This window comes from Streptomyces sp. SID5469 (assembly GCF_009862865.1).
In the GTDB taxonomy this organism is placed as follows: domain Bacteria; phylum Actinomycetota; class Actinomycetes; order Streptomycetales; family Streptomycetaceae; genus Streptomyces; species Streptomyces avermitilis.
In genome coordinates, this window is record NZ_WWIN01000001.1 from 1,256,585 (window position 1) to 1,314,255 (window position 57,671).

Genomic DNA, 57,671 nt, shown 5'->3' on the forward strand with positions numbered 1-57,671 from the left:
TCGAGCGAACGGTCACCTACCCCCTGTGGAACTGACGTCGAGGGGTTGGCACGGTCGCGCCGCCGGTGGGCCCGCCTGGCGTGGACGCTTGTGCGCCACGCCCCCCGTTCGGGTGATGGGGTGGGGGCGGGGGCTGTTGCTCACTTTCGGGTGACGGTCGGATGGCGAGTGGGGTGGCGAGTGGGGTGGCGCGCCGCAGCGGAGGTAGGGGTCGGCCAAGGCTGGTAAGGGTGGCGTGTGTACTGCTGCGTCAACTTCATGCCGCGCCGATATGCGTGCAGTGTGCAGGTGAGGATCACAGCCGTGTCGGTGATCCGTAACCCTCGCCCGGTCCGGGACACGGCAGCCCGGGGCGGCGGGAGAGTGGTGGTCCTCGGCCACCGGGCCGGGACCCGCACACCGCAGACCACCCGCAGCACCGCTGTCGTGGTCTGCCAGCACCCAAGGGGGCACACATGTCCGCTTTGCAGTCCGTTTCAGCCCGTCGTCTGACTGCCGTCGCACTGACCGCCGGCGCGTTGATGAGTGTCGCGGCTCTGCCGGCCTCGGCAGACCAGGATCGCCAGCCCCACCGGCAGCGGGTGGAGATCAGCAACGTCCACTACGACGCTCCGGGCCGCGACGACCGCAGCAACCGCTCCCTCAACCAGGAGTGGGTGGACATCACCAACACCGGCCGCCACTCCGTCAACCTCGACGACTGGACCCTGAGCAACCGCGACGGCCGCACCTACACCTTCCACCACCTGCGCCTGGAGGGCCACTCCACCGTCCGGGTCCACACCGGCAACGGCCGGGACACCCACCGTGACGTCTACCAGGATCGCCGCCACGAGGTGTGGAACGACCGCTCCGACACCGCGACGCTGCGCAACGACCACGGTCGTGTCATCGACACGGCGTCCTGGGGGCGCGGCAGCCACGAGCGGCGGGGTGGGCACGAGGGGCACGGTCACAGCCGCCGCTGACCCCACCGCGGGCCGGCCGAAAGGCTGAAGCAAGGCCACCCGCCCGCACGACCGGCGTGCCACGGACCCCCAGTCCGTGGCACGCCTCCTTTTCGCGTGGTGCGCATACGCGTGCGCGAGCGGGTTACTCGGTGTCCATGGCTCGGCTACCGAAAATCGGACACAAGGACCACGAGGCGCGTCGGAGCGACACCACGGATGCCGCCCCCGCCCCCGCCTCCGGCCGTCCGGAGACCGCCCAGGAGACGGACGAGCAGTTCGGTCCGGACGAACAGGTGGAGCAGGCAGCGCCGGAGGCGCCGACGAAGCTGCCCAAACGGTCGTGGGGTGCGGTGCTCAAAGGCAGTCTGCGGGAGTTCAAGGACGATGAGCTGACCGACCGCGCGGCGGCGTTGACGTACTACGGGGTGCTGGCGCTGTTTCCCGCACTGCTGGTGCTGGTGTCGCTGCTGGGCATCACCGGCAAGTCGACCACCGACAAGGTGCTGACCAACGTCCAGAAGCTCGCCCCCGGCTCGGCCCGGGACATCATCACCCGGGCCGTGGAGCAACTGCAGAACAACGCCGGCACCGGCTCGGTCGTGGCCATCATCGGTCTGGTTCTGGCGGTGTGGTCGGCGTCCGGCTACGTGGCGGCGTTCATCCGCGCGTCCAACGCGGTCTACGACATTCCCGAGGGCCGTCCGGTGTGGAAGATCCTGCCCATCCGGGTGGGCGTGACGGTCGTCCTGATGGTGCTGGCCGTGATCAGCGCACTGATCGTGGTCTTCACCGGCGGTCTGGCGCGCCAGGCCGGAGATGCCCTCGGTATCGGTGACACCGCGCTGACCGTGTGGTCGATCGCCAAGTGGCCCGTGCTGGTCATCCTGGTCACGCTCATGATCGCGATCCTGTACTGGGCCAGTCCGAACGCGAAGGTGAAGGGCTGGCGGTGGATCACCCCGGGCAGCTTCCTGGCCCTGGTGATCTGGATGATCGCCTCCGCCGGGTTCGCGTTCTACGTCGCCAACTTCGCCTCGTACAACAAGACCTACGGCACCATGGCAGGCGTCATCGTCTTCCTGGTCTGGCTGTGGATCACCAACCTGGCCATCCTGCTGGGCCTGGAATTCGACGCGGAGACCGCACGTCAGCGCGCCATCATCGGCGGCCACCCGCCCAAGGCCGAGCCGTACACCCAGCCTCGTGACACCCGCGCCTGGGACGAGCAGGACCGACGCCGCATGGACGACGTCTGAGCGGCCCCGCGAGCCGAGTCGCGACAGTATGTTCGACGCCACCGTTCCACCCGGCACGCGCCGCCACAGTCAGGGGCAGTCGACCCGACAGCTCAGGCGTGGCCCAGCTCCTGGCCGGGAAGGCATGGGCAGGGCCACCCATGCCTTCCCGGCCGGGCCGGGATGCTGCCGGTGCAGTGGAGTCAGGCCGCCAGGAGGGGGTTAAGGCCGGATGTAGGGCCGGGTCATGATCTCCATGTTGTGGCCGTCCGGGTCGGCGAAGTACGCGCCGCGACCGCCGAAGAGACGGTTGATCTGGCCGGGTTCGGTGTGGTTGGGGTCGGCGTAGTAGGTGACCCCGACCGCCTCCAGACGGGCGATCATGCCGCCGAACTGCGCGTCGGGCACGAGGAACGCGTAGTGCTGCGACTGGATCGGCTCGCCGGTCTTCTCGTAGTAGTCGAGCGTCACGCCGTTGCCGAGGTCGACGGGCAGGAACGGCCCGAACGGAGCGCCGACCTTCAACCCGAGAATCGCGGCGAGGAACTCTGCGGAGAGACGGCGGTCGCCGGCGTAGACGGCGGTGTGGTTCAGCTGGGCGGTGGTCGCGGGCAGCTGAGACTCGTCCTGGTACTGCTGTTCGTGTGACATCTGCGGTGTGTCTCCGGGTCGTGGGATCCGCTGGGATGGGGCGCCACACGCGGGCGCCGGGAGGAAAGACGCGGAGAAGAGGGGGCGGGGCTCTTGCCCGCCTCGCGCTCACGCCGAGGCCGGGCGCCTCACTCGTGCATGGCCCATGGCCGACCCGGCAGTCACGTGATCGACTCTAGTGTCCACCGCTGGCTGGGGCAACGCCGTTCCTCGACTTCCGCTCTGTGTGGTCGAGGGGACATAGGGTGCCGCCTTGTGAACAGACACATATCTTTCGAACGACTGCACAACTTCCGTGACCTGGGCGGCTATACGACCGCGGACGGACGCGTGGTGCGGTGGGGGCGGCTGTTCCGCTCCGACTCACTGGGCAAGCTCACGGGCGAGGAGTGGGAACGCTTTCTCGCCCTCGGTATCGGCACGGTCATCGACCTGCGCTACCCCTGGGAGATCGACGCCAAGGGACGCGTCCCCGAGCACCCGGCGTTCACCTATCACAACCTCAGCATCGAGCACCGTCCCTACGATCAAGCGGGCCTCGGGCCGGATGTGGAGACCGGGCCGTTCCTCGCCGAGAAGTACATGGAAGTGGCCCACGACGGCGTCAAGGAACTGCGTCAGGTCGTCGAAGTGATCGCGGCCGTCGCCACCTCCACAGACGAGTCCGTGGTGTTCCACTGTGCGTCCGGCAAGGACCGCACCGGGCTGGTGGCCGCACTCGTCCTGGCTCTCCTGGGCGTCCCCGAGTCGCAGATCGTCGAGGACTTCACCCTCACCGAACTCGCCACCGAACGCCTGCTGGCCGACTGGCGGGCCGACCATCCCGGCCAGGAACCGACCTGGCCCGGCTACGGACGTGCCCCCGCCGATGTCATGCGCCTGTTCCTCGACGCGCTGACGCACCAGCACGGATCGATGGCCGATTACGCCCGCGACCTGTTGAGGATCGACGAGGGCCTGATCGCGGCCCTGCGCCGCAACCTGCTCGAACCAGCCGCGGAACCCGAATTGACCTTCCGGCGCGCGGACCACCGCGACCTGCCGGAACTCGTCCGTCTCCGCGACAGCGCCGCCCGCTGGCAGATCGCCCGCGGGATCGACCAGTGGAAGCCGGGACAACTCGGCGAGGATCACTTCCGGGCGCGGCTGGCCGACGGCGAGATCTGGATCGCCACCCTCGGCCCCACCGGCCCGACCGCCGGTGCCTGGGAACTGTGGTGGGACGATCCCGCGGCCTGGGGCCCACAGCCCCCGAGCGCCGGGTATGTGCACCGGCTGATGACCGACCGGCGCACCGCACCGCCGGGCACCGGACGCCTGATGCTCGCCGAGGCCGAACGCCGCATCGCCGAGACCGGCCGGACCTTGTGCCGTCTGGACTGCCTGGCCAGCAACCCGCGGCTACGGCAGTACTACGAGACAGCGGGGTACACGGTCGTCGGCGAGCAGTCGTCGAAGGACGGCGGCCTGGGCAACACCTACGCGGTGACGCTGCTGGAGAAAACAGTTCCGGAGGCACTGACCCCGCGGAGCACGAAACCGGCTCGCTGACCGCTTCCACCACCGCCAGGTCGTCCGACCACGACAGCGTGGGAGCCCTTGACGGCGCCCCTGCGCGTGCCGGCGGGCCCGTGCTCGCGGTATGACGACCTGTGGCTGTCGTCCTGGACGGCCCCATTCGGCCCCCGCGAGGGCACCCGCGTCGAAGGACAGGCCCTCGGGGCGGACGACGGCGTACGCGGGCGCCAGGACACGTTCGCCGTGGTCGGCGCGGTCGGCCACGGCGAAGGACGGCACGCTGCGACGAAAGCGTTCATCGTGCCGGGGCCGACAGGTACGAGCCCCGCCTCATGGCATGTCAGACGTCGGTGGGCAGGCCGCTCACCTCCGCGATGCCCCGCAGCTCCTCGTCCTGACGGTGCCGTTCACCGATGAAGTCGGCGATCTCCCTGCGCCGGTCCGGATCGACCGCGGTGTCCGCGTCCGTCACGATCCTGACGGGTCCCACCTCCTCGGTCTCGATTTCGACGATCTGGTTGTCCAGGCGCCCGGTGACGGCGACCGCGAGAACGAGGGACGCCTCGTCCCGGATCTCCTGGGAGACAGTGCTGCCCTCCGCGCCCTCGAGGCTCAGCTCGATCGGACCCGCACTCTGGTCCTCGACCGCCTTGAGCGCCGGTTCGACCATGCGGAGCAGCAGCTCGTAGTCCGCTGGGGCCATCCGAATGCGGAGCAGGTCGAGGTACAGGTCCACGGGCCGACCGCCCTCCGGCGAAAGCTCTGATTCGTTCATGAGACTCGTGTGCCCAAATGTGGGCGACTTGATCGCATCTGTGTCCGGGACCGGAAGGGCCGGGCTGTGCGGCCGCCACCGCTCGAAACCCGCCTGCCAGGACGACCGCCCGCGCACGGCCACAGGGTGGCTGTTCGCCCGCGAAGGCCGAGCCCCTGCGCCATCGGCGCAGTGACCCAGCGAACCAGAACCCCAGTGGCACCGCGACACAGTGCCCAGCGACCCAGTGGCACAGCGGCCGGGCCTTCAGCTCGACCGGAGGGCGAGGAGGCGCCTTCAGGGACACGATTCACCCGAAAAGCGCTGTTGTGACTCTCCGCGCCGAGTAGCGTCCGGTCGTGCACAGTGCCGTTTCCAAGGATGGAGTCGCGTGCGGGAAGAAACTTGCGAAACGGCTTTAAGAACCGCTCCTCCCCAGGCCCCTATAGGGCAACGCGCGCCACACCACGTGGGCGCATGGAGGGAAGGGGAGAGGGCATGACGCCAGAAGCGCTGTCAGCGGTACTGCTGCTCGCCGTGGGAGGGGTGCTGCGCTTGGCCGGGGACATGGTGCGGAGGCAGGCCGCACGGGCGGCCGAGGAGACCCGCGCCCGCATGCTCGTGGATCTCGTCGGGCACTGCGGCCCGGACGCGGTCCTCGTCGACCGACGCTCGGGAGGCGCCGTGCTGACCGTACGCTCCGGTACGGCCGCGGCCCAGGAGACCGGTGCTCGTCATCAGGGCCGGGGTGAGGACCGTGGGTGACACGCCCCGAACCGACCGCGCGAACAACGCCGACGTCGAACGCGAGTTCCAGGTCTTCTACGCGGCCCACTACGCCCAACTGGTCGCCCAGGGAACGATGTTGAGCGACAGCCTCCAAGAGGCCGAGGACGCCGCGCAGGAAGCCTGCATGGCGGCGATGGCCAAATGGGACACGATCCGGTCCCCGTACCACTGGACCAAGAAGGCCATGAGTCGCAAACTCGTCCGCGACCGTCAAATGCGCAGGGCCCGCTGGTACCGACGGCTGCTGCCGCAGTCACCCCCCGACCTGGAGATCCCGGTGCCGCCCCGCTCCTCGGTCGATGAGCGGATGCGCGCCCTCGACGTCCTGGCCGCGCTGCGGCAACTGCCGCCGCGCCAGCGCCAGGTCATGATCCTCCTCGCCGAATGCGAACTGGATCACCAGGAGATCGCGGAGCTGCTCGGCACGACTCCCAACAACGTCGGCGTGAACGTCCATCACGCCCGCCGCAAGCTTCGACTCCTGCTCGGTCAGGGCTCCGAGCCGGTGCCGACGGGCGACTCACTGGACTCCGTCCGACGCGACGACCCCCTGTACGCCCTCATCCACTCCACGGCCGTGTGGCTGCGACAGGGAATCCACGCCAAACAGCGCGCGGACCGGAAGGAGGGAAACCGGTGAGCCACCACATTCGCCTGGCCTTGGCGGCCATCCTCCTGGTCACCTTCTACGCTGCGGTCGCCCTCACCATCCTGATCTGGGTGACGCTGGTCATCCTCATGTTTGACGTAGCGGGCTCCGTCTGGGCGACCACCCTCCCGGTCACCGGGTTCCTGTTCTGTGCGGGCACGGCCGTCCCTGTGTACGCGCTGGGCGACGCGGCGCGCCGTTCGCTCTTCCTGGTGGACACACCGTCCACCCCGTCCCTGGAGGTGGGCCGCGGTCGGGCGGCGGCGCTGCACGCGCTCGTCGATGACCTCGCCGAGCGGCTAGGGATCTCCGAGCCGGTGCGCATCCGTCTCCACACGGCCGTGGGGGCCGAGGCGGTGGACGAGGACACCCGGTTCCTGGGACTGTCGGCCGGGAACCACGTCCTGTCCGTCGGCCTTCCCCTGCTGGCCGCCCTTCCGCACCGTCAGATCCGCGCCGTCATGGCTCATGAGCTCGCCCATCTGTCGCTGCGTCACCATCGCGTCCGCGCCTTCACTCTCCGTCTGGAAACCAGCCTGACCGTCGCCCGCGAGTCCCTGATCTCGTTCGGAACGGCAAACGGCCTCGTCGGCATGTACGTCGGCCTCCCGCAGGCGATGATCGGCCTCTACATCCGGCTGTTCCGGTGGCTTGTCCAGCCCGTACGCAGGCGGCAGGAGCTGGAGGCCGACCATACGGCTGCCCGGCTCTGCGGCGCGCCCACGCTCGCGGAGGCCCTGGCCAACCGGGCCGTGGTGGAGCCGCTGTGGATCGAGTTCCACCGCATGTATCTGGACGCGGCTCCGGACGGCGTCCTGCCTGCCGACCCCTTCCGGGCATTCGCCCGCACGATGGCGGACCCCGGAGTCCAGGACAGGCTCCCCGCCCTGCGCGCGCGGATGGTCGAGGCGCCCGCCGCACAGAACGAATTCGGCCCGTCGCACCCTCATTTGGCGTATCGCCTGCGCCGTCTCACGAAGGGACACGAGCCCGCTGCCGCCATCGCGTGCCGGCCCGACGCCGCCCTTCTGCCCGATCTGCTCCCCGGCCAGATCGCCGGCCTGCTGGCACGTTACGTCGGCGCGAGCACGCTTCCGTGGCAGGACTGGATCGACCGGTGGGTGGATGCCAGGAACGCGGTCCTGGTCGAGCCCCTGTGTGCGGCCGTCCGTACGCTCGTCGGCCCGGAACATCAGCCGGTCGCGCTCCACCAGGTGCTGCACCTGCTGGAGGCGGGACAGCGCATGCCCCTGGCCCGGGCTCTCGCCGGGAGGGTGCCGGAGGCTCACCGGGAGCCTGACGATCCGCTGGCCCTGCTGTCGGCGGCGCTGCTCGCGCTGGTCAAGAGCCGGCTCACGGAACGGCCAGGTCCTGGGTCGCCCCTGCCTCAACTGGTGAGGGACGCCGTGTTGCAGCCGAGCCACGTCTCGCGGCTCTCTCTCCATCTGGCGGGGTGCGGTGTCGACGAGACCGCACCCGCGCAGGACACCCCAGAAACGGGGCAGCATCCCTCGGACGAGCCGGAACAAGCCGGTTACTCGACGGCCAAGGTGTCCGGCGGCATCCCGGAAGCGGGCCGCAGGGTCATTTCCTCGGTCCGCGCGGTCACCCTCACCGTGCTGATCGTCGTGGTGGCCGTGGGAGGTCTGCGCTGGACCACGCGCGACAAGCCCGCATTCGTACCTCCCACCCGCGTCACCCCGACCTACTCACCGGTCTACCCGATCAGCCCTCCCCTGCCGTCGCAGCCGTACGCTCCGCTGCCCTCGGCATCCGCCTACCCCTTCAACCCCGAGGATCGGTTCCGCCTCCCCTCTCCCGTCCTGACGCCGCCCGACTTCTACCTGAGTGCCACTCCGTGACCGGCGACCTCCAGCGGAGGGTCGCTGGCGGAAGCGGTCGCCGGGTGCCCTGGAGCGGGTGCGGGCCGGGCTGGTCAGGTCAGGTCAGGTCAGGTCACCGCACTCTCGGTGATGATCAAGTCGGTGACAGCGCGCAGGCCTCCCCGCAGCAGCGCGCGGCGTTGCCGGTCCGCGGGGGTTCCTTCGCGCAGCAGACGGTGCACCAGTGACGCCACCTCCCGGCTGTCGTCGGCAGCGTCCAGGGCGGGGCCGATGTGGTCCATCAGCTGGGACAGCACGTCGCCGGCACTGCGGCGGCGGCCCTCGTAGTCGATCAGCGAGCCGCTCAGTCCGTGCCGGGCCGCGTGCCAGTTGGCGCCCTGGAGCAGTTCGGGCGGGCAAGACGGCACCGGCACACCGGCTTTCGCGTCATTGATCGCGGTGGCGACGAGCGCACGGACGATCCCCGCGAACATCACCGCGTCGTCAGCCCTCAGCTGGACATCCAGACAGCGCACTTCGACGGTCGGATAGCGGCTGGAGAGGCGCGCCTGCCAGTAGAGCTGGCCGGGGTCGAAGATCACCCCGCAGGTCAGCAGTTGCTGCACCCGCTTCTCGTGATCGGCCAGATCGGCGAAGTGCGGCGGTGGTCCACTTACCGGCCAGCGTCCGAAGATCACCGTGCGCCAGCTGGCGAAGCCGGTGTCGTGCCCCGCCCAGAAGGGCGAGTTCGCCGACATGGCCACCAGTACGGGCAGCCACAACCGGATCCGGTTCAGGACGGCCACCCCGATCTCCGGATCGGGCACACCGACGTGGACGTGTGTGCCGCAGACCAGCTGCTCCGCGACCAGTTGCGGAGCCTGCGCGCGCATGGCCCGGTAGCGCGGGTTGTTGGTCAGCGGCGGCGGCGATTCTTCCTTGATCGGCGGCGTACCACAGGCCGCGAGCCGGCATCCGTTGCTCTCGGCCGCACGCCCCAGGACGTGCCTCAGCCGCACCAGGTGGCCGCCTATCTCGTCCAGGCTGGTGCACACCGGAGTGGCGACCTCGACCTGCGCCTCGGACAGCTCGGGCTGTATCTCGTCCTCCCCCGCGATCGGCTCCAGGCCGGCAGCGGCTCGTACCTGCTCGGCAGCCGGCATCGGAAGCCTCGTGGCGGGGTCCAGCAGCAGGTACTCCTCCTCCACGCCCACCGTGTACAGGCTCATGACACGGTCACTTCCGTACGGACACGGATGAGCGGCGCCGCGCGTTCCTGCTGGTGGGTGAGGTGATCACAAGGATGCATCCCTCCGTCCTCCGGACCAGGCACGGAGAGAGCGTTCCGCTTATTGGATCGATTCATGGCCTTACTCCCTGACTCCCGCCCGGCGGCGGTCCTGCTGAAGGCGATGAACCGAGTTCCCCGAACCTGCGGACACAACCGCAGGCCGTGCTGCTCTCATGAGCGGGCGTCGTGACGAGACGGCGTTTGCCCTGGTCAGCGGGAGAGGCTTCCTGGAACGCCGTCGTCCCGGCGTCAGGACCGGACCCGGCGGGTCCGGTCCTGAGGGGTTCGGTCCTGAGGGGTCCTGTCCTGACGGCGCTCGGCTGTCGGGGTCCTCAGAGACGCTGCCACAGGGCCGGTGTGGCGGCGGGCTGCCACACGCCCTGCGCCTGATGCGACTGCAGGCACTGGTACGTGACACCGGCGTACGTCACCTGCGCTCCGACCTCGTAGACCCGGCCCGCCGCCCAGACGCCGCTCTGGTCGACCGGATCGCTGGGCGTGTCGGTCGGAGCCGTGCTCGTCTTGAGGGTGAGCCCGTACGTGCTGAGGATCGGGTTGACCGGCTGGTAATAGGTCGTCCCGCCACGTGTGCAGTCCCCGGAGCCGCCCGACGTGACGCCCTGGGCCTGGGAGCCCGAGACGAAGGAGCCACCGGAGTCGCCCGGCTCGGCGCACACCGTCGTGCGGGTCAGGCCGTCGACGGTGCCCTCCTCGTAGGTGACGCTGGTGTCGTGCTCCTCGACCGTTCCGCAGTGCCAGCCGGTGGTGGAACCCGACCGACAGATCGCGGCCCCCACGATGGCCTGCACCGAGCCGGCGATCGAGACGTTCTGGCCGGCCGCCCCCGCGACGTCGGGAGTCGCGGTCCAGTCACTGTTGACGCCCACCCACGCCATGTCGTGACCGGGGAAGACGGAGGCCTGGACGGTGCCTTGAGCCACCTCGTTGAAGCCGGCGGTCGGGGCGCCCGCCCGCCCGCAGTGCCCTGCGGTGGCGAAGCCCTGCTGGTTGCCCTTGGTGACGGAGAACCCGACGGAGCAGCGAGCGGTGTTGTCGATGTAGTAGGCGTCGCCGCCCCGGATGTCGAACAGGGCGCGCGGCCGGTCCTCGGACACCTTGACGTCCACCAGCCCGGAGTCCACGCCGGCGGCTGCGATGAGCGCGTCCGCGGCGGCGCGGCTTCTCGCCTGGAGCGTCACCCGGTTGGTGCGCACGTCGACGTACCGGACCGGCGTGTTGACGGCCGTGCCGCCGTGGGCCACAGCACTGTCCAACTTCTTCTTGGCGCCCTTGAGGTCGTCCAGCCCGGTCTTCACGACCACGGCCGTCGCGCCACCGGCGGTGATGGCGGGGATGTCCGTGGCATGGGTGGTCGCGACGGTGAGATCGGCGGAAGCGGCGCCGTGCACCCAGGCGCCGGCGAAGTGCTTGCCCAGCGCATTCTGGAGACGGCCGGCCCGCGTACCCGCCTCCATCTCGTTCACCAGGCGCGTCTTGGCCTGCGTGTCCGTCAGGTGCAGATCGCGCTGAAGTGCGCCGAGTACCGCGGTTGACGGGTTGCCGGCACCGAGCGGCTGAACGGCCGAGGGCGCGGGCGCCGGGCCGGGCGGCTCGATGGCCGCTGCCGCGGGCAGCCCGGTCAGTACGAGTGTGGCGAGCACACTCAGGCCGGCACAGCCTGCTCCGACGTGTCTGTGAACCATCAAGTCTCTCCTCGCTTTCGGTGACACAAAGACCTCAAGACCGTAGGTTTTGCCGAAAGCGACTCAGAGAATGTGTGTTGGCTGCTTGTTCCTCGTATCGGCCGACACAAGGAGGCCGCCCGGCGGAATGCCGGGTGCCGGGTGCCGGCACACCGGGTAGTGGTAGACGAAGGCCGGCAGGGCCCGGACCTGTCGGCCCCGGTGTGACGCGCCGGGGTGAACCCGGCCGGGCCGGACCCGCTGTCCCTCAGTGAGGGACTCGTGGCCCGTCAGGGCGGGGCGTGATCAGCCGCCGAAGCCGGTGTCGCGTTCTCCCTTGCGGTTACGGCGGGTCAAAAGACGCTGGGCGCGGGTCAGGCCGCTCGGCAGGTGCTTGCGCAGGGCGGCCCGGGCCGCGTTGGCGCCCGGGGCTCCGTGCACGCCGCCTCCCGGGTGGGCTCCCGCCGACGCCAGGAACAGGTTGGCCACCGGCGTCTCCGGGCGCCCCGTTCCCGGAATGGGCCGGAAGACGAGCTGCTGATGCAGGGCCGTGGTGCCACCGTTGATGGCACCTCCGTACAGATTGGCGTTCAGGGACTGGAGCGTGGGCGGGGCCAGGATCCGCCGCGCGCGGATCAGGGACCGGAAACCAGGTGCGAACCGCTCGACCTGTCGCTCGACGCGGTCGGCCATGAGCTCCTGTTCCCGCGCGTCCCACGTTCCCGCCAGTCCTGCGTCGCCGGCGTCGCCCGCGATCCGGTGCGGGACATGGGTGTACGCCCAGGCGGCTTCGGTGCCTTCGGGTGACCGGGTGGCATCCGCCGTCGTCATCTGCCCGAACAGCGCGAACGGCCGGTCCGGCACCTGGCGCATGGCGATCTGCGCGGCGAACCGGGTCAGTTCGTCGACGCCGTCCGCGAGGTGGACGGTGCCCGCGGCCGATGCGGCGTCGGCCTGCCACGGCACGGGGCCGTCGAGGGCCCAGTCGACCTTGAAGGTGGCGAAGTCCCACTGGAACCGTCGCAGATCGGCCAGGACCTGGGCGGGAAGGTGGGCGCTGCCCACCAATGTGCCGTACAGGGCGGGCACGGACACGTCCGCGAGTACGGCCCGGCGTGCGGGGACCGTCTCGCCTCCGGCCGTGCGTACGGCCACCGCCCTGCCCTGCCGGACCACCACTTCGCTGACCCGCTGCCCGCACCGCAGAACGCCACCGCGCCGGTGCAGCCGCTGGGTCAGCGCCGAGGTGAGGGCGCCGGAGCCACCGACGGGTACCGGGAAACCGTAGGTCTGGCCCAGCATGGACATCAGCCAGCCGAATCCGCCGCTTCCCGCGGCCTCGGGCGCGAGGTCGGCGTGCAGGGCGTTGCCCGCGAGCAGGAGCCTGCCGCCCTCGCCACGGAACTCCTCCTCGCCCAGGCGTCGCACCGGCAGGACCAGTGAGCGCGCCAGACGCAGCCCGCCGCCGGCCCGGAGGCGCGCGGCCAGGCGAGCTCCGGCGCGGACCGGAGGGAACGGCGTGAACAGGGCGTCCAGCAGGTCGGGGCGCAGCCGCTCCCACACGTCGTGCAGCTCGCGCCACGCGGCACCGTCACCGTCGGCGAAGGTGTCGAGGGAAGCGGCGGTGTCGTCGAGGTCGCGCCCGAGCACGGCGCACCGGCCGTCGGACAGGGGGTGAGCCAGCACCCGTGGCGCATGGCTCCAGCGCAAGCCCTCGCGTTCCAGGTGCAGCCCGGCGAGTACGGGCGAGGCGGCGGCGAGGGGATAGAACGAGCTGAAGAGGTCGGTGGTGAAGTCCGGGTCGACGCCGTTGTCATGGCGGACCGCGCCGCCGGGCTCGTCCTGTTCCTCGAGCACTGTGACGCTCCAGCCGGCGTCGGCCAGCAGGTTCGCCGCGACGAGTCCGTTGGGGCCGGCCCCGATCACTACCGCGTCCGGCACGGTCGCCTCCCGTGTCGCTCGATCGATGTCACCATCGCGCGGGCGGAGGTCTGAGCGGCCGCGCCGTGTGTGCTCTTCCGGTCATGACCTGAGCGGGGACGCGCCCCGGGCCTGCTCGGTACCTTGGTGCTCCTTCTCGCACACCTCTGCCAGGCGACCGAGCATGGAACGGTGCCGGAGCTGGATCAACGCTTCCACTCCCACGTTGTGCAGGGTGCCGCCGACCCCCTTCAGGGGGTGCTCATCGATGATCACGAGCGAGTGTTCGCCCCAGGGCCGCACCTCGATGGCGATCCGGGCCGAACCGAGCGGGCCGGCCTGCGCTTCCAGTTCCAGTTCACGTCCGTCGACACATGCGCGTACGACCGTTTCGTTGGTGAGGGTGAGAAAGCCGATCCGTACCTCGTAGCAGATCGCGGAATGCACCTGCGGCCACTCCCCGCGCACGGGGTACGAGGCGGACGTCCCGACGACCCAGTCGCCGTAGCGGGTGCCGTCTGCCAGCACGGCCCAGACATCGCGGGGACTTCTCTTGATGACTCGATGGCGTACGGCCACGAAATGCCTCCAGCGTGTGAGATCCCCGAGAAGAAGGTGACCGGCTCCGACGCCCGGCCCATTGCCTCCGGCTGTCAACCGATCGAGAGTCCACCGGCCTACGGTCCGGCGCCCGATGTGCGGTCGGCCTGCCCACCGGCACCGAGCAGTCCAGTGGGACGTAACACCTCACGCGCGGCCAGCCGGGGCAGGGCGTGGCGAGACAGGCGCATCACCAGGGGCGGCAGCGCGGCGCGGGCCACCTGAGCGGCCCTGAGCCAAGCGGGTACGTACACCGAGGTGCGGCGCCGCTCGATCGCCCGTACCAACCGCGTGGCAACGGTGTCCACCGGATAGACACGGCGGGCGGGCGGCGGCATATGCGCACGCAACTCACGCAGCACGGCTTGCTGGTCGGCGTCACGGATCATGTCGGTGTCGGTCCAGTTGATGTAGGCGATGCCCACGGCGACGCGCTGGTACGCCAGTTCGGCCCGCAGCGAGTGGGCGAAGGCCTCCACGCCTGCCTTGGAGGCGCAGTACGCGCTCATCATCGGTGCGGCGCCGATCGACGCCAACGAGGCGATCTGAAGGAAGTAGCCCGCCGTGGTCAGCAGATCCGGGAGGAAGGCGCGAGCGGTGATCGCGCTGCCGGTCAGATTGACGTCGATCACCCGCCGCCACGAGGCGGCGTCCGAATCAGCGAACGGACCGCCCTCGGCGACACCCGCGTTGGCGATCACGACCGACGGTATGCCGAGGCGCCCACGCACTTCACGGGCGACGCCGTCCAGGGCGGCGTCGTCGGTGACGTCGGCCTCCCACGCGATCGCCCGGGTGCACACCTCGGCCACCAGCGCGTCGAGCGCGTCCTTCTCATGGCCCACCAGTGCCAGCCGGGCGCCGCGTCGGGAGAGGTGACGGGCCAGGGCGGCGCCCACTCCTCGTGCGGCTCCGGTCACCACCACGGTGCGGCCGTGCAGCGGGCCGTCCTTCACAGGGTCCCTGTCTTCCTCATGATTTCCATTCGAGCACATTTCGCTACTGAACGTGTCATTTCGGTGACGGAACGGACACCCCGGCCGCACCGGAGCGCATACCGCGGGACCCGCGCATTGGAGGTGCCGAAGGCCAGGCCCGGACGGCCCGACCGGGCGCCGCACGCCCGCGCCGACACACCGCACCGGCCGTCACCCGATCGGCTCCAACCGGCGCACATGGTTTCGGTGTCTGCCGGAGCGGCTCCGGCCGTCGCCTCCAGCCGATGCGGCCTGATGTCGCGTTGCGTGGCCCGTGCGGGGCGGATTCACTGCGACAGAACCGCACGTGTTCTGCCGCCGAAGGTGGGAGCCCATGATGCTTTCGCACTCCATCGAGCACGGCGTCCTGGTGATCACCCTGCACACCGATCCCGGAATCGGCCGACGAGCCGCGCTCTCCCATGAGATCACCGATCTGGTGCACGCCTACAGCCCGCTCCCGGTGGTCATCGTGCTCGACATGCCGGAGGTGGGAAGCGCCACCGTCAGTGCCATCCTCCGGGCGCAGCGCATGTGCCATCACCTGGGCGTCCTGATGTCCGTCTCCACCCACAGCGCCGCTACCCGGCGGATCCTGGAGGCCAACTGCGACACGGGCGGGACCCGCCTCGTGGTCCACGCCCGCACCGACGTCGCCATCGCGGCGGCGTTCACGGCGGCGGCGTGAGAACTCCGGCGCCTGGCGATGACCGGGGGCCGGGCGGTGATCAGTGGTTCGGGTCGGCGGCACTGATGTCGCCCAGGGCCGAGTCCGCATGCCGTGCGACGGCCACGTCTCCCAGGGAGACGATGCCCACCAGCCGACCGTCCTCCACCACCAGCATCCGTCGCACCGCTCGCGCGCCCATCAGGTACACGGCCCGGTCCACGTCGTCGTCCGGAGCGACACTGACCAACTCGGCACTGCACGCGCTGTACACGGTGCGATCGTCCACGCTGCCGCCGTCGGCCAGGGCTCGGACCACCAGGTCCCGGTCCGTGACCAGCCCGCGCAGTCGGCCGTTCTCGGCGACGACAACGGCTCCGATGTCCTGCTCGCGCATCAGGCGGGCGACCTCTACCACCGACGTCTGCGGTTCCACCATGGTGATGTCGCTCGTCATGATCTCGCGAACCAGCTGAGCCATCGTTCCTCCTTCGTCGGACAAGCGCAGAAGTGGCCGGCCGGGGATGTCGCGGCGGTCCACCCTGCCGTACCGAGGGCGTGCCCCGTCGATGTGGTCTCGGAGGTGTCAACTACCCCGCGCCGCACAGGACATCGGACCGGGCGAAAATGTGTGGCGCCGACGAGAATCCCGGGGCGAGCAGTCGCTCAGCACGCGCAATGGTTCGGCCGGGCTGGTGGGAACCAGCCCGGCCGAACCAGGGTTGGACATGTACTTATGCGGTCCTCTCGCAGTGCCGAAGCTCTGCGTGAGCTCTGTGCGGGCCCGCGCGAGAGTCCTACGCGTGCCTGTGCGAGCGCCGGTTGCCCGTGACGGCCCGGTAGAGCAGGAGCAGGATGAGCGAGCCGACGATGGCGGCGATCCACGTCGACAGGTCGAAGAAGCCGTCGATCGAGTCGACCTTGAAGATGACCTTGCCCAGCCAGCCACCCAGCAGACCACCGGCGATGCCGATCAGCATGGTCACGATGATGCCGCCCGGGTCCTTGCCCGGGAGGAGCAGCTTGGCAATGGCGCCGGCCAGCAAACCAATCAGAATCCAGGCGAGAATTCCCACCATTCCTCCATGAGCGCTCGGACGTTTGTTCCCCTACCGAGTGCACCAAAAGCGGCGAGGTAAACCCGCGAACCGGTCGAATGCCGTTTCAGCGCTTGGCCGAATGCCTTTCCAGCGCCTGTACGAGTCGAGTTCAGCGCCTGTACGAGTCGAGCCTGACGTCGTCGAGGCCGGGGCCCCATCACCCTCCGTCCGCGCAGGACCCATCCGGCGTCGACGAAGTCCTGGTTTCCTGTGGAACAACAGAACTGACGCGGCGGCCCCGGCCGGAATGTGCGCAGTTGGCCGAGATCACCTCCGCCGCAGAACCGGGGGTGATCGTTCCGCGGCGTCCGGCGCGCCCGGTATCCGCCATTGCCGTCCGGTCACGCTGCGCAGTCGCCCGGTCGCACAAGCCAGGCTCCACCCCTCCCCCACCCCCGCGCTGCCGTGCATAAATGCACGCGTGATCACTCCGTGACGACGCCATCACATTCCCTCCACCGGACGCACACTTCCAGCCGAGTGGCGTTCTCGGTGTTCCCGGTGGGGCAGACGGTGAACTCACGGCTTACCTAGCCTCCCGGGCCATGCGATCCACACAGATGAGACGCCTCGGTCTCGCCGCCGTATTCGCCCTCGTCCTCGCCCTGTTCGGGCTGGCGCCCTCGGCGAGCGCGGCCGACCCGGGCCCGGCCGACCTGACGTTCGCCACGGACAGCGCCACCACCCAGCCGGGCGGCACGGTGAAACTGTCGATGACAATCACCAACAACAAGACCTACGACATCTGGTTCATCTACCAGACGATCGAGCCGACCTGGCTGACCACCCAGCGGCCCGACCTGAAGTACAGCTTCACCGGCTGCAGCCTGGCCACGGCCGCCGGCAGCACCCCCTGTTCCGGCACCGGCCCCGCCAACCTGGGCACCAACTACGGCGCCACCATCCCGCCCGGCCAGAGCCGCACCGTGACGCTCACGCTGCAGGTCGCCGCCGACTCCGGCTGCAACGGCAACATCGGCTTCTACTCGTACTACTACGCCGAGTTCAGCGACAGCACGAACACCAGCGGCGGTCCGGCCTACACGCCCGAGACCCGCGTGCTCTGCTCCTGACGCCGAGCCGACACCCCTCCCGACGCCCGTTCCGACGCCAGGTCCCGCGGTGACCTAAAACCGTTCCAGCACCGGAATGACAGTCGGGTCTAGACCACTGCCGCCTCGTACCGGCGGACTCCAGCTCCGCATGGAGTCCGCCTCAGGCCAAACGACCAGCGCACGCGCCATTCCCACACGCCCTGTCGCACACGCCCCGGCGACCGCGGCGCGGACGTTCCCGCCCCGCACTCGACCAGTTCGACACCTGCGCTTTTCCGTCATGTTTCGCAGCAGGAGCACGAAAGCTACACAGAGACATCACTATGTGACGCGACGGATGCGTCGACGACCCGCGTCTGAGGGGGGCGAAGGCGTCACGCAAGGGGGTGCGTCCGCTCCTAGGGAGCAGTGCTCACCCTGCCCGGGGAGGGGACTTCACCGCATGAAGCGGACCATTCGCACGACCGCGCTCACAGTGGGCGCGCTCATAGCCTCGCTCGGCTTACCTGCCGGTGCGGCACACGCCGACGCCACCACGCCCCGCATCGATCTGCGGGTCCTGGTCGTGAGCGACGGCGGTCCGTCCACGGACGCCATCACAGCCGAGCTGGACGCGGCCGGCACCCCGTACACCGAAGTCGACCTGGAGCAGTCCGGGCGGCCCGTGATCGACGCCGGTTTCCTGGCGGACACGGTTGACGGCAGGCCGCGCGCCAAGTTCCAGGCCGTCGTCCTGCCCAACGACAACCCGTTCCCGGCGAACTCGGCCGAGATGGCGGCGCTGGCGTCCTACGAGCAGACGTACGCCATCCCGCAGGTCGACGCCTACACCTACGCGCGTCCGGAAGCCGGGCTCCAGTACCCCGTCCACGGCGGCTACTCCGGGACCGTCGACGGTGTGCAGGCGCAGGTCACGGCGGCCGGCAAGGCGGGGCCGTTCGGTTATCTCGACGCGGCCGTGCCGTTCGAGGACAACTCCCCGACCGTGGGCGAGAGTTACGCCTACCTCTCGACCCCTGCCGCCGGAGCGGACTTCACCCCGTACGTCGACGCGCCCATTCCCGGAAAGTCCACCCGGGGTTCGCTCGTGGGCGAGTACCGGCACGACGGGCGGCGCGAACTCGTCGTCACGTTCGTCTACAACCAGTACCAGCAGCAGTTCCGGCTGCTGGCGCGCGGCATCGTGGAGTGGATGACCGGGGGCGTACACCTCGGCGCCTCCCGCAACTACTTCGCCGTCCACGTCGACGACGTCTTCGCCGCCGACGACCGCTGGGACACCGAGCTCAACTGCACGCCCGGCGACATCGACTGCGCGCAGGGCGAAGGCGTCCCCAACCCGATCCGCATGACCCCGTCGGACGTCGACTACGCCACCGCGTGGGAGAGCAGACGCAACTTCACCCTCGACCTGGCCTTCAACGGCGTCGGCAGCGTGGAACAGCGCGAGGAGAACAACGGCGTCGACCAGCTCGCCGACAAGCTGATCGCGGACCGCGACCGCTTCCGCTGGCTCAACCACACCTACACGCACGCCTTCCTCGGCTGCCGGCAGGACACCAGCGTGGTGCCGTGGAAGTGCGCCACCAACACCGACGGCAGCACCGAGTGGGTCAGCCGCGCCGAGGTCTCCGCCGAGATCGCCAACAACCGCCTCTGGGCCCAGTCGGCCGGACTGCCCCTGGACAACGACGAGTTGGTGACCGGTGAACACTCCGGGCTGAAACTGTCTCCCCAGCAGCCCGAGGACAATCCCAATCTGGCACTCGCCCTCGCCGACAACGGCGTCGAGTGGCTCGGCTCGGACAACTCCCGCGAACCCGACCAGCGTCAGGTCGGTCCGGCCACCACCGTCTCCCGCTATCCGATGAACGTCTTCTACAACGCCGGGCGGGCGGCCGAGCAGGTCGACGAGTACAACTGGATCTACACCAGCCGCGCCCAGGGCGGCAGCGGCATCTGCGAGGACCACTCCGACACCTCCACCTGCCTGACGGCCCCGCTGGCCACCACCACGGGCTACGCCGACTACATCGTGCCGCTGGAGACCAGGATCGACCTCGGGCACGTGCTCGCCAACGACCCCAAGCCGCACTTCATCCACCAGTCGAACCTGGCCGAGGACCGCATCGCCTACCCGGTCCTCGACGGCGTCCTCGACGGGTACAACGACCTGTTCGCGGACAACACCCCCGTGGTGAACCTGCGGATGAAGGACATCGGAACCGAGTTGCAAAGACGCGCCGCCTGGAAGGCGGCGATCCAGGCCGGCCAGGTCACCGCCTACCGCATCGGCGACACGGTGACCGTCGAGGCGCCGGACGGGGTGGCGGCGACCGCGACCATGCCCACCGGCACGACCAACGGCAGCGCCGGCTTCGGCGACGCGTACGCGGGCGAGGTGTCGGGCTGGACCACGTCCGCCGGCCGGCCGCTCACCTTCACCCTGCCGTCGTCCGTCCCCTCACTGTCCGCCACCGTCGCCGGCCAGGACAAGGCGCCGGCGACGCGCACCACGCCGCACACCCGCGTCCCGGCCGGCGTGACCGAGCAGGTGCCGTACACCCCGGAGCACTGAACAGCGCACCGACCGAAGGTCCCGGCCGCACCATCCGCGGCCGGGACCGGCACGACCACCCCATACCTCGGCCGTGGAGCACATCGATGCACGTTCACCACGGCGCGCGACGCCCCGGCGCTACGCGCGTCACCCTGCTCACCGAAGGAACGTATCCGCACAGTCACGGCGGCGTGAGCGTCTGGTGCGACCAACTCGTCGGCGGCATGCCCGATATCGACTTCGACGTCATCGCCGTCACCGGCACCGGACGCGAACCGATCGTGTGGGACATTCCCGGACATGTCTCTCGGGTCGCGGCGGTCCCCATGTGGGGGCCCGCGCCCGAAGGCCGCGCGCCCCGTGGGCGCCGCCGGAACCGGCTCGCCAGCGCCTACGAGCAGTTCCTCACCGCCCTGCTCGACCCGTGTGCGGAGGACAGGTTCGGCACCGCCCTCTACGTGATGGCGCGGGCCGCGGCGGACGGGATGCTGAGTCCGTTCCTGCGCGGCGACCGGGCGATCAGCATCCTCACCGCCGTGTGGAACCGACCTGGGCTGGCCGTGCGCGAGGCCCGGCCGACCCTGCACGACGCCATCACCGCCACCGCCCTGCTGGAACACGCCCTGCGCCCGCTGGCCACGCCGCTGCCGCGGGACGGGGTGGCGCACGCGGTCAGCGGCGGTGTCGCCGCGCTGCCGGGACTGGCCGCGCTCGAACGGCACGGCGTCCCGCTGCTGGTGACCGAGCACGGCGTGTATCTGCGCGAGCGCTACCTCGGCTACCGCACCGCCCCCTACCGCTGGCCCGTGAAGGCCGTCGTCCTGGGCTTCTTCCGGCTGCTGGCCGAAGAGACCTACCTGCGGGCGGCACTGATCACACCGGGCAACCGCTACAACCGGCTGTGGGAGGAACAGGGCGGCGCGGACCCCGAGTCGATCCGCACCGTCTACAACGGCGTGGACCCCGCCGCGTTCCCGCCGGCCGGCCCCGAGCCGGACGCACCCACCCTCAGCTGGGCCGGCCGGGTCGACCCCATCAAGGACCTGGAGACCCTGATCCGCGCCTTCGCCCTCGTACGGTCCCAACTACCCGAGGCGCGGCTGCGGTTGTTCGGCGGCACACCGCGCGGCGGCGAGGCCTACCGGGAGCGGTGCGAGGCGTTGGCCGCCGAACTCGGTCATGCGGAAGCGGTCACGTTCGAGGGCCGCGTCGACGACATCAAGGACGCCTACGCCGCCGGCAACGTCGTGATGCTCTCCAGCATCAGCGAGGGTTTCCCCTTCACCCTGATCGAGGCCATGTCCTGCGGGCGGGCTACCGTCTCCACGGACGTGGGCGGCGTACGGGAGGCCGTGGGCGACACCGGTCTCGTCGTTCCGCCGCGCGATCCGGCCGCCATGGCCGCCGCCGCGCTGAAGCTGCTGGGTGATCCCGAGCGGCGCCGGTCGATGGGCGAGGCGGCACGGCTGCGGGTGATCGAGCAGTTCACGCTGCGGCAGACCGTCGACACCTTCCGCTCCATCTACCTGGAGCTGTCGGCGCCCGGCCGGACGACACGGCGCGACCCATGGACGCCCGACGCCGACGCCGGTCTCTCGACGACGGCCGGCCCCGCGGCCGCGAGAATGGGGAGCCTGGCCGGATGAGCGGACCGATGGCACTCGAACCCGGCGGCACGGAACAGGACACGCTGGCCCTCAGACTCGCCGAGGACCGCCCCCTCGCCCCGCGACCGCCGGACGACCACACCGTCGCCCTGCGCCTGCCGGGCCGCGGCACCGACTCCGACGCGGTCGACCGGCTCGCCGCCGAACTGGCCGACCGCATAGGGCCCGCCGTCCACTCCTACGAGGTGGCCGCGCTGCTGGAGTCGGAGGGACTGACGGCGGAGACGATCCAGGAGCGGTACGGGCACGCGAACCTGTTCGCGCTCGCCTCCACGCTGTACGCGCGCGTACCGCGTACCTACCCCGAGCCCCCGCGGCCGGCCGACCCATGGCGCCCGGACCATGTGCGATGCGCACTGCGGGGAGCGCTGTTCGCGCTGCCGGGACTCGCCTATCTGCTCACCGGGCGGCTGTGGCACGCCGAACGCGACACGTCCGTGCTGATCGTGGCCGGGCTCGTCTCCTGGGCCTGGGGCCAGGCGCTGGGACACCGGGCCTATCTGCGCATGACCACGGGACGGCGGGAAGCGGGCCGCACGCTCCTCAAAGGCGCACCCCTGGGTGCCGCGGCGGCCACGCTGGCCGGGGCGGTGTTCGCCGGGGCCGGCACGGTGGCCCTGATCGCGGCCGCGCAGTCGGTGTACCTCTCGGCGGCCGGCGTGCTGCTGGTGCTGGGCCGCGAGCGGCTGCTGCTGGCCGCGCTCACACCGGTGATCGCCGGTGCGGTGGTGCTGCCCTGGTGGGAACCGGGCCCCGTACTGCGGGCCGGGCTGCCGCTGCTAGCGCTCCTCGCCGCGACCGCCGCGGCCGGCTGGTCGCTGCGGGTCACCCTCGCGGCCTCCCCCGCCCCGGGCGCCACCCGGCCCGGGCTGCTGCGGTCGCTGCCGTACGGCCTGTTCGGCCTCGCCGCGGGGGTGCTGGTGCTGCTGGAGGGCCGCCGGCACCCGTACGCCGTGATCGTGCTGACCCTGAGCATGGGGCCGGCCGAGTGGCTGCTGTACCGCTACCGCGGGATGTCGGTGGCCGCACTACGGGCGACCGCGACACCGGCCGCCTTCCTGCTGCGTTCGGCCGGCGTCCTCGGCTTCTGCCTGCTCGCCTATCTCCTTCCGCTGCTCCCGGCGGCGCTGCTCACCGGTGCCGAGCCGGCCCCCTTGCTGCTGCTCGCGGCGACCCTGTGGACCGCGCTGCTGCTCCAGGCCTTCGGCGTGGCCTGGCCGCCGGCCGGGGTGTGCCTCGCGGCCGCCGGCGGGGCCGGGGCGATCACCTTGTTCCATCTCCCACCGGGCGCTGCCGCGCTGTCGCTGTGCTGCGGCGCGGCCGCCCTGTGTCTCACGGCGTGCGCGCTGCGGCTGCTCGGGCGGCCCGCCGCGCACGCCTGACCGCAAGGTCCGCATCCCGCACGCCACCGCACTCCGCTCGACACCGCACCGCGTCCGGCCGACCACCGGACGACACCGGCCCCCGACAGAACGACATCCGACGCCTTGACACCACGGACATCACACGTGCAACCGACCGGAAGGACCATGAGTTGACCCCCGCACCGCTCGCCGCCGTCACCGGAGCCGAGGGTTTCATCGGCTCGCACCTCACCGAGGCGCTGGTCGCCTCCGGGCACCGGGTGAGGGCCATGGCGCAATACAACTCCTTCTCCTCCTACGGCTGGCTGGAGACCCTGCCCGCGGACGTCCTCGACCACGTCGAGATCGTCCTCGGCGACGTCCGCGACCCCGGCTCGGTCCGCGGGCTCGTCGAAGGCGCCGACTGCGTCTACCACTTGGCCGCCCTCATCGCGATCCCGTACTCCTACCAGGCGCCGCACAGCTACGTGGACACCAACGTCACCGGCACGCTCAACGTGCTGGAGGCCGTACGGGCCCTCGGCACACCCCGCCTCGTGCACACCTCCACCAGCGAGACCTACGGCACCGCGCAGACCGTGCCGATCACCGAGGACCACCCCATCAACACCCAGTCCCCGTACGCCGCGTCCAAGGCGGGCGGGGACCGGCTCGCCGACAGCTATCACGCGAGCTTCGACACCCCGGTGGTGACGCTGCGCCCGTTCAACACCTTCGGCCCGCGCCAGTCGATGCGGGCGGTGATCCCCAGCGTCATCGGCCAGGTGGCGGCCGGCGCGCGCACCCTCACCCTCGGCGACCTGCGCCCCACCCGCGACTTCACCTATGTCAAGGACACCGCGCAGGCCTTCCTCGCGGTGGGCACCGCGCCCGCCGCGCAGGTGGTGGGCCGGACCTTCAACGCCGGCACCGGCGGCGAGATCTCGGTCGGTGACCTGGTCGGGGGCTTGATCGGGCAAGGGTGAATGGACGCCTCCCTCGACGTGGCGCGGAGGACGCGCAGCGCATCCGGCCCGCCAACTCCGAGGTGATGCGGCTGGTCGCCGACGCGAGCCGCCTGAACGCGGCGACCGGCTGGAGCCCGGCCCACGACCTGGAGCAGGGTCTCGCGCACACCGTGGAGTTCTTCCGCGACCCGGCCAACCTCGCCCGCTACAAGACCGGCATCTACAACATCTGACCCGTCCGGCACGTCCACGAAGGAGGAGCCCCATGCACGCAGTGATACTGGCGGGAGGCAAGGGCGTCCGGCTGCGGCCCTACACCACCGCGCTGCCCAAGCCGCTCGTGCCCATCGGCGACCAGCACGCCATCCTGGAGATCGTGCTGCGCCAACTCGCCGCGGCCGGCTTCACCGGCTGCACCATCGCCATCGGTCACCTGGGCGAGATCATCCGCGCCTACGTCGGTGACGGCTCCCAGTGGGGCATGGCCGTCGACTACGCCACCGAGGAGAGTCCCCTGGGCACCATGGGCCCGCTGCTCACCATGCGCGAGCGTCTGCCCGAGTCGTTCCTGGTGATGAACGGCGACATCCTCACCGACCTCGACTACGCCGACGTCCTCCGGCAGCACCGGGACTCGGGCGCACCGCTGACGATCGCCACGTACGCCCGCAAGGTACACATCGACTTCGGGGTCCTGACCACCCAGGCCGGCCGGGTCGTCGGGTTCACCGAGAAGCCGAGCATGGACTACCGCGTCTCCATGGGCGTGTACGGGCTGTCCCGGAAGACGCTCGACGGCTACACCCCCGGGCTGCCGCTCGGCTTCGACGAGCTGGTGCTGGATCTGCTCAAGACGCCGAACCTGCCGCACGCGTACGACTTCGACGGGTACTGGCTCGACATCGGCCGGCCCGACGACTACGACCGGGCCAACGCCGAGTTCACCACTCGCAAGTCGCTGTTGCTCAAGGGAGCCTGACCACCGCATGCGCATTCTCGTCCTGGGCTTCACCGGCTATCTGGGCCGTCACGTCGTCGAGCGGCTGCGCGCCCTGCCGGGCACACGGGTGCTCGGCGGCGGCCGCTCGGCGGGCGCGGAGTTCGGCATCGACCTCGCCACCGCTCGCCCGGACACGCTGGCGAAGGCCCTGGCGTCGGCCGCGCCCGACGCCGTGATCAACTGCGCGGGCGCGACCGGCGGGGACGCCGTGACCCTCGCCGAAGTCAACTCCCGTGGCCCCGCCGTCCTGTGCGCGGCGCTGCGGGAGGCGGCGCCCTCCGCGCGCCTCGTCCATCTGGGCTCGGCCGCCGAGTACGGCCCCGGCACCCGAGGCATCAGGGTGACCGAGTCGGCGGCCACCCGTCCCCTTACCCCGTACGGCGCCACCAAGCTCGCCGGCACGATCACGATCACCACCTCCGGCCTCGACGCGGTGGTACTGCGGGTGGGCAACCCCGTGGGGCCCGGTGCCCCGCTCACCGGGCTGCCCGGCCGGGTCGCCGGACTGCTGCTCGCGTCAGGCGGTGACCCGGACGCGGTGATCCGGCTGGGTGACCTGTCGGCCCACCGCGACTTCGTGGACGTACGCGACGTGGCGCGGGCCGCGGTGCTCGCGGCGACGGCACCGGCGCCGCTGCCGCGCGTCCTCAACATCGGCAGCGGGAGCGCCGTGCCGGTGCGCGACCTGGTCGCGGCGCTGACACACGTCGCGGGATTCCCGGGGAGGGTGGAGGAGAAGGGCGGCGGATCCGCACGTTCGGCAGAGGTCTCCTGGCAGTGTTCCGACATCGGCGCCGCCGGTGACACCCTCGGCTGGCGGCCGTCGTACACCCTCGACGCCTCCCTGGCCGCGCTGTGGGCGGCGGTCAGGGAGGGGCCGTCGCCCCGGCTGGACGGGGGCCGCGCGCCGTGAGCCTCCTGATCCCGCTGTACGTCCACCCGGCCGAGGACCCGGGCGCGTGGCACCGCCTGATCACGGCGGCCGACCGTACGTACGCCGTCGTGCTCAACCCGGCGAACGGACCGGGCACGAGCCCCGACCCGGCCTTCGCCGCGGCGGCCGGCGCGCTGCGGGCCGCGGGCGCCCGCCTGCTCGGTTACGTCGACACCAACTATGGCGCGCGTACGGCGGCCGAGGTCGCGGACGATGTCGTGCGGCACCGGGAGTGGTACGCGGCCGACGGCTGTTTCCTCGACCGGGTGACCTCCGCACCGGCCGAACTTCCCCTCTGCAAAAGGCTGGTGCAGACCGTACGGCGGCTCGGCGCCTCGCCGGTCGTGCTGAATCCGGGCGTCCATCCGGCGCCGGGATACGCCCGCCTCGCCGATCTGGTGGTCACCTTCGAAGGCCACTGGTCCACCTACGTGTCGGCGTTCAGCAGACCGGCATGGACCCTGCGGCACCCGCCGGAGCGGTTCTGCCACCTCGTCTATGGCGTGCCCGAGGCCCTCGTACCCCTCGCCGTGCGCACCGCACGCGAGCGCGGCGCGGCCGTGTGCGGACCGGTCACGGGCGAAATCCCCAACCCCTGGACGCGACTGACACCCGCCCTGGGCGAGACGGAGCAATGAGACATACGGGGTCGGAACGCGCGTGTGTGAGGCCCTGGGCAAGGCCCGAACCGGCGCCGGCCGGTTCGGGCCTCCGCCGTGCGCGGGCTAGGTGGGGGTTCCAGGGCTGTCGGGGCGGGCGGTGTGGTCGCGGTGGCCGTGCGTGCGGCGGGCTTCCTTCATCTCCGCCTCGTACAGGTGGTCGCGGCCTTCGGCCAGCTCGTTCAGCACGCTGCGTTCGAGAGCCTTGAACGGCTCGTAGTAGGTGTCGTTGTAGGACTCGATGATCTGGAACGTCCAGTGCCCCGGGATGACGTTGCGGCCCAGGATCTCCTTCTCGACCCGGTCGGCCGACCGGTGGTGGCCGGCTCTGCGCAGCAGTTCGACCGCGTGACCGAGTTCCAGATCCGCACCGCCGGTCAGCTGATGGAAGGAGTACAGGTGGCCGCGGGCCCGCTCGGTCGTCTCCAGCGCCTTGGACAGTGCGCCTAGGGCTTCCACTGTCTCGTCGCTGACACCCGCGGGACGCTGGTGGTCACGGTCCGGGCCGTCGTGATCGCTGTTCATGTTCACTTCAGTCCCCCGCGCCGCCGCGCGCATGCTGTTTTCGCGACGCTCAAGGCCCGGACGGCGGACGCGAGACATGGCGTCCGACTCGGTCGGCGCAGGGTGGCCGGCCGCGTCGTCGCCAGGCCGGTGACGGGCGCGTGCCGCATAATCGGCCCATGACAGTGCCCCATCCGGCAGAACGGTCCCGCCACGGGCGGGGCTGGTTCGAAAAGCTGGCCGAGGCGGCCTCCAATCTCACCAGTTCTCCGGTCTTCTACTGTTTCTGTCTGCTCCTGGTGTTCGCGTTCATCGTGGCGCACGCAGTCGGTCTCGAGCTGACGTGGCAGCTGCTGATCGGGGACATCATGACCGCCGTCAACCTGCTGCTGCTGGCCCTGCTGAAGAACTCCGAGCGACGCGCCGAGCATGCCATCCAGCACAAACTCGACAGCATCGCCGCCGCGCTGCTCGAACAGCGCGAGGGCCACAGTCGCCAGGCGCACGAAGAGCTCCGTAAAGCGATCGGCATCGAGGACGAATTCTGACCGCACCGCCGGGCCGGGCTGCGGTCCACGCGGACTGGCAGTGCCGCGCCCTGATCTACCCCTTGTCGGCGCGCGACCGCAGTATCCAGGGCAGCAGATACCAGCAGAACGCGAACCACAGCATCACGGCACCGGCCAGGATCTCGGCGAGTGAACTGGGCAGGACCGCGTGCAGGATGAGCAGGACGGTGCATCCGATGGTGAGCGCGAGCAGTACGATGCCGCCCATCATCAAGCGCCCGGCGGCCGCGACGAGTTCATCCTTCATCCGCTGGCCGGAGAGGAAACGGTGGATCGACACGGGCGCTATGAGCGCGCCGGTCGCAGCGGCCCCGAGGAGGACGGCCGCGACATAGACGCCCCGGTCGAACGTTCCCAGCTCCCGGAACAGCGGGGTGAAGGCGACACTGAGCAGGAAGCCGAACAGGATCTGCACCCCGGTCTGCGCGACACGGGTTTCCTGAAGGATCTCCTGCCACCGCCGGTTGACCCGCTCCTGCTCGGATTCGCCCTCGTCCGCACGTGTACCGGAGTCGCTCGCACGCCCCTCCTGAGAAGTGCGCGCCTCGTCGGACGACCGCTGTCTGCGCTCGATCAAACTCACGGATCTTCCTCCACAATGGGCCATGGCCGCTGCCCGTCCGGACCGGCACGACAATCTTCGCCTCACACACGTGCCCGCATTCGGGCCCGTCAGACGGGGTTGCGCAGGGCCTCGCCGGCGAAAGACCGGATGACCCACGGAGCCGGACGCCGGGCTATGCGCTCCCCCACCGCGCCACCCGTCGCAGCACAGCGCTACGCCCTCCGTCCGGTACCGTCCACAGCGTCTGACCGCGCACGCCCCAACGCTCCAACAGGGCGTTCGCGGCGAGGAAACCGCTGGTCGCGGCGCGTTCCATCAGCGCTACGGGCAGGCCGGTGCGCACCAGGTCACCGGCCACCACCAGTCCCGGTTCAGGGGTGCGTACGGTCGGTCGGTCGTGGTATCCGCCGACGGGGAACAGCGGGCAGTCGGCCCGCCATTCGTGCCGCTCGTCGACGACCGTCGCCGCCCGCGTCTCCGGGTACACCCGGCACAGCTGTTCGAGCATGCGCTTCTGCTCCACCTCGCGGACCGCGTCCTCCGGCAGCGCGTACGCGTGGAGCTCCACCACGGATCCGCCGGTACGAGCCGACCAGCGGGCGGCCTCGCCCTCCCAGCGCTCCAGCACACTGACGTTGTCCAGGGTCCCGTATCCGCTGGTGCCCAGGAAACCGGGCCGGTCCCGGGCGACGGGCCGGTCGAGCCACAGGCGCGACACCAGGAACGGCGGAGCGTTGCGCAGCCGCGCCATCCGCTCGCGCCACGGGGCGTCGGCCAGGGTCGGGGAGCGGCCGGCCAGGGACCGCAGGCCCCCCGCGTCCAGGGCCAGCACGACCGTGTCATGACGCCCCGTCTCCTCCGGCGTGGCGACGGCGAACCCGCCGTCCCTCGTGGGGGCGACGCTCTCGACCGACGTCGAGGTGCGCACCTCGACGCGGTGCCGCAGCAGATAGCCGGCGAGGGGGTCCCACAGGGCGGTCGGGAACGGTTCGTCCGGCACGTCGAAGAGCAGTCCTTCGGAGGAACCCAGGAAGTAGATGTGGAACATCAGCGCCATCTCGGCCGCGGACAGCTCCCTGGGGTCCGCGAAGAAGCTGCGGGAGAACACCTCGAACGCCAGATGGTGCGCGGCCTCGGGGAAACGGATCGACCGCAGGAAGTCGTGGGCGCTGACGGCGTCCAGACGCGTGTACACATCGGGGACGCTGACGTCGAGCAGGGGCAGCGCCGCCACCGGGTTCATGCGGATCAGGTCCCGAAGGCCGAACGTGGGGCTGAGCGCGACGAATCCGAGCGCGCTCCACGGCGGGGTACGCGGGACCCGGCGGAAGCTGTCGTGCAGCCCGGCACTGTGCCGGAGCGGATAGTCGGGCAGAGCCGTCAGGCGCTCCAGCCGCGGATCGGTCCGGCGCAGCAGCCCGCGCAGGTTGTAGTACTGGCGGAAGAAGGCATGGAAACCGCGGCTCATCGTCACCGTGGAGCCGTCCCGAAGGCCGACCGGCCGGCCGGAGAGGCGGCCGCCGAGGTCCGGCTGTCGTTCGTAGAGGGTGACGCGTACTCCCCGTTCGGCCAACGCGGTCGCGGCCGCCAGTCCGGCGATGCCGCCGCCCACGACGGCGGTCGTGGGGGGTCGTGCTCCGTTGAACCGCGTCGCCCCGGGACGAGGGGGCAGCATCCGGGCGCGCCGGTCCCTGCCGCGACGTGCGGCGGCCGGCCGCCGGGAGAGGGTCATCGGCCGGTTGCCGTGTCGGTGCCCGCGCGCCTGCCGACGACGGTGTGGGTGATGCCCGTCTGCCACCCCGGCAGCGGCAGCACCCGTACGCAGTCGAACCCGGCCGCCCGGACGCGGCCGGCGAACTCGTCCGCCGTGTCGAACTCGACGACGCTGCGCCACAGGTGGCGGTACAGCCGTCCGTCGCCGAGGGCCGTGGCCACGGGCAGCACGATGCCTCCGCATACGACCGTCCACACCGTTCGGTCCCTGGCGCGACCGCTGAGCGTGTAGTCGTGGACCGCCAGCCGTCCCTGCGGTGCCAGCACGTCGTGCACCGCGGTGAGGACGCTGTCGGGGGCGGCCGCGTTGCGGAAGAGGTAGGCGGCGAACACCGCGTCGAACGGTCCCTCGACCCCCGCCTCGGTCAGGCGTTCCGCCGGGGCGTGCACAAAGGTCACGCGGTCCGGCCAGGGCTTGGCGGCCGCCCGTTCCAGCATGCCGGCGGAGGCGTCCACCGCGGTGATCTCGGCGCCCGGCAGGACCGCGGCGAGTGCGGCGGTCGAGGCACCCGTACCGCAGCCGAGATCGAGCACGCGCGTTCCGCTCCCGCCGTGCGGCAGACCGAGGCGTCGGGCGGAGCGCCGAAGGTGGGCGTGGTAGCCGGGATTGGCCGCCACCAGAGTGTCGTAGCTGCGGGCGGCGCGGTCGAACGCGGCGGCCAGATCCGCGTCGCGAAGCAGGGTCATACGGTCTCCTCCGGCGGGCGTGCGGGCCGTGTCCGCGTCTCGGTCACGGCCCGGGAAAGGGACGGCGGGGCAGGTACGGCAGCTCCGCGGCGGAGCGGAGCATCGGGAGTACGGGGGTGTGCACCCCGATGGAGAGGTCCTCGTGGAGGTGCGTGCAGCCGTCGAGGAAGCGCAGCAGCCGCTCCATGGGCACCCGTGAGAAGAGCCGCGCGAAGAAGGCCGCACCGCCGATCCGGCCGCTGTCCAGGGCGCGCAGCAGCACGGCGTCCATGGCGCGGGAGCGGGCGGAATGGGCCGGCGGCGGCAGCGGGCGGCGGCCGCGGCACAGGGCGGCCGCGACGGCGCGCGTCTGGCGCTGCACGGCGGCGAAGGTGTATCCCGTCGACGGGCGTGTCGCACCTCCCGCGGCGCCGATCCGGAAGACCGACGCCGCGGTCTGCCGGGCGAACGGCGCGTCGGTCATGGGAATCACGCCCGTCTCGGTCGAGACGATCTCCAGGCCCGGCAGGTGGAGGATGTCTCGCGTGTAGTGCCGCAGGGCCGCCTCGTAGGCGGACCGCGGCAGGACGGCGGGCGAGAACTCCGTGTACTCCACCAGCGCCTGCCGGCGGCCGGTGGGCAGCACGTATCCGAACGACAGTCCTCGCGGGGGCTGGGGTGTGCGGAAGTCCATGAGCTCCACGGTGCCGGGGTCGAAGACCGGCAGATCGGAGCGGACGAACCAGCCGTGGAAATGCTGCAACAGCGTGGTGCGGGCCGCCGGGAGGCTGCCGAGCGGGCGCGAGTCGAAGACCCAGCGGGCACGCACCGGCAGCGGGCGCCCGGCGGCGGTGTACGCATACACCTCGGCACCCCCGGGCACGCCCTCCACCGCTTCGACCGTCGCCTCGACGCGCTGGACGCCCCCGCTCAGCGCGAGGTCGTGCGCCATCAGAGCCTCGAAGTCGTCCGACCGGATCATCTTGTACCGCAGCGGCGTGATGTCGCCCTCGATCGGCCGCCCGCCGGGGGCGCGGACCCGCAGGCGCTGCCATGACGCGGTGACAGCGGCGTCGTACCGGCCGGGGCCCCGCTCCCAGAAGCACCACGTGCGCCTCGGCGGCCTCAGGGGGCCCGGCGGGGCCTCCAGCAGGACCACCGAGATGCGGGGCGCCCCGCGGACAGGGCATGCCAGGCGGTGGGCCAGGGACAGTCCCGCGGCTCCCGCGCCCACGATCGCGACGTCCGCCTCCAGCACGGCGTTCCCTCCTTCCGCGCGAGCCCATGCGCCTTGTCGGAAGCATTCCGCTTCGTGGGCCGGTCCGGATGCAGGGCGCGCGGTCCTGTCGGCCGTGCGGCTGACTCCGGCGGCCGAACGACCCGGCCGGCCCGGTGCGGCGGCGCCGCCCACCACCCCGTCGGCGCCGCCCACCATCCCGTCGGCGCCGCCCACCACCCCGTCCCGGCCGTCTCAGCGCTCCGCATTCCCTCCAATGGCGCATCCGTGTGCGCCGCCGACGCGGAATGCGTTCAGACAAGGCCAGCTCCGATCACGACGAGAGGAACCGGGATGCGCCGCAGCAAGGCGACCGATCACCAGGCGGCCGGTCCGTCACCGGGCCCGCGCGACGCGTTCCGGCCGGCCTCCGTCGACGAGGACGTACCGGCCGCCGTGGGCCGACTTCTCGACCGCTTCCTGGCGGAGCGCGTGGCGCGGGCGGCGGCCCTCGACCCGGTGTTCGCCCACGACATCGCCGAGCGCGTGGCGCGGTTCACCCTGGACGGCGGCAAGCGCACCCGGTCCCAGTTCGTGTGGTGGGCGCACCGGGCGTGCGGCGGACCGGCCGCCGGGGCGGAGGCGGCCCTGCGGGTCGGTGCCGCCCTCGAACTCATCCAGACGTGCGCGCTGGTGCACGACGACGTGATGGACGGCTCCCGGCTGCGCCGCGGCCGGCCCGCGCTGCACACGGACGTGAGTGCCCAGTACGCCGACGCCGTCCTGCCCGCCCCGGGCACACGCTTCGGTGAGGCGGCCGCGATCCTCGCCGGAGACCTGGCTCTCGCCTGGGCGGACGACGTGGTGGCGGACACCGACCTGGCACCGGACCCGGGGCGCAGGGTGCGCGAGGTGTGGAGCTGCCTGCGGATGGAAATGGTGGCCGGGCAGTACCTGGACATCCAGGGCCAGGCGACCTCGTCGCATTCCGAGGCCCGCGCGATGCGCGCCGCCTGCCTCAAGAGCGCGCTGTACTCCGTGCAGCGGCCGCTCGAACTCGGTGCCGCCCTCGCCGGGGCGGACACCGCCACGACTCAGGCGTTGTGCTCGGCGGGCCGGTGCGTCGGCTTGGCCTTCCAGCTCCGCGACGACCTCCACGACGTCTTCGAGGAACCCCGGCGCACCGGCAAGCCGTCGGGCGGTGACATCCGGGCGGGCAAACCCACCTACCTCGTCGCCGTGGCGCGGGCCCGGGCCGAAGCGGCCGGCGACCGCGGCGCCCTCGCCGTACTGCGGCGCTCGCTCGGTTGCGCCGATCTGTCCGACGCGGACCTCGCCCGGGTGCGGGACGTCCTGGTCACCACCGGCGCGCGTGACACGGTCGAGGCCGAGATCGACCGGCTGGTGGCCCAGGGCCTGCGCCACATGGGCGCCGCCTCACTCGCCCCCGAGGGACGACGCCATCTGGACGCACTGCTCCGTTCAGCGGCCGGTGCGCCCTCGGTCCGCCGGCAGGCCCCTGACGCGTCCCGCTCCGAGAACGGGATGCCCGTATCGCTGCTGCTCACCGCCACGGCCGAGGGGGCCTCCCGATGAACAGGACACTGCGCGGGCGCACCGACCACGTCGTGGTCGTCGGTGCCGGACTCGCCGGGCTTTCCGCCGCTCTGCACCTTCTCGGTGCCGGTCGCCGGGTCACCGTCGTCGAACGCGATCTCCTGCCCGGAGGCCGCGCCGGACGTCTGGTGCGCGGCGGCTACCTCATCGACACCGGTCCCACGGTGCTGACCATGCCCGACCTCGCCGACGAGGCCTTCGCGGCGGTCGGCGACAGCCTGCGCGACCGTGTCGACCTGATCCCGCTGCACCCTGCCTACCGGGCCCGCTTCGCCGACGGCAGCACCCTCGACGTGCACACCGGCGCCGAGGCGATGGAAGCGGAGATCGAACGCTTCGCCGGAGCACGTGAGGCGGCCGGCTACCGACAGCTGCGCGACTGGCTCGAGCGGCTGTACCGGGCGCAGATGCGGCGCTTCATCGACTCCAACTTCGACTCCCCCCTCCAGTTGCTGACCCCCGATCTGGCGCGTCTGGCGGCGCTCGGCGGATTCGGCCGACTGGACGCGCGCATCGGCCGCCATCTGCGGGACGAGCGCCTGCGACGCGTCTTCTCCTTCCAGGCCCTGTACGCGGGCGTACCGCCGGCCCGGGCCCTCGCCGCCTACGCCGTCATCGCCTACATGGACACCGTGGCCGGTGTGTACTTTCCCCGGGGTGGCATGCACGCCCTGCCGCGGGCCATGGCGGACGCCGCCGCGCAGGCGGGTGCCGAACTGCGCTTCGGACAGGACGTCACCCGGCTGGAGCGGGCCGGTGACCGCATCACCGCCGTCGTGACGGCGTACGACCGGATTCCGTGCGACGCCGTCGTCCTCACCCCCGATCTGCCCGTCACCTACCGCCTGCTCGGCCGTGCGCCGCGACGCCCGTTGCGGATCAGGAACTCGCCGTCCGCCGTGGTCCTGCACGCGGGCACCGACCGGACCTGGCCCGGGCTCGCCCACCACACGCTCTCCTTCGGCGCGGCGTGGGGCCGCACGTTCGACGAACTCACCCGCACCGGGGGCCTGATGAGCGATCCGTCCCTGCTCATCACGCGTCCCACCGCCACCGACCCGGGCCTCGCGCCGCCCGGCCGCCATCTCCACTACATCCTCGCCCCCTGTCCGAACACGGACATCGGGCCGAGCGCCGCCGCATGGGGCGACCTGGCGCCGCGCTACCGGGACAGCCTCCTGACGGAACTGGAGGCCCGAGGTCTCGACGGCATCGGATCCGCCGTCGAAGAGGAGTGCCTGGTCACACCGGCCGACTGGGCGGCCCAGGGACACGCCGCGGGCACGCCCTTCTCGGCGGCCCACACCTTCGCGCAGACCGGCCCGTTCCGTCCGCGCAACCTGGTACGCGGGACCGCGAACGCCGTGCTCGCCGGCTGCGGCACCACGCCTGGTGTCGGCGTGCCGACCGTGCTGCTGTCCGGCAAGCTGGCCGCAGCCCGTGTCACCGGTGGCACGAGGCGCACACCCCGCCGTATGCCCGCCTCCCGCACCGCGAGCGGAAGGACGCTTTCATGACCGACCGCGAACTCGATGCGGCGGGCATCACCGACCCGTCGCTGCGCAAGGCCTACACGCACTGCCGCCGGCTCAACGCGCGGCACGGCAAGACGTACTTCCTCGCCACCAGACTGCTGCCGGTCGAACGCCGGCCCGCCGTGCACGCCCTCTACGGATTCGCACGCTGGGCCGACGACATCGTCGACTCCCTGGACACCACCGTCGGCCCCGCTGTGCGCTCGGCGGCGCTCGGCCGCCTCCAGGAGAGCCTGCGGACGGGACTGCGTGAGGGACACAGCACCGAGCCGGTGGTCCTGGCGCTCGCCGAGACGGCCCGGCGGTACGCGATCGACCACCAGCACTTCAGTGACTTCATGACGGCCATGCGCAGCGACCTGGAGGTCACCGGCTACGAGACCTACGCCGACCTGCGCGGCTACATGCACGGTTCGGCCGCGGTGATCGGGCTGCAGATGCTGCCGGTGCTCGGGACCGTGGTCCCGCGTGAGGAGGCCGCACCCCACGCGGCGGCCCTGGGAGTGGCGTTCCAGCTGACCAACTTCCTGCGGGACGTGGGCGAGGACCTGGACCGCGGCCGCGTCTATCTGCCCGCCGACCTGTTGCGCGCCCACGGCGTCGACCGGGACCTGCTGCGCTGGAGCAGGGACACCGGCCGCCGGGACCGCCGTATCACCCGTGCGCTCAAGGCCGTTGAGGGCCTGACCCGCGGTGTGTACCGCGAGGCGGCGCCGGGGCTTGCGATGCTCGACCCGGTGGCGCGCCCGTGCATCCGGACGGCGTTCGTGCTGTACGGCGGGATCCTGGACGCCATCGCCGACGACGGGTACGCGGTCGTCCACCGCCGTGCCGTGGTGCCGCGCCGGCGCCGTGCCGCGGTGGCGCTGGACGGTCTCGTACGCCTGGGCGTGGCCCGTCTGGGATCCCGCGCCGACGCGCGGCTGCCCACCCTGCCCGATCCGTGGCGGCTTCCCGCCCTGGTGCCGAGGTCCTCGCCCCGGCCGGCACATGAGGAGGTCGCATGACCCCTGACCGCACCGACCGTCCTGCCCGGCGCCGACGCTACCCGCTCTCGTTGCGCAGGCATCCGATTCGCTGGGAGGACCAGCGTCCGACCTGGCGCGACGCGCGGCCCGCCGTGATCGCGGAGGCGCTGAAGCGGGCGCAGGCACGACCATCGGGCAACTGGTACGTCGTCGGCGCCACCCGTGATGTGCGGGAGGACCGCCCTCTGGCGCGCACCGTGGCCGGCCTTGAGGTCGTCGTCTGGCGGGACGGCGAAGGGCGGCTGGTCGCCGGGCCAGGTGTCTGCCCCCATCTCGGTGCACCGCTGCGGGACAGCCCCGTGCGCTGCGGCACGCTCATGTGTCGCTGGCACGGACTCGCCCTGAGCGGCACGCCGTTCGCGGGCTGGGAACCGCTGCCCGTGCACGACGACGGCGTGCTGGTGTGGGTACGGCTGGACGAGGTCGGCGGTGAGCGACCGCTCGAGGCCCCGGTGGTACCGGCCAGGCCTGCCCTGTCGGGTGCCGTGTCGGCCGTCTACGTCGGCGTCGGAATCTGCGAACCCGAGGATGTCGTCGCCAACCGCCTGGACCCCTGGCACGGCGCATGGTTCCACCCGTACTCCTTCGTCGACCTCACCGTCGTCACGCCCGGGGAAACCGTCGCACCTGAGGAAGGAGAAACGGAGGGTGTAGAGACGGGGGGTGACGAGGCGGAGGGCGCCGAGACGGAGGACGGATTTACCGTCGACGTGTCTTTCAAGATCGCTGGACGGCTGGTCGTCCCGGTGCGGGCCGTCTTCACCGCTCCGGAGCCCCGCACGGTCGTGATGCGCATCGCGGAGGGGGAGGGGCGGGGCTCCGTCGTCGAGACCCATGCCACCCCGCTCGGCCCTGACGACCGGGGCAGGCCGCGCACGGCCGTGGTCGAGGCCGTGCTGGCGTCGTCCGACCGCCGCGGGTTCGCCGTGGCGCGCGCGATGGCCCCGGTGCTGCGGCCACTCATGCGCGCTGCCGCCGGACGCCTGTGGCGCGACGACCTGGCGTACGCGGAGCGGCGCCGGCACCTGCGCTCCACGGGCCGCTTCCCCGGCTGAACGACAGGCCTGCGGTGAGCCGACGGCCCACACGATGCCGCACGCTCACGGGGGCGGCGGGGTGGCGTACCTGGCACAGGCGGCGGTGCCTCAGGCCTTCGGACCGGAGCACGGAACGAGTTCCGCCGGATATGGGCGGGGGAGCCATTCCGATGACCGGACCCCCGCGCCATGTCGGCTGCGGGGGCCCGGTCCACTCGTCCGGCTCAACCGGTGCGGCTCACAGCCCGCTCGACCGAGATCCGTTCTGGTCGGTCACGTCGGTGACCGACCACCGTTGGTTGGATCCGGAGTTCGGCGTCCATGTCGTGACGGCGGCTCCGTCGGTGGTGGCCTGGCCGCCGACCTCGAGGAGCCTGCCGGTGGCGGCGTTGACGAGGGTCCAGGTGCCGTCGCCGGTGGTCGACATGATCCACTGGGTGGCCTTGTCACGGTGGCCGCGGTCCGCCTCCAGCACCGGCGCGCCGTCACGAACGGCCAGGCGCTTTCCTGCCGCGGGGTTGGTGAACACGTACCGCTGCCGGTTCCCGGTGTCGCCGCTGATCTGACGCACCTGCCACTGCTGCCCGGTCCCGGCCGCATCCGTACCCGCGGTCCTGATGACGAGCTGGGTGCCGTCGTCCGCGACGGTGAGGGCCTTGCCGCTCTGGACGCCGGTCAGCTGGTAGGTGTGCCCCTTGCACAGGAGCGCGGCGTCCTTCGCGACGCCGGACACTCCCTTGACGAGGAAGGACGTCACGGACTGGGCGGGTACGGTGACCGCGGCCCGGCTGCCGGTGACCTCGACGGGGGCCTGTCGTTCGAGCTTGCCTGCGGCGCTGGTGACCACGGGAGTCACGGTCGCGTCGCGGGTGATGTGGCCGAACTTGGACAGGTCGATCGTGACGGTGCGGGCGCTGGTGGTCTTGTTGACGTGGACGACCGTCGCCGCGTTGCCCTTCGTGGAGACCGCGGCGGCGCTGGAGGTGTCGTCGGTCCTGATCAGTCGGTCGCCCGGCTTGATGTAGTGGGTGAAGTTGCGGGCGGTGTCGAACTTCGTGTTCGTGTGGACGGGGCAGGTGGCCAGGGTGTCCGCGGAGGTGCAGCTGAACGGGAGCTGGATGCTGCCCCAGTTGCCGCCCTTGGCGGACTCACCGCCGGGCTTCATGTTGTCGTAGTCCTCGACCGGCTGCCAGAACACCCAGGCCTTGGGCTCGAGTTCGCGCAGGTCGTCGACCATCTGCTGGGCAAGCCCGAGGCCGGGCCGCATGTCCGTGAAGCTCTGGCCGTCGCCCCAGTCGCCCTCGACCTCGCTCATCCACAGCGGCTTGTCCGCCGCCTTGGCCAGGTCGCGCACGCTGGTCCGGCCGCCGGTGCCGTAAGTGTGGACGTTCATCTGGCCGACGAGATCGCGCACGTCCTGGGGGTAGGAGTTCCAGTTCTGCGCGAAGAGGTTCGGGTTGGTCTCGTCCATCGCGGAGATCTTCGTGCCGGTCTTCGCCTTCTTCAGGGCGGGGGCCAGCGCGCGGATCACCTTCTGCTGGAGCTCCGGGCCGATGTGAGCCCCTTCCTGACGGCCGCCGACGGGCCGGCCGTCGGATCCCAGGCGCGTACCCCAATAGCCCGTGTTGGGTTCGTTGAACGGGTCGAGGGTGTCGACCTTGATGCCGTGCGCCTTCTCCAGCCGCTTGGTCGCGCCTGCCAGATAGGCGGCGAAGTCGTCGACGGAGTCGGCCTTGAGCTGGTCTTCGCTGGAGTTGAAGCCGCCCGACACATAGCCGCTGGCGGTCATGAACCAGGGCGGGGAGTTGCTGAACGTCTCCCAGTGGTCGATGTCGTTCTTGATCCGGTCCACCCACCACCGCTGGGTCGCGTCGGCGTTGGGGTTCCAGTCGGCGGCGTCGTCGGCGCTCCACCAGTCGGTGTCCTCACGGGTGGTGCCCGCCGGGGCGTTCCACCAGCCCTCGACCGCTCCGCCGGCCCGGAGGTAGTCCTTGACGTCGGGGGCGTTGCCGCCGCCGATGTTGTAGCGGGCGATGTTCAGGGCGAGGCCGTCGTCGTCGAAGAGGAGCTCGGCCAGCTTCTCGCGTATCTCCGCGGGATAGTCGCCGGTGGCGTTGGCGAACCAGACCAGGCTGGTGCCCCAGCCCTCGAATCTGTCCGCTCGGTACGAGGGGTCGGGCTGGACCGTGACGGCAGCGGTCGCCGCTGCCGCCGGGGTCTGCGCGTTCGTCGGTGGAGCGGTGACCAGGGCTGCCCCGGTGGCCAGGGCGGTGACGCCGATGGTTCCCAGAAGCCGTCGTGTGCGGGTACGGCGTGCCAACGTATGCTCCCCACTCATCTGTGGTCGCTTCGGTGGACCGTCGTGGCCTGAGCGCCAGGACGGATGGCCTTCGAACAGGTGCGGTGCCCTTCGAGGGCGGTCAGCGGGTGGGCTGCCGCAGAACGGCGACATCCCGGGGGGACAGCACCACGGTGCCGTCGTCCTCTGCCCGGCCGATCAGGAGTTCCCCGGCGAGTCCGGTCAGCGGCACCGTCCCGTCGGTCCGGTTGACCAGGAACAGATAGCGGCTGCCGGCGCCGCGGCGCACGATCAGTTCGACGTCTCCCCCTACGCCGTCGGGCAGTTCACTGCCGACCGCGGCAGGGCCGAGCAGCTTCGGCAGCAGTGCGGTGAGGCCGTCCGGTCCCAGCCGGGTGGACACATACGCGGCCGAACCCCGGCCCACCGCACGGCGGGTGACGGCGGGGTGGCCGGCGTACGTACCGGTGCGGTACCGGGCCAGGACCTCCACCTCGGGGTCGGTGACGGTGATCCGGTCGGTCCACAGGGTGCCCGTGGCGGCGTCGTCCAGTGCGACCGTGTCGCCGTCGAGCAGCGGGCCGAACTCCTCGACGCGGATGCCGAGCAGATCGCGCAGGGCTCCGGGGTATCCGCCCAGCCAGATGTGGTCGTTCTCGTCCACGACACCGGAGAAGTACGTGGTGACCAGGTGCCCGCCGTTCTCGGCATAGCGGGTGAGTTCCTTGGCCAGTGCCGCGGGGACCACGTGCAGCACCGGCGTGATCAGGAGCTGGTACCGGTCGAGGTCGGCCTGCGGGGTGACGACGTCGGCCCGGATGCCGAGGGCGAGGAGGGCGGAGTACCAGTCGAGCGCCTCCCGGCGGTAGTCGAGCAGGGAGGTGGGGTGGGAGTCCTGCTCACTCGCCCACCAGGACTCCCAGTCGAAGACGATCCCGACCCGCGCCGGTTCACGCTCGGTCCCGGCGACCGGGGCCAGCGTCCGAAGGGTGCCGCCGAGGGCGGTCACCGCGCGGAAGACCTCGCTGTCGGGTCCGGCGTGCGGCACCATCGCCGAGTGGTACTTCTCGGCGCCTGCCGCCGACTGGCGCCACTGGAAGAAGCACACGGCGTCGGCGCCGTGCGCGACGTGCAGCAGGGAGTCGCGGGCCAGGTCGCCGGGCCGTTTGGCCAGGTTGACGGGCTGCCAGTTGACGGCGCTGGTGGAGTGCTCCATGAGGAACCACGGGCGTCCGCCGGCTATGCCGCTGACGAGGTTGGCGGAGAAGGACAGCTCGTCCCGGTCCTGAGGCCCGGGCGAGACGTAGTGGTCGTTGGAGACGAAGTCGATCTCCTGGGCCCAGTCGGCGTAGTTCATGCCCTTGGTGCGGCCCATCACCATGAAGTTGGTGGTGACCGGAACCTCGGGCGTGATCTCGCGCAGCAGGTCCCGCTCCGCGCGCAGGTACGCCTTCAGCGCGTCGGAGGAGAAGCGCTTGAAGTCCAGCTGCTGCGTGGGGTTCGGGTGGGAGGCGGCCAGCCGGGGCGGCAGGATCTGGTCCCAGTCGCTGTAGTACTGGGACCAGAACGCGGTTCCCCAGGCGTGGTTGAGGGCGTCGAGCGTGGTGTAGCGGGCGCGCAGCCAGTCGCGGAAGGCACGGGCGGCGTCGTCGGAGTAGTCGTAGATGTTGTGGCAGCCCAGCTCGTTGGAGACGTGCCATGCCACCAGCGCGGGATGGTCCGCGTACCGCTCCGCCAGCTTCCGCACCAGGCGCAGGGCGTGCGTGCGGAAGACGGGGGACGTGGGACGCCAGTGCTGCCGCGCCCCCGGCCACACCGTCTCGCCGGAGGCGGTCACCGGGAGGATCTCCGGGTGTGCCGTGGCGAGCCAGGGCGGCGGGGACGCGGTCGCCGTGGCCAGGTCGACCCCGATGCCGCCCGCGTGCAGCAGGTCCATGACGTCGTCGAGCCAGGCGAAGTCCCACTGGCCCTGGGCCGGCTGGATGCGGGCCCAGGAGAAGATCCCCACCGAGACGATGTTGACGCCGGCCTCGCGCATCAGCCGGATGTCTTCCTCCCACACCTCGCGCGGCCACTGCTCGGGGTTGTAGTCGGCGCCGTACGCGAGGCGTGGCGTGCGGTCACCGTCCGGCCCGTTCAGCTGGGACAGGAGGGTGGAGATCATCGTGGTCCTTCCGGTGTGTCACAAGGGGGCGGCGTGGGGGGCTTGCCTCGACTACTCGACGGTGAAGCCCTGTTCCTTGCCGTACTTGACGGAGGCGTCCTGCCAGGACTTCAGGGCGTCGGCCAGCTTGGTCTTCGAGATGTACGCCTTGCCGACGGTGTCGTTGAAGATCGAGTTGGCGTACTGCTGGAAGGGCAGGTACGACCAGTCGTCGGCGACGTTGGCGGCCGAGTCGGCGAAGATCTTGTTGGCTTCCTGCCCACCGAAGTAGTCGAACTTGGTGTTCTGGAACTCGGTGGACTGGAGTTCCGCGGTGGTCGCGGGGAAGGCGCCCTGCTTGATGCGGGTCTGCACACCGTCGCCGGCGTTCGCGTACTCGACGAAGGCGTAGGCGAGTTCCTTGTTCTTGGCCAGCTCGGGCACGGTGAGGGAGCTGCCGCCGTTCTCCGCGCTCGCCTTGTCGCCCTTGGTCCAGGCCGGCAGGGGGGCGGCTCGCCAGTCGCCAGAGGCTTTCGGCACGCCGGTGACGAAGTTGGCGGGCATCCAGGCGCCGCTGGGCAGGGTGGCGATGGTGCCGTCGCCCAGGCCCTTGTACCAGTCGTCGGTCCAGCCGTAGATGGGTGCGACGAGCTTCTCGTCGATGAGCTTCTGCCAGGTGTCGGTGTACTTCTTGGCGCCCGCGTCGGCGAAGTCGATCTTCACCTTGGTGCCGTCGACCTGGTAGGGACGCGAACCGGCCTGCCACAGCATGCTGGTGGTCAGGCCCGCGTCGCCGGCGTCGGCGGCGATGTAGACCTTGGGATCGGCCTTGTGCAGCTTGCGGGCCGCCTCGACGTACTCGTCCCAGGTGGTCGGCACCGCGACCTTGTACTTGTCGAAGACTTTCTTGTTGTAGAACAGCGCCATGGGGCCGGAGTCCATGGGCAGGCCGTAGACCTTGTCACCCTCGCTCACGGCGTTCCACGGGCCGGGGGTGTACTTGGCCTTGAGCTTGTCCGCGCCGAAGGGGGTCAGGTCGGTGAGGCCCTTGGTGAGCGCGTACTGCCCCAGCGCGAAGTACTCGACCTGCGCGATGTCGGGAACGCCCTTCTCGGCCGAGATGGCGTTCGACAGCGCGGTGTAGTGCTTGTCGCCGGACCGCTCGCCGACGAGGTTGATCTTGACCTTGGGGTACTTCTTCTCGAAGTCGGCGGCGACCGTCTTGAGCGTGGGCTCCCAGGCCCAGACCGTGACCGTGCCGCCCTTCTTCAGGGCCGCCTGGATGTCCCCGGCGGAGACCGGCTTCTGGTCGGCGCTGTCGTCGTCGGAGCCGCCACAGGCGGTCGCCCCGAGGGCGAGGACGGAGAGGACGGCGAGGCCGCGCATCAGGCGGCGGGTCGTTCTGCGCATGGAGATGCTTCCACTTCTTCGTGGGTGGGACGGGGCGAGGGTGAGGGAGAGGGAAACAGGTGAGGCTGAGGGGGGTGGGCCTGAGGGTGGGTCATTCCTTGACGCTTCCGGCGGCGAGCCCGGACTGCCAGTACTTCTGCAACAGCAGGAACGCGATGATCAGCGGGACGATGGTGAGCAGCGAGCCGGTGATCACCAGGTTGAAGATCACATCGCCGCCGATCGTCTCGGCCTGGGCGTTCCAGGCGCTCAGGCCGAGGGTCAGGGGGTACCAGTCCGGGTCCTTGAGCATGATCAGCGGCAGGAAGTAGTTGTTCCAGGTCGCGACCGTGGTGAACAGCAGAACGGTCACGATGCCGGGGGCGAGCAGCGGCAGGGCGACCTGGAAGAAGGTGCGCACCTCGCCCGCTCCGTCGATGCGGGCGGCCTCGAGGAGTTCGACGGGAATGGCTTCGGTGGCGAAGACCCACATCAGATACAGGCCGAAGGGCGAGACGAGCGAGGGGATGATCACCGCCCACGGTGTGTCGGTCAGCCCCATCTTGCTGAACATCAGGAAGGTGGGCACCGCGAGGGCGGTGCCCGGGACGGCGACGGCGCCGATGACCACGGCGAAGACGGCGCGCTTTCCGGGGAAGGTGAACTTCGCCAGCGCGTAGCCGCCCAGGATCGCCAGGAGGGTGGCACCGCCGGCCCCGAGCACGACGTACAGCAGGGTGTTCAGCAACCAGCGGACGAAGATGCCGTCGTCGTAGGTGAACGTCTGGCTGATGTTGTCCCAGAGGGCGAAGTCATGGGCGAACCACAGTCCGGAGGAGTCGGCCAGCCCTTCCTGGGTCTTGGTGGCGCTGATGACCAGCCACGCCAAGGGCACCAGGGTGTAGAGCAGGACCAGGCCGGTGAGCAGGGTCAGCGGCACGCTGCGCTTGGGGCGTCCGGGAACATGCTTGCGGGGCGTGCGCAGTCGGGGCGCGCCCTTGGTCGGGCCGGTGGCCGGAACGGATGCGGGCTGGGAGTCGGTGGTGACGGGGCTGCTCGTGCTGCTCATCGGGTCACGCTCCCTTGCGCATGCCGCGGAGCTGCACGGCATAGGCGATGACCATGGTGATCAGCCCCATGATGATGGCGACCGCCGCGGAGTAGTTGTGCTGCTGGCCGTTGAAGGACAGTGAGTAGGTGAAGAAGTTCGGGGTGTAGTCCGTCGTGATGGCGTTGCGCGCCAATGGCCGCAGGATGTTCGGCTCGTTGAAGAGCTGGAAGCTGCCGATGATCGAGAAGATCGTCGCGATGACGAGGGCACCGCGGATGGCGGGGAGCTTGATGGCGGTGATGACGCGGATCTGTCCGGCGCCGTCGATCTCCGCGGCCTCGTACAGCGAGTTCGGGATGACCCGCAGCGCGGAGTAGAAGATCAGCATGTTGTAGCCGACGAACTCCCAGGTGACGATGTTGCCGATCGACGCCAGGACCAGGTCGGTGGAGAGCGGGTCGGGCAGGGTGACGCCGAAGGCCTCGTTGATGTCCCCGACGAGACCGAAGCGGGTGCCGTACATGAAGCCCCACATCAGGGTGGCCACCACGGCGGGCACCGCGTACGGCAGGAAGATCGCTATGCGGAAGAAGTCCTTGCCGTAGAGGCGCCCGCTGTCCAGGGCGAGGGCGATCAGCAGGGCGATGCCCAGCATGATCGGCACCTGTACGGCCAGAAAGAGCGAGACCCGTCCGAGCGAGGCCCAGAACTGGTCGTCGTGCAGGGCCTGTTGGTAGTTGTCCAGGCCCACGAAGGTCGTGCCGCCGATGAGCTGGGTGCGGAAGACGCTGAGGTAGATCGAATAGACGATCGGAGCCAGGAAGACAAAGGCGAAGACCACCGCGAAGGGGCCTATGAACCCCCACCCTGTCCACGAGCGGCGGTCCCGCTTCGACGGAGGCCGGGCCGGGGGCCGTGATACAGCCGCTGAGGGTTGTAGCGTCGTCATGTCGTTCCTCGCTCGTCCATCTCGGAACCGGCGTCACACGCCGTCGCGATGTTTGCGTAAACATCGCGCTCCGAAGGAAGCCGTGAGCTGTTATGTTTACGTAAACATCTGATGGCGGCATGTCTACACTGCCCCAATGTTGGTGGTCAAGAGTCGCTTGCGACTCGTCATGAGGGAGACGCGTGAACACGGCGGACAGCGGCTCGACGAGCGTGCCGCGGGCACTGACGCGCATGGATGAACAGAGCGCCCGGCGCAGACAGAGTGCGTCCATGGCGGATGTCGCCCGCCTGGCCGGCGTCTCCTCGCAGACCGTCTCCCGCGTGTCCAACGGCTACGCGGGCGTCACCGAAGAGACCCGGCAAGAGGTCCTGGCGGCCATGAAGGAGCTGGGCTACCGGCCCAACAGTGCGGCCCGGGCCCTCAAGCGCGGCGAGTTCCGCACCATCGGTGTCATCACGTTCAACCTTTCCACCACGGGCAACATGCGGACCCTGGAGGCGATCGCCACCTCCGCGGCGCAGGAGGGGTACGCCGTCACGCTCCTGCCCGTGGCCGTCCCCACCCAGGACGAGGTGCACGGCGCCTTCTCCCGTCTGGGAGAGCTCGCCGTCGATGCCGTCATCATCATCATGGAAGTGCACCTTCTCGATGCGGCGACCATCTCCTTGCCCCCGCACGTCCAGGTCGCCGTCGCGGACTCGGACGCCGGTGACCGTTACACCGTGGTCGACACCGACCAGGCGGGCGGAGCCCGCGCGGCCGTGCGGCACCTGTTGGAACTCGGTCACCGCACGATCTGGCATCTGGCCGGTCCCGAGGAGTCGTACGCGGCGCAGCGCCGTGCCGACGCGTGGCGCGCCGAACTCATCGAGGCGGGCCGCGTCCCGCCCGCCGTGGTACGAGGCGACTGGTCGGCGGAGTCCGGCTATCAGGCGGGGCTGCGGATCGCCGACGAGGAGGACTGTACGGCGGTGTTCGCCGCCAACGACCAGATGGCGCTGGGGCTGTTGCGGGCCCTGCACGAGCGCGGCCGGAGAATTCCGGAGGACGTCAGCGTCATCGGCTTCGACGACATCCCCGAGGCCGGCTCCTTCCTGCCTCCCCTGACCACTGTTCACCAGGACTTCGCGGAAGTGGGGCGACTGTGTGTGCAGGGTGTCCTGCGGCGGATGCGCCACGACGCGGCAGAACACGGCACCACGCTCGTACCCACGAAACTCGTGGTCCGTGACAGCACGGCACCGCCCCCTTCGCGGTAGCGCTCGGCGCCTCGGGCTGACCCCCACGAGGATCCGGCACCTGCCGCCTGCGCGTGTCGAAGGGACCGCGCGGCGTTCTGGGCGTTCGATGATCCGCCTGAGGGGCATCCGCATGGGCGGGGTCCCCTACGGGACCGGCCCAGGCAGGGCGTCTGAAGGAGGAGTTTTACGTGACCACCTACGTCATCACCATTCCCGGCACGTTCCTGCGGGACCCGAGCGACGACGTGCGCTCCGCTCTCGTGCGACTGCTGCGGCCGGCCGACCCGCACCACACCTCCCTGGGGCAGCAGGAAGACCTGGATCTCCTCACCGTCAACGACGACAACACCTTCAGCATCCGCCTGGAGGTGACAGCCGACGACAGCCGTAACGCGGAAGAGGATGCCAAACGGACAGCCGCATCCGCGCTGCGCGAGGCCGGATTCGCTCCTGATGAAGCACCGCTCGGCCCGGCCACGGTGACAGGCATCGACAACCAGGCCTGACGCGTTGCCGTGACTGCCGCGCGCGACGGTCGGAGGTTCCGGCAGGTCGGCGAACCCGGCGACGACGGGGCAGGGCCTTCCCTGTCCCCCCGCCCTGGCCCCGTTCCTCCCGGTACCGGTACCGGGAGGAACGGGGCGCGCTCCGGCAGGGCCGAGGGCGCGGCTCGGTCATGTCGGCGATCCGCTCAACAGCCGTCCACCGGACGCCGGTTGGGGGTCGCGGACCACGCGACCCCCTTCGGATGCGACCCCGGCATGCGGACGCCGGCCTCCCGGCCTGCCGCGGCAGCAGGCGCTCGGCCTCCCGCACCGGCAGGCCGTCCGACGGGAGACTGCTGCCGTGGCGGCCTTCCGTGGGCCCCGAGGGACGGCAGAGAAATTGACTCGTGCCATGCTGGAAGGAATCGCGGATCATGACGGAGAGCGGGGAAAAACAGCAGCGTGAGGACAGTGACGCGGCCGAGCCGGACGGGCACCTGGGACCGATTCACAGCATCCGACCCCGGGCTGCTGCGGCTCATGGCCGGGCTGCGGACCGTGGGTGCCATCGCGCTCACCCTTGCCGTCCTGGCCCTTCTCCGTGCCGATGTCAGTCACATGGTGGCCGGTTCCATGGCGGCCATGGTCGCCACCTTCGCAGTCAAGGACAAACAGCGGCGCGAACAGGCGGTCACCCTCGCGCTCGGTCTGCCCGTGGCGCTCACCGCGATGTCGCTGGGAGCGCTGCTCAACACCCACGTCATCGCCGGTGACCTCTTCTTCATCGCGCTGATCTTCGCCGCGGTCTACAGCCGCCGGTTCGGTGACCGCGGTATGGCACTGGGTCTGATCGGGTTTCAGGTCTACTTCGTGTCACTGTTCGTCAGAGCCACCTTCTCCGCGCTGCCCGGGCTGTGCGGGACGCTCGCCATCGCGTTCGCCTGTAGCGCGGTGGTGCGGTTCGGCCTGGTGGTCGAGACGCCCGAGCGCATTCTGGAGCGGCTGCGCCGGGCGTTCCGGGCTCGCCTCGCCCAACTGGTGTCCGCCCAGATCGAGCTGCTCGACGCCGGCCCCGCCCGCCTGGAGAAGGCCTTGGAGGACGTACGCCTGCACACCGCGCGCCTCCACGAGACCGCGTTGATGATCCAGGGGCGGCTGGACGAGGGCACCAGCGACAGCGCCACCGCCTCGCTCGTACAGCGCCGCGTCGCGGACGCCGAGATCGCCGCCGAACGACTCGGTGTTCTGCTGCTCAGCGCCCGAAGCGCCGAACGCGCCGACACGCTGACCCTGCACCTGCCGAACGCGCCGCTGCCGGCACCCGGCGACTGGCCGCGAGCGCAGGACGACGTCACGGCCACACTGCGCCGTGATCTCCACGCGCTGCGTATGCTCGTCCTCCGCCCGGTCTCGCACGACCGCGGCCCCGCGGTGGCCCATCTGCGCAACCGGCTGCTCGGCTACCGCGACGAAGAGAACCTGCCGCGCGCCTCGGCCGCGGTCCAGGACGTCTTCCGCGGCATCGGAGAGGCGGCGCGCTCCGTCCTGGGCCTGCGGCTGGCCGTCGACGGACCCCAGGACGAGTCCGACGACACACCCGCGACGACCCGCTCCCGTGAGGAGCTGGACGCCGAGGACGTCGCCATCGCGGGGGCCGAGGAGAAGGAGCCGGACGACGACGGACCCACGGGGCTGAAGCGTCCCACGACCCGGTCCGCCGTCCAGGTGTCGGTGGGCTCGGCCCTGGCGATCGTCGGCGGCGAGTTCCTTTCCAGCCAGCGCTGGTACTGGGCGGTGCTGACCTGCTGGGTCGTCTTCCTGAACACGGCGTCCACCGGAGAGATCCTCGTCAAGGGCTACCGACGGCTCCTGGGCACCGTGCTCGGGGTCGTCGCCGGGGTCGCCCTGGCGGGCCTGGTCGGCAACCGCACCTGGCTCGCGTTCGTACTCGTGCTGCTCTTCATCTTCGCGATGTTCTACAGCGCGCCGCTGTCGTACGCCCTGATGTCCTTCTTCGTCACGGCCATGCTGGGGTTGCTGTACACGCTCCTCAACACCTACAGCCCCGAGGTGCTCGTCCTGCGCATCGCGGAGACCGCGCTCGGTGCCGCCTGCGGCGTCATCGCGGCCGTACTGGTCCTGCCCGTGAACACGGATCGCCGTACCGACGAACTCCTCGGCACGGTGCTGAGCCGGCTCGGGGACGTCACCGACGCCGCGGTGGAGCAGCTGAGCGGCGGGCCCGCGCTCGATCTGCTGGACAAGGCCCGGGACCTCGACACGGCACTGGACGATCTGCGGTCCTCCACGCAGCCGCTGACCCACCCGATCACCCCGCTGCGGGCCCGCCGCCAGACCGCGCGCTATCTCGTGGCTCTCCTGGAGACATGCGCCTATCACGCGCGTTCGCTGGCGGCGACGGCCGAACTCCTGCCCTACAGCAAGACCGTCGCCGCCGATCCGCGTCTCAAGAGGGCCGGGCGGCGTATCGCCGACAACATCGGCGTACTCGTCGCCCGGGTCGAGGACGAGGGCAGCGAAGGTGTGGTCGAGACCGGCGCCAGCCTCGCCGCCATGCTGGAGGCGGACACTGAGGGTGCCACGCGGCCCGACCGGGTCACGAGCCGTGTCCTGAGGCATTTGCAACGCCTGGACGAGGGAGTGGTCGGTCTCGCCCGCCCGCTCGGAGTGTCGGTCTCGTCCCCGGACCGTGAGTCCTCCCGGGGCCGCGTCGGCTCGTAGCGCCGGGTCTGGGATCGATGAGGCGTCGTCAGTCCTGCTGACCGGGTGGCTGCTCGGCCGGGGTCTTCCCGGCGAGGACGTCCGTGAGGCGTTGCGCGCCCAGTTGGACGGCCTGGCTCGTGGAGTCGCTGTCGGCGCCGCCGAGGCCGCCGTTGGTCAGGCTGATGGCGTTGTCGCCGACGCGTACGGCGGCGATGTCCATGGTCAGCGTGAACGGCGTGCCCTCCAGTGCGCCGGTCGCGGTCATCTGCAGTCCCTGACGGTCGTCGCCCGCGCTGGGCAGCGACGTCTCGACGACCTGGACCGTCTGTGTGCCCACGGGGGTGTCGGTGGCCGTGAACTGGTCACACGTCACGGGCACCGACTTCAGCCAGTCGAACGACTTGTCCAGGGCGGCGTGGTCGTACGCGGCGACCTCGTAGCGCATCTGGGCGTCGTTGTCGCTGTCCGCGAAGCCCGTCACCGCCCTCGAACCCGAGGGATCGCCCAGCAGTTCCCCCGAGACCAGGGCGTCGAGCAGCTTCTGGCACTCGGCGAGGTTCGTCTTGCCCTTGACCATGGTGGCCCGCCAGGACTCAGCGGCCTTGCTCTGGGTCCACTCCGAGCCCAGATCGGTATTGGTGAGCAGCGCGGTCTGGGCCTGTTCCGTGGTGAGTGCGGGCGCGGTCGAGGCCGCCGGGGACTCCTTGACCAGCGGGGAGGCCGAGAGCTCGGCGGAAGGGCTGGACACGGCCTCCGAACTGCCCCGGCTGTTTCCGTCCTCCGAGCACCCCGCGGTGGTGAGCAGCGCGCCTGCCGCCAGGGTGGAGACGAAGACATGGGCTGCGCGGCGTGGACGACGGTTCATCGCTGATGCCTCCGGAGGGATCGTGCGTACGGGCGGTTCCCTCCTACGCCACCACTGGGTGAGGCTGCTCACCAGCGCAGGGGAGTCGTACGGATGTGCGATGTCGGGCGGGCGCCCGCGGGATCGCCCGCATCCCGGCTTCTCCCGAACGGCCGGGCGTGTATCGGCCGTTCGGGTGTCCGAGCGGGCCACCGCACGCACACCCTGCTCGTGTCACTTCCGGAAAGACACCAGAAAGACACCAGTCCGACGAGGCCGCGCGAGTCCCGGACCCGGTCGCCGAGCCTGCCCGACACCGCCGCGCGCCCCGTTCACGAGGCGGACGGCGTGTCACCGGGCCCTGGGGGCAGGGTCAGATGCGCCAGATCGGCCGGCGGAGCACTGGTCACCGGCCACAGCGGGGCGGCCTGCCCGTCGGCGACCGCGGCCGGGGCGTCGGTCAGGTTCATGCGTTCACGCAGACGGCCGTAGAAGTCCATGGGCCCCAACCGGACCGCTTTCAGCCGGCGCGGAGCCGCGTACACACCGATCCAGTCCCCCGGGTCGAGCACACCGCGCAACTGTCCGTCGACGCTGACCGCGGCCGGCCCCGAGCGGTCCAGTACCCGCAGTGCGATCGGCTCGTCGGGGGCGGCGACGACGGAGCGGTTGAACGCCATGTGCGGGGCGACCGGGGTGAAGATCAGAGCCTCGGCGCGCGGCGAGACGACCGGACCGCCCGCGGCGAAGCTGTAGGCCGTCGAGCCGGTGGGCGTGGCCACCAGCAGCGCGTCGGCGGAGTAGGAGGCCAGCAGCCGGCCGGCGAGATAGACGCCGACCGACACCTGCCGGTCCCTCGCCAGCTTCTCCAGGACGATGTCGTTGAGCGCGGTGACGTGCAGCGCGATGCCCCAGTCATCGCCCTCCGCACAGTCGGTACGCACCCGCGGGGGCGGCAGGAGGGGGCCCCGCCCGTATCGCAGCAGAGCTTCCATGCCGGTGGGCACCTGTAGACGACGGGACGCGCGGAGCGTCAGCAGCATGCGGCTCTCGACCGTGATCCGGTCCTCCTGGACGGCCTCCAGCGCCTCGCACACAGCGGCGGCGGGCACCTCTGTCAGGAAACCCACCCGGCCGAGATCGACGCCGAGGACCAGGGCGTCATTCTCCGCGGCGAGCCGCGCACCCCGCAGGAACGTGCCGTCTCCGCCCAGCGTGACGATCAGATCCGGATTGCCCGCCGCCGCGACCTCCTCGCGGGCACTGTGCCGGGTGTCGTCCCGCCACACGTCGATGTCCGCACAGTGCACGCCGCGTTCCGCGCACCAGCCACGCACGATCCTCGCGGCGTCCCCGGCCTGCGCACGACCTCCGTGCATGACCAGGCCGACACGCGTCACGGTCACATCCGCCTCCCGGTCGGCTCAAGGATGAACGCCACCGGCGCACGCCGGGTCACGGCAGGATCGAGTCGACGTATCCGCCGTCGACACGCAGGGCTCCCCCGGTCGTGGCCGAAGCCTGCTCGGAGCTGAGGTAGACGACCATGTTGGCGATCTCCTCCGGCTCGATCAGCCGCTGGAGCAAGGACTGCGGGCGCCGCTCACGCATGAAGGTCCGCTGCGCCTCGTCCCAGGGCACCTCCCGGTCCACGAGCTCGTAGACGAAGTCCTCGACCCCGCCGGTGTGCGTGGGGCCCGCGATGACGGAATTCACCGTGACCCCGGTGCCCGCCGCCTGTTTGGCGAATCCTCGGCTCACCGCGAGCAGTGCCGTCTTGGACATGCCGTAGTGGATCATCTCCGCGGGCACGGCCACCGCCGAGTCACTGGCGAGGTACTGGACGCGGCCCCAGCCACGTTCGGCCATTCCCGGCAGGAACATGCGAGTCAGGCGCACCGCGGCGAGCACGTTCACCTCGAAGTAGCGCCGCCACTCGTCATCGGTGATCTCCAGCGGGTCCTTGGCACCGAAGATTCCGAGATTGTTGACGAGAATGTCCACCTGCGGCAGCGCGTCCTCCACCGCGGCCGCGCCCTCCTCCGTGGCCACGTCCGCGGTCACCGCCACCAGATCGGCGCCCGGCGCCTCCACGGCCAGCGAGGCGACGGCTGACTCGACCCGCTCCCGGGAGCGGCCGTTGACGCCCACCCGGGCGCCGGCCCGGGCAAGTCCGACGGCGATCGCCGCGCCGATGCCCTGCGTGGAGCCGGTCACCAGTGCGGTGCGGCCTTTCAGATCGATGTGCATGGCGTCATGGTCCTTCCGCCTGGCTGCATGCGCTTGCTGGTCGTCCGGGTCCCCGGACAGGACCCGATCCATCGGCCGTCGGCCGCCGGAGGGCGCTTTCGGTGAAGGAACGGCTCTTCCGGGCCGGCCCGGCGGGTGCTGGTCTCGCCGATGATCAGGGCCGCCCGGTCGTCGTACCGGGCGGCCGACGGGGGTCCGCTCGCATTCAGGACCTGAGGGCCGCGCCGGCTGTATCGGCGATCGCGCACCAGGCCGACGGGCAGCCGCTCAGTGTGGCCTGCGGCCAGGCTCTCGGCGTGGCCGACAGACGGCGGGGCGACAGCGGGGGCACGGGTGCACATAGGGCTTCTCTGTGTGGTGCGTCGCGGGCGCGTACGTCCGGTGCGGGGGAACCGTCGACCCTGGGGTCGATTGGCGCATCGCGCGGTGGCAGCGGTCAGCGCTGCCGGTTTCCGAGCAGAACCCAACGTATACGCGATCAAGACACTTGGCCTGCTCTGGCATCCGTGCGGGGACCGAACAGCCGCCCCTCGTGCCGATGCTCCCCCACGCCCATGGGCAGCTCCGATCCCGCACGGGTGCCGACTCCTGGCCCCCGTCCGCGTCTGGCCCTCGCCCTCCGCGTCGCCACGGCACAACGGGCTCGCCCGCCCGGACCGCGGGCAGCGGTCCGGGCGGGCGAGGTGGCGGTAGGGCGTACGTCAGGGCGTGAGCTGCCATTGCTGGAGGTAGCCGACGTCGATCGAGGCGGTGTCACGGACCCGCAGTTTCCAGGTGCCGTCGACCGGCTGCGCGGAGGCGTCGACCGTGAAGGTCTGGTCGACGTTGTCGGCGGAACCGCCGCTGTGGTTCAGCAGCGAGTAGACGGTGCCGTCGGGGCCGACCAGGTCGACCGTGAGGTCACCGCGGTATGTGTGGACGATCTTGACGTAGACCTGGGTGGTCGCCGAGGCGTTGCCGGTCTGGCCGGTGATGACGATCGGGGACTCCACCGCGGCTCCGGCGTCGGGGATGTCGACGCGGGTGCCGTTGGCGTAGATGTGCGCCACCCTCCAGCTGAAGCTCACCGAGGCGGCCGTGCCGGTGCTGTCCGTGACCGTCAGTGTCACCTCACTGGTGCCGGCGGTGGTCGGAACCCCGGAGATCAGCCCGGTGTCGCTGAGCGTCAGACCGTCCGGCAGGCCGGTGGCCGCGTAGGTGAGACCGGCACCCGAGTTGGTGGTGTAGGCGTCGGTCTGCAGGGAGACCTCCTGGCCGACGCCGCTGGTCTGGTCGGCGATCGGGGCGATGTTGACGCCGAGCGCTATCCGGTCGCCGACGTTGATCCCGGCCCACGCGGCGGCGACGGCGAGGTAGGTGTCGCTGTAGGCACCGAACAGGTCGGCCGCTGCCTGGAGGGTCGCGACGCGGGCGCCGGCGTAGTTGGTGGTGGAGGTCATGTAGGTGGTGAGTGCCCGGTACCAGATCCGCTGGGCGTTCTCGATGCCGATGCCGGTCACGGCCTTGCCGTCGGACGTGGGGCTGTCGTAGGAGACGCCGTTGACGGTCTTGGCGCCGCTGCCCTCCGAGAGCAGATAGAAGAAGTGGTTGGCCGGGCCGGAGGAGTAGTGGACGTCGATGCTGCCCAGCGAGGAATCCCAGGAGTCGCGGGAGGACCCGTCCTTGGACGGCTTGTCCATGTAGCGCAGGGGGGTGCCGTTGCCGCGGATGTCGATCTTCTCGCCGACCAGGTAGTCGGGCACGTCGGCGGGCAGGTCGGCGTGGAACTCCACGGCCGCGGCGAAGATGTCCGAGGTCGCCTCGTTGAGGCCGCCGGACTCACCCGAGTACGTGAGGTTGGCGGTGGCGCTGGTGACGCCGTGGCTCATCTCGTGCGCGGCGACGTCCAGAGCGGTCAGCGGGTGCGTGTTGCTCGCGCCGTCCCCGTAGGTCATGCAGAAGCAGGTGTCGGACCAGAAGGCGTTGACGTACGCGTTGCCGTAGTGCGCGCGGCTGTAGGCGGCCACGCCGTCGTTGCGTATGCCGTTGCGGCCGAAAACGTCCTTGTAGTAGTCCCAGGTGGCCGCGGCGCCGAAGGCGACGTCCACGCCGGCGGTCTGCCGGTTGCTCTGGGTGCCGTCCCCCCAGACATCGTTGTCATCTGTGAACAGGGTGCCGGTGCCCGAGGTGCCCTGGTTCAGGTCGTAGGTGCGGTGCCCCGCACGGTCGGCGTCCACCAGCTCGTACGTGGAGCCGGAGAGCGTGCTGCCGAGCGGAACGGTTCCGCTGAACTGGCCGGTGCCCGTACCGGTGCGTACGTCCTCGAAGTCGAAGACCGCCTTGCCCGAGGTGGCGTCGGTGATGACATGGAGCTCGCTCGGCGTGCCGTCGTGCTGGACGCCCTCGACCACCGACTCCCAGGCCAGGACCGGCTTGGCTCCGGCGGCCCAGACGACCAGCCGTGGCGCGCCGTCGATCTTGGGATGCTTGGCATCGGCCTTCTTGGCGGCCGCAACCGCCTTGCCCGCGGCCGTGGCGGAGCTGACCTTGGCGGTGACGGCCGGAACCCTGACGGTGGCCTTGGTGGCCTCGGACACCGTCGTGCGGCCGCCGTTCCTGAGGTGCACGACCAGGTCGCCGCCGAGGACCGGCAGGCCCGCGTACGTGCGCTCGTAGCGGGTGTGCGTGGTGCCGTCGGCGTCCTTCGCGACGTCCTTGACGATCAGCTTCTCCTTGGCGCCGAGGCCGAGGCTCTTCGCGGTGTCGCCGACTGCGGCGGTCGCGCTCTTCAGGAGCGCGGCATGCTTCGCGGGAGACAGCTTCGCCGGGGCTGCACCAGCCCTCGGAGTGGCTGCGATCTTCGCATGACCGGGGTCGCGGGGGGCGGCGGACGCGACGCCGGTCTGAAACCCGGCGGCGAACAGCGTGCCGGCGGTGGTGAGGGCCAACGCGGCTGTGTATCTGCGTCGATGCGAGGAGCGAGGGGGCCGTGACAAGGGCTTCTCCTTCTGCGACGGTCGGCCTGTGAAGGGGGCCGAGAGAGCGGCCCGACGGGGTGCGGGCGGCCGGGAATCGCGCTGAGCGGGAAGGCGCCGCACGAGGGGACGCTCGAGGCGTGTCCGGACTCGGCGGCGCATGAGAGGTGGGGGGTGAAGAATCGGTGAACGTGCGAAGAGCAGATTGACACCGCACCCGCGTTCTTGTCATGGAGATGACAAAATAACGGCTCAAATTAGCTATTGCTTGCTGGATGTTCGTCCGGACTCAGGGCCCTTTTCGGCCGCGGCCGGACGACCCGCACGGCGAGGCCGGGCGGCTGGGCCCCGCCCCGGACGGGATTCCCGGTCCGGGGCGTGAGCGGACAGACAGCCCGTGACGTCTCTGTACCGGGCCCGGTCCGAGGTCAGGGCCGGTCCGAGGTCGGGGCCGGGCCGGGGCCGGGCCGGGCCGGGGCCGGGCGGCAGGGGGCCTGTCGGGTCAGTGCGGGATGTCGTCGATCAGCTCGCGGGCGCCCTGACGCAGCAGGGCGACGGCCACGGAGGTGCCGAGCGTCGCCGGGTCGAGGCGGCCCGCCCACTCGTGGGCGTTCAGGACCGTCTTGCCGTCCAGGGTGAACACGCTGGCGCGCAGGGACAGTTCACCATTGCGTTCGGTTCGGGCGTAGCCGGCGATGGGCGAATTGCAGTGCCCCTGGAGAACGTGCAGGAACATGCGCTCCGCGGTGGCCTCGCGGTGGGTGCCCGGGTCGCCGAGTTCGCTGATGGTCTCGATGAGGCCGGTGTCGCCCTCCCGGCACTGGAGGGCCAGGATGCCCGCGCCGATCGGCGGCATCATGGTCTCGGGCTCCAGGACTTCGGTGATCACGTCCTCGCGGCCGATGCGTTCGAGGCCGGACACCGCGAGCAGCAGGGCGTCGGCCTCGCCGGCCGCGAGCTTCTCCAGCCGCCGGTTGGCGTTGCCCCGAAACGGCACGCACTCCAGGTGGGGGTACGCGGCGGCCAGTTGGGCGACGCGGCGCACCGAGGAGGTTCCGATCCGGGTACCCGGCGGAAGTTCGTCGAGGGTGAGCCCGCCGGGGTGGACGAGGGCGTCGCGGATGTCGTCCCGCTTGAGGAACGCGGCGAACATGGTGCCCGCCGGGAGCGGCCGGTCGGCGGGGACGTCCTTGACGCAGTGCACCGCGAGATCCGCCTCGCCCGCGAGCAGTGCGGCATCGACCTCCTTGGTGAACGCGCCCTTGCCGTCGACCTTGGACAGATCCCCCATCCACTTGTCACCGGTCGTCTTCACGGCCACGACTTCGGTGCGCGTGCGGGGATGGAGCGCGGCCAGTTCGGCGCGGACGCGCGCCACCTGGGCCAGTGCCATGGGTGAGTCGCGGGAGACGATACGGATCAGTTCAAGGGCGGACATGCCGCTCACGATAGCCCGTCGGATCCGCGCTTCGACGACCATTCCGGAGGCCCATCTCGGCTGCGCGGGAAGCATGTTGACCACATCGGACGGATGTGCGAGCGCGATCGGTTGACGGGCCCGTGCCGATCGGCACCTGGACCGTCGGGGAGCTCGGGGACCTCTTCCGGAGGCAGCCGCACCCTTCGGACGCGGCGCGGTGTCCCACCTGTCGCCGGGGGCGACTCCCGTCCTCCGCGGCGACGGGACTCTACGAGGCGGTCGGCAGGTTCAGGTCGTGGTTGACGGCGCGGGCGGCGCGCTCCACGGTGGCGATGCCGTCGTCCATCGTGCGGTTGCCGTGCGAGAGCACAGCCATCCCGTAGTCGTGCCCGCCGCCGGTGAACACGCCCACGCTGTGCACCCGCCAGCCGTTGGTCTCACGCGGCAGCCAGCCGTTCTTGACGTGCACGGTCGTCGTCGAGGGTGCCCCGGTCGGCGCGCCCCATCGCTGCCCGGGGATCACTCGGTTCATCAGGCGAAGGGCATAGGCGCGGGCGTTTCGATCGAGGACCGAGTTGTCCGAGGTGAGCAGTCGGAGCAGCTTCAGCTGGTCGGCG

48 protein-coding genes and 1 pseudogene (2 of these 49 running past the window's edge) are annotated in these 57,671 nt (G+C 70.8%); 24 read left to right on the forward strand and 25 right to left on the reverse strand.

Going from position 1 to position 57,671, the window contains the following annotated elements; all coding sequences use genetic code 11:
• From GTY58_RS05360 to GTY58_RS05370, 3 genes are all read left to right on the forward strand, one after another.
• A protein-coding gene (locus tag GTY58_RS05360) for a hypothetical protein (RefSeq protein ID WP_306292912.1) crosses the window boundary here: on the forward strand, window positions 1–35 show its 3' end. It extends 319 nt beyond the left edge of the window; 35 of the gene's 354 nt are visible here — the last part of the coding sequence; its start codon lies beyond the left edge, outside the window; its stop codon occupies window positions 33–35.
• 546 nt (window positions 36–581) lie between these two features.
• Window positions 582–968 (forward strand): lamin tail domain-containing protein, encoded by a 387-nt coding sequence (locus GTY58_RS05365; RefSeq protein WP_306292913.1) that lies wholly within the window; start codon window positions 582–584, stop codon window positions 966–968.
• Between the two features lie 137 nt (window positions 969–1,105).
• Window positions 1,106–2,206, forward strand: a complete 1,101-nt coding sequence (locus GTY58_RS05370) for a YihY/virulence factor BrkB family protein (RefSeq protein ID WP_078234807.1) — start codon at window positions 1,106–1,108, stop codon at window positions 2,204–2,206.
• Between the two features lie 201 nt (window positions 2,207–2,407).
• On the opposite strand, the gene GTY58_RS05375 is transcribed toward GTY58_RS05370, so the two are convergent.
• Complete coding sequence (locus GTY58_RS05375; RefSeq protein WP_010982431.1) at window positions 2,408–2,836, reverse strand: VOC family protein; 429 nt, start codon at window positions 2,834–2,836, stop codon at window positions 2,408–2,410.
• Window positions 2,837–3,091: 255 nt separating this feature from the next.
• Between GTY58_RS05375 and GTY58_RS05380 the strand changes: the two genes are divergently transcribed.
• Window positions 3,092–4,387 (forward strand): tyrosine-protein phosphatase, encoded by a 1,296-nt coding sequence (locus GTY58_RS05380; protein WP_010982432.1) that lies wholly within the window; start codon window positions 3,092–3,094, stop codon window positions 4,385–4,387.
• Window positions 4,388–4,694: 307 nt separating this feature from the next.
• Here GTY58_RS05380 and GTY58_RS05385 read toward each other — a convergent pair whose 3' ends face one another.
• Window positions 4,695–5,129 (reverse strand): hypothetical protein, encoded by a 435-nt coding sequence (locus GTY58_RS05385; RefSeq protein ID WP_010982433.1) that lies wholly within the window; start codon window positions 5,127–5,129, stop codon window positions 4,695–4,697.
• Between the two features lie 477 nt (window positions 5,130–5,606).
• Here GTY58_RS05385 and GTY58_RS05390 point away from each other — a divergent pair, with 477 nt between their 5' ends.
• From GTY58_RS05390 to GTY58_RS05400, 3 genes are read left to right on the forward strand one after another with little or no spacing between them, the layout of a single operon-like run.
• A complete protein-coding gene (locus GTY58_RS05390) occupies window positions 5,607–5,873 on the forward strand; it encodes a hypothetical protein (protein ID WP_010982434.1) in 267 nt (88 codons plus the stop codon).
• Complete coding sequence (locus GTY58_RS05395) at window positions 5,866–6,537, forward strand: sigma-70 family RNA polymerase sigma factor (RefSeq protein ID WP_010982435.1); 672 nt, start codon at window positions 5,866–5,868, stop codon at window positions 6,535–6,537. The genes GTY58_RS05390 and GTY58_RS05395 overlap by 8 nt, the downstream gene beginning before the upstream one ends.
• Window positions 6,534–8,408, forward strand: coding sequence for a M48 family metallopeptidase (locus GTY58_RS05400; RefSeq protein ID WP_010982436.1), 1,875 nt, complete (start codon window positions 6,534–6,536; stop codon window positions 8,406–8,408). Before GTY58_RS05395 ends, GTY58_RS05400 begins: the two co-directional genes overlap by 4 nt.
• An 89-nt stretch (window positions 8,409–8,497) precedes the next feature.
• Here the strand turns inward: GTY58_RS05400 and GTY58_RS05405 are convergent, their stop codons facing one another.
• From GTY58_RS05405 to GTY58_RS05425, 5 genes are all read right to left on the reverse strand, one after another.
• Window positions 8,498–9,598: a glutamate--cysteine ligase gene (locus GTY58_RS05405; RefSeq protein WP_010982437.1), complete on the reverse strand. Its 1,101-nt coding sequence runs from the start codon at window positions 9,596–9,598 to the stop codon at window positions 8,498–8,500.
• A gap of 394 nt (window positions 9,599–9,992) precedes the next feature.
• Window positions 9,993–11,363: a carbohydrate-binding protein gene (locus tag GTY58_RS05410; protein WP_010982438.1), complete on the reverse strand. Its 1,371-nt coding sequence runs from the start codon at window positions 11,361–11,363 to the stop codon at window positions 9,993–9,995.
• Window positions 11,364–11,648: 285 nt separating this feature from the next.
• The gene (locus tag GTY58_RS05415; protein WP_010982439.1) at window positions 11,649–13,283 is read right to left on the reverse strand and encodes an NAD(P)/FAD-dependent oxidoreductase; all 1,635 of its coding nucleotides are present in this window, start codon (window positions 13,281–13,283) and stop codon (window positions 11,649–11,651) included.
• 81 nt (window positions 13,284–13,364) lie between these two features.
• The gene (locus GTY58_RS05420) at window positions 13,365–13,841 is read right to left on the reverse strand and encodes an SRPBCC family protein (protein ID WP_010982440.1); all 477 of its coding nucleotides are present in this window, start codon (window positions 13,839–13,841) and stop codon (window positions 13,365–13,367) included.
• 98 nt (window positions 13,842–13,939) lie between these two features.
• Window positions 13,940–14,818, reverse strand: a complete 879-nt coding sequence (locus GTY58_RS05425; RefSeq protein ID WP_010982441.1) for an SDR family oxidoreductase — start codon at window positions 14,816–14,818, stop codon at window positions 13,940–13,942.
• A gap of 358 nt (window positions 14,819–15,176) precedes the next feature.
• Between GTY58_RS05425 and GTY58_RS05430 the strand changes: the two genes are divergently transcribed.
• A complete protein-coding gene (locus GTY58_RS05430) occupies window positions 15,177–15,527 on the forward strand; it encodes a hypothetical protein (RefSeq protein ID WP_010982442.1) in 351 nt (116 codons plus the stop codon).
• 40 nt (window positions 15,528–15,567) lie between these two features.
• On the opposite strand, the gene GTY58_RS05435 is transcribed toward GTY58_RS05430, so the two are convergent.
• Together GTY58_RS05435 and GTY58_RS05440 are read right to left on the reverse strand one after the other, a co-directional pair.
• Window positions 15,568–15,987, reverse strand: coding sequence for a CBS domain-containing protein (locus GTY58_RS05435; protein ID WP_010982443.1), 420 nt, complete (start codon window positions 15,985–15,987; stop codon window positions 15,568–15,570).
• Between the two features lie 316 nt (window positions 15,988–16,303).
• On the reverse strand, window positions 16,304–16,582 hold the full coding sequence (locus tag GTY58_RS05440) for a GlsB/YeaQ/YmgE family stress response membrane protein (RefSeq protein WP_037650371.1): 279 nt from the start codon (window positions 16,580–16,582) through the stop codon (window positions 16,304–16,306).
• 569 nt (window positions 16,583–17,151) lie between these two features.
• Here GTY58_RS05440 and GTY58_RS05445 point away from each other — a divergent pair.
• The 8 genes and pseudogenes from GTY58_RS05445 (at window position 17,152) to GTY58_RS05480 (ending at window position 26,771) form a co-directional block, all read left to right on the forward strand.
• Window positions 17,152–17,679: a hypothetical protein gene (locus tag GTY58_RS05445; RefSeq protein ID WP_010982445.1), complete on the forward strand. Its 528-nt coding sequence runs from the start codon at window positions 17,152–17,154 to the stop codon at window positions 17,677–17,679.
• Between the two features lie 424 nt (window positions 17,680–18,103).
• Window positions 18,104–20,239 carry a hypothetical protein gene (locus GTY58_RS05450; RefSeq protein WP_010982446.1) on the forward strand — a complete coding sequence of 712 codons (2,136 nt, stop codon included), beginning with the start codon at window positions 18,104–18,106 and terminating at the stop codon, window positions 20,237–20,239.
• A gap of 86 nt (window positions 20,240–20,325) precedes the next feature.
• On the forward strand, window positions 20,326–21,867 hold the full coding sequence (pelF, locus tag GTY58_RS05455; protein WP_010982447.1) for a GT4 family glycosyltransferase PelF: 1,542 nt from the start codon (window positions 20,326–20,328) through the stop codon (window positions 21,865–21,867).
• The gene (locus GTY58_RS05460; protein WP_010982448.1) at window positions 21,864–23,270 is read left to right on the forward strand and encodes a hypothetical protein; all 1,407 of its coding nucleotides are present in this window, start codon (window positions 21,864–21,866) and stop codon (window positions 23,268–23,270) included. The genes pelF and GTY58_RS05460 overlap by 4 nt, the downstream gene beginning before the upstream one ends.
• 152 nt (window positions 23,271–23,422) lie before the next feature.
• Window positions 23,423–24,432: pseudogene (locus GTY58_RS05465) on the forward strand (SDR family NAD(P)-dependent oxidoreductase).
• Between the two features lie 32 nt (window positions 24,433–24,464).
• Window positions 24,465–25,178 (forward strand): sugar phosphate nucleotidyltransferase, encoded by a 714-nt coding sequence (locus tag GTY58_RS05470; protein WP_010982451.1) that lies wholly within the window; start codon window positions 24,465–24,467, stop codon window positions 25,176–25,178.
• A gap of 7 nt (window positions 25,179–25,185) precedes the next feature.
• The gene (locus GTY58_RS05475; RefSeq protein ID WP_010982452.1) at window positions 25,186–26,112 is read left to right on the forward strand and encodes an NAD(P)-dependent oxidoreductase; all 927 of its coding nucleotides are present in this window, start codon (window positions 25,186–25,188) and stop codon (window positions 26,110–26,112) included.
• On the forward strand, window positions 26,109–26,771 hold the full coding sequence (locus GTY58_RS05480; RefSeq protein ID WP_010982453.1) for a spherulation-specific family 4 protein: 663 nt from the start codon (window positions 26,109–26,111) through the stop codon (window positions 26,769–26,771). Before GTY58_RS05475 ends, GTY58_RS05480 begins: the two co-directional genes overlap by 4 nt.
• An 87-nt stretch (window positions 26,772–26,858) precedes the next feature.
• Here the strand turns inward: GTY58_RS05480 and GTY58_RS05485 are convergent, their stop codons facing one another.
• A complete protein-coding gene (locus tag GTY58_RS05485) occupies window positions 26,859–27,317 on the reverse strand; it encodes a hypothetical protein (RefSeq protein WP_010982454.1) in 459 nt (152 codons plus the stop codon).
• 158 nt (window positions 27,318–27,475) lie between these two features.
• On the opposite strand from GTY58_RS05485, the gene GTY58_RS05490 reads away from it, so the two are divergent.
• Complete coding sequence (locus tag GTY58_RS05490) at window positions 27,476–27,844, forward strand: low affinity iron permease family protein (protein WP_037650287.1); 369 nt, start codon at window positions 27,476–27,478, stop codon at window positions 27,842–27,844.
• A 55-nt stretch (window positions 27,845–27,899) separates the two neighbouring features.
• Here the strand turns inward: GTY58_RS05490 and GTY58_RS05495 are convergent, their stop codons facing one another.
• The 4 genes from GTY58_RS05495 to GTY58_RS05510 all read right to left on the reverse strand — a co-directional run bounded on the left by GTY58_RS05495 (window position 27,900) and on the right by GTY58_RS05510 (window position 32,127).
• Window positions 27,900–28,448 (reverse strand): DUF6328 family protein, encoded by a 549-nt coding sequence (locus GTY58_RS05495; RefSeq protein ID WP_010982456.1) that lies wholly within the window; start codon window positions 28,446–28,448, stop codon window positions 27,900–27,902.
• Between the two features lie 154 nt (window positions 28,449–28,602).
• Window positions 28,603–30,162 (reverse strand): NAD(P)/FAD-dependent oxidoreductase, encoded by a 1,560-nt coding sequence (locus GTY58_RS05500; protein WP_078936690.1) that lies wholly within the window; start codon window positions 30,160–30,162, stop codon window positions 28,603–28,605.
• Entirely contained in the window at window positions 30,159–30,890 is a 732-nt protein-coding gene (locus tag GTY58_RS05505; protein WP_010982458.1) for a methyltransferase domain-containing protein, read from the reverse strand. The genes GTY58_RS05500 and GTY58_RS05505 overlap by 4 nt, the downstream gene beginning before the upstream one ends.
• Before the next feature lie 43 nt (window positions 30,891–30,933).
• Complete coding sequence (locus tag GTY58_RS05510; protein ID WP_010982459.1) at window positions 30,934–32,127, reverse strand: lycopene cyclase family protein; 1,194 nt, start codon at window positions 32,125–32,127, stop codon at window positions 30,934–30,936.
• A gap of 312 nt (window positions 32,128–32,439) precedes the next feature.
• Here GTY58_RS05510 and GTY58_RS05515 point away from each other — a divergent pair, with 312 nt between their 5' ends.
• Genes GTY58_RS05515 through GTY58_RS05530 form a run of 4 tightly spaced genes read left to right on the forward strand, consistent with a single transcriptional unit; the run spans window position 32,440 to window position 37,320 of the window.
• A complete protein-coding gene (locus tag GTY58_RS05515) occupies window positions 32,440–33,681 on the forward strand; it encodes a polyprenyl synthetase family protein (protein ID WP_010982460.1) in 1,242 nt (413 codons plus the stop codon).
• A complete protein-coding gene (locus GTY58_RS05520) occupies window positions 33,678–35,219 on the forward strand; it encodes a phytoene desaturase (RefSeq protein ID WP_010982461.1) in 1,542 nt (513 codons plus the stop codon). The genes GTY58_RS05515 and GTY58_RS05520 overlap by 4 nt, the downstream gene beginning before the upstream one ends.
• Window positions 35,216–36,244, forward strand: coding sequence for a phytoene/squalene synthase family protein (locus GTY58_RS05525; protein WP_010982462.1), 1,029 nt, complete (start codon window positions 35,216–35,218; stop codon window positions 36,242–36,244). Before GTY58_RS05520 ends, GTY58_RS05525 begins: the two co-directional genes overlap by 4 nt.
• Window positions 36,241–37,320 carry a DUF5914 domain-containing protein gene (locus GTY58_RS05530; RefSeq protein ID WP_010982463.1) on the forward strand — a complete coding sequence of 360 codons (1,080 nt, stop codon included), beginning with the start codon at window positions 36,241–36,243 and terminating at the stop codon, window positions 37,318–37,320. Before GTY58_RS05525 ends, GTY58_RS05530 begins: the two co-directional genes overlap by 4 nt.
• A gap of 220 nt (window positions 37,321–37,540) precedes the next feature.
• On the opposite strand, the gene GTY58_RS05535 is transcribed toward GTY58_RS05530, so the two are convergent.
• The 5 genes from GTY58_RS05535 to GTY58_RS05555 all read right to left on the reverse strand — a co-directional run bounded on the left by GTY58_RS05535 (window position 37,541) and on the right by GTY58_RS05555 (window position 45,133).
• The gene (locus GTY58_RS05535; RefSeq protein WP_037650281.1) at window positions 37,541–39,622 is read right to left on the reverse strand and encodes a glycoside hydrolase; all 2,082 of its coding nucleotides are present in this window, start codon (window positions 39,620–39,622) and stop codon (window positions 37,541–37,543) included.
• A 100-nt stretch (window positions 39,623–39,722) separates the two neighbouring features.
• Window positions 39,723–41,765, reverse strand: coding sequence for a beta-galactosidase (locus GTY58_RS05540; RefSeq protein ID WP_010982465.1), 2,043 nt, complete (start codon window positions 41,763–41,765; stop codon window positions 39,723–39,725).
• Window positions 41,766–41,816: 51 nt separating this feature from the next.
• A complete protein-coding gene (locus GTY58_RS05545) occupies window positions 41,817–43,154 on the reverse strand; it encodes a sugar ABC transporter substrate-binding protein (protein ID WP_010982466.1) in 1,338 nt (445 codons plus the stop codon).
• A gap of 91 nt (window positions 43,155–43,245) precedes the next feature.
• Window positions 43,246–44,202, reverse strand: coding sequence for a carbohydrate ABC transporter permease (locus GTY58_RS05550; protein ID WP_010982467.1), 957 nt, complete (start codon window positions 44,200–44,202; stop codon window positions 43,246–43,248).
• A 4-nt stretch (window positions 44,203–44,206) separates the two neighbouring features.
• A complete protein-coding gene (locus GTY58_RS05555; protein WP_010982468.1) occupies window positions 44,207–45,133 on the reverse strand; it encodes a sugar ABC transporter permease in 927 nt (308 codons plus the stop codon).
• 233 nt (window positions 45,134–45,366) lie between these two features.
• Between GTY58_RS05555 and GTY58_RS05560 the strand changes: the two genes are divergently transcribed.
• From GTY58_RS05560 to GTY58_RS05570, 3 genes are all read left to right on the forward strand, one after another.
• The gene (locus GTY58_RS05560) at window positions 45,367–46,395 is read left to right on the forward strand and encodes a LacI family DNA-binding transcriptional regulator (protein ID WP_042494260.1); all 1,029 of its coding nucleotides are present in this window, start codon (window positions 45,367–45,369) and stop codon (window positions 46,393–46,395) included.
• A gap of 170 nt (window positions 46,396–46,565) precedes the next feature.
• Window positions 46,566–46,883, forward strand: a complete 318-nt coding sequence (locus GTY58_RS05565; RefSeq protein ID WP_010982470.1) for a hypothetical protein — start codon at window positions 46,566–46,568, stop codon at window positions 46,881–46,883.
• A gap of 519 nt (window positions 46,884–47,402) precedes the next feature.
• On the forward strand, window positions 47,403–49,604 hold the full coding sequence (locus GTY58_RS05570; protein WP_078234755.1) for an FUSC family protein: 2,202 nt from the start codon (window positions 47,403–47,405) through the stop codon (window positions 49,602–49,604).
• A 28-nt stretch (window positions 49,605–49,632) separates the two neighbouring features.
• Here the strand turns inward: GTY58_RS05570 and GTY58_RS05575 are convergent, their stop codons facing one another.
• The 6 genes from GTY58_RS05575 to GTY58_RS05600 all read right to left on the reverse strand — a co-directional run.
• The gene (locus GTY58_RS05575; protein ID WP_010982472.1) at window positions 49,633–50,451 is read right to left on the reverse strand and encodes a hypothetical protein; all 819 of its coding nucleotides are present in this window, start codon (window positions 50,449–50,451) and stop codon (window positions 49,633–49,635) included.
• A 311-nt stretch (window positions 50,452–50,762) separates the two neighbouring features.
• Window positions 50,763–51,836, reverse strand: a complete 1,074-nt coding sequence (locus tag GTY58_RS05580) for an NAD(+)/NADH kinase (RefSeq protein ID WP_010982473.1) — start codon at window positions 51,834–51,836, stop codon at window positions 50,763–50,765.
• Window positions 51,837–51,885: 49 nt separating this feature from the next.
• A complete protein-coding gene (locus GTY58_RS05585; RefSeq protein WP_010982474.1) occupies window positions 51,886–52,680 on the reverse strand; it encodes an SDR family oxidoreductase in 795 nt (264 codons plus the stop codon).
• 701 nt (window positions 52,681–53,381) lie between these two features.
• Window positions 53,382–55,655 carry a M4 family metallopeptidase gene (locus tag GTY58_RS05590; RefSeq protein WP_037650276.1) on the reverse strand — a complete coding sequence of 758 codons (2,274 nt, stop codon included), beginning with the start codon at window positions 55,653–55,655 and terminating at the stop codon, window positions 53,382–53,384.
• Between the two features lie 481 nt (window positions 55,656–56,136).
• Window positions 56,137–57,072 (reverse strand): hydroxymethylbilane synthase, encoded by a 936-nt coding sequence (gene hemC / locus GTY58_RS05595; RefSeq protein ID WP_037650273.1) that lies wholly within the window; start codon window positions 57,070–57,072, stop codon window positions 56,137–56,139.
• Between the two features lie 250 nt (window positions 57,073–57,322).
• On the reverse strand, window positions 57,323–57,671 hold the final stretch of the coding sequence (locus GTY58_RS05600) for a serine hydrolase (RefSeq protein WP_037650270.1). 539 nt of this gene lie beyond the right edge of the window; 349 of the gene's 888 nt are visible here — the last part of the coding sequence; its start codon lies off the right edge, out of view; its stop codon occupies window positions 57,323–57,325.

Bases quoted from the DNA above. Each gene is read 5' to 3' on its own strand.
- GTY58_RS05370 (WP_078234807.1), top strand. From the start codon at position 1,106: ATGGCTCGGCTACCGAAAATCGGACACAAGGACCACGAGGCGCGTCGG.
- GTY58_RS05375 (WP_010982431.1), bottom strand. From the start codon at position 2,836: ATGTCACACGAACAGCAGTACCAGGACGAGTCTCAGCTGCCCGCGACC.
- GTY58_RS05385 (WP_010982433.1), bottom strand. From the start codon at position 5,129: ATGAACGAATCAGAGCTTTCGCCGGAGGGCGGTCGGCCCGTGGACCTG.
- GTY58_RS05390 (WP_010982434.1), top strand. From the start codon at position 5,607: ATGACGCCAGAAGCGCTGTCAGCGGTACTGCTGCTCGCCGTGGGAGGG.
- GTY58_RS05405 (WP_010982437.1), bottom strand. From the start codon at position 9,598: ATGAGCCTGTACACGGTGGGCGTGGAGGAGGAGTACCTGCTGCTGGAC.
- GTY58_RS05410 (WP_010982438.1), bottom strand. From the start codon at position 11,363: ATGGTTCACAGACACGTCGGAGCAGGCTGTGCCGGCCTGAGTGTGCTC.
- GTY58_RS05430 (WP_010982442.1), top strand. From the start codon at position 15,177: ATGCTTTCGCACTCCATCGAGCACGGCGTCCTGGTGATCACCCTGCAC.
- GTY58_RS05435 (WP_010982443.1), bottom strand. From the start codon at position 15,987: ATGGCTCAGCTGGTTCGCGAGATCATGACGAGCGACATCACCATGGTG.
- GTY58_RS05445 (WP_010982445.1), top strand. From the start codon at position 17,152: ATGCGATCCACACAGATGAGACGCCTCGGTCTCGCCGCCGTATTCGCC.
- GTY58_RS05450 (WP_010982446.1), top strand. From the start codon at position 18,104: ATGAAGCGGACCATTCGCACGACCGCGCTCACAGTGGGCGCGCTCATA.
- pelF (WP_010982447.1), top strand. From the start codon at position 20,326: ATGCACGTTCACCACGGCGCGCGACGCCCCGGCGCTACGCGCGTCACC.
- GTY58_RS05460 (WP_010982448.1), top strand. From the start codon at position 21,864: ATGAGCGGACCGATGGCACTCGAACCCGGCGGCACGGAACAGGACACG.
- GTY58_RS05470 (WP_010982451.1), top strand. From the start codon at position 24,465: ATGCACGCAGTGATACTGGCGGGAGGCAAGGGCGTCCGGCTGCGGCCC.
- GTY58_RS05475 (WP_010982452.1), top strand. From the start codon at position 25,186: ATGCGCATTCTCGTCCTGGGCTTCACCGGCTATCTGGGCCGTCACGTC.
- GTY58_RS05485 (WP_010982454.1), bottom strand. From the start codon at position 27,317: ATGAACAGCGATCACGACGGCCCGGACCGTGACCACCAGCGTCCCGCG.
- GTY58_RS05490 (WP_037650287.1), top strand. From the start codon at position 27,476: ATGACAGTGCCCCATCCGGCAGAACGGTCCCGCCACGGGCGGGGCTGG.
- GTY58_RS05500 (WP_078936690.1), bottom strand. From the start codon at position 30,162: ATGACCCTCTCCCGGCGGCCGGCCGCCGCACGTCGCGGCAGGGACCGG.
- GTY58_RS05505 (WP_010982458.1), bottom strand. From the start codon at position 30,890: ATGACCCTGCTTCGCGACGCGGATCTGGCCGCCGCGTTCGACCGCGCC.
- GTY58_RS05515 (WP_010982460.1), top strand. From the start codon at position 32,440: ATGCGCCGCAGCAAGGCGACCGATCACCAGGCGGCCGGTCCGTCACCG.
- GTY58_RS05520 (WP_010982461.1), top strand. From the start codon at position 33,678: ATGAACAGGACACTGCGCGGGCGCACCGACCACGTCGTGGTCGTCGGT.
- GTY58_RS05525 (WP_010982462.1), top strand. From the start codon at position 35,216: ATGACCGACCGCGAACTCGATGCGGCGGGCATCACCGACCCGTCGCTG.
- GTY58_RS05530 (WP_010982463.1), top strand. From the start codon at position 36,241: ATGACCCCTGACCGCACCGACCGTCCTGCCCGGCGCCGACGCTACCCG.
- GTY58_RS05540 (WP_010982465.1), bottom strand. From the start codon at position 41,765: ATGATCTCCACCCTCCTGTCCCAGCTGAACGGGCCGGACGGTGACCGC.
- GTY58_RS05545 (WP_010982466.1), bottom strand. From the start codon at position 43,154: ATGCGCAGAACGACCCGCCGCCTGATGCGCGGCCTCGCCGTCCTCTCC.
- GTY58_RS05550 (WP_010982467.1), bottom strand. From the start codon at position 44,202: ATGAGCAGCACGAGCAGCCCCGTCACCACCGACTCCCAGCCCGCATCC.
- GTY58_RS05555 (WP_010982468.1), bottom strand. From the start codon at position 45,133: ATGACGACGCTACAACCCTCAGCGGCTGTATCACGGCCCCCGGCCCGG.
- GTY58_RS05560 (WP_042494260.1), top strand. From the start codon at position 45,367: ATGGATGAACAGAGCGCCCGGCGCAGACAGAGTGCGTCCATGGCGGAT.
- GTY58_RS05570 (WP_078234755.1), top strand. From the start codon at position 47,403: ATGGCCGGGCTGCGGACCGTGGGTGCCATCGCGCTCACCCTTGCCGTC.
- GTY58_RS05575 (WP_010982472.1), bottom strand. From the start codon at position 50,451: ATGAACCGTCGTCCACGCCGCGCAGCCCATGTCTTCGTCTCCACCCTG.
- GTY58_RS05585 (WP_010982474.1), bottom strand. From the start codon at position 52,680: ATGCACATCGATCTGAAAGGCCGCACCGCACTGGTGACCGGCTCCACG.
- hemC (WP_037650273.1), bottom strand. From the start codon at position 57,072: ATGTCCGCCCTTGAACTGATCCGTATCGTCTCCCGCGACTCACCCATG.